The organism is Rathayibacter sp. AY1A2 (genome assembly GCF_002930935.1).
Taxonomy (GTDB): Bacteria; Actinomycetota; Actinomycetes; order Actinomycetales; family Microbacteriaceae; genus Rathayibacter.
Window position 1 is genome coordinate 112,890 of the sequence record NZ_PSTP01000006.1, and the last position, 40,908, is coordinate 153,797.

Here is a 40,908-nt window from a genome sequence, read left to right on the forward strand (position 1 = left end):
CCTCGCCCCGGGCCGCGATCGCGTACTGGCGCTCTCGCAGGGCGAAGGCGTCCTCGAGGCGCTCGAGCGCCGCATCGACGTGGGGCGCGGAGTAGCCGCCCTTGCGCAGGGTGAACGCGGTGTGGCGCAGGTCGGCGGCGCGGAGGTCCGCCGGTCCCCCGGAGAGCTGCGAGTAGGCCTCGCGCGCCGACGCGAGGAAGGAGTCGACCTCGGCCGTGTCGTAGCCGGGACGGGACTCGCGGGCTCGGGGGAAGGGAGCGGTCATCCCGACATCATGCCAAGCCGCGCGCCGGGAGCGGAATCGGCACGCCCCGGTGAGGCGTGCGCTCAGTGGGCGAAGAGGAAGTACAGCACGTAGGCAGCTGCGGCCGACGGCAGGATCGAGTCCAGCCGGTCGAGGACTCCCCCGTGGCCGGGCAGCCAGGAGCTCATGTCCTTGATGCCGATGTCGCGCTTGATCAGCGACTCGGCGAGGTCGCCGAGCGTCGCGGTGAGGAGCACCACGGCCCCGAACACCGCGCCGACCCACCAGGGCTGGCCGAGCATCAGCAGGGCGAGCAGGACGCCGACGACGATCCCCGCGACGGCCGCACCGGCGAACCCCTCCCAGGTCTTCTTCGGGCTGATCCGCGGTGCCATCGGGTGCTTGCCCCAGGTGAGTCCGCTCACGTAGGCGCCGGTGTCGACGACGATCACGAGCACCAGGAACGCGAACGCCCAGAGCTGGCCGCCGGGCTCGGCGACGAGACGGATCGCGAAGGCACCGAGGAAGGTCGTGTAGCCCTGGACGAACGCGCCGAGGCCGATGTCGAGGGCGAGGTCCCTCCGGCTGGAGGCGGTGCGCCGGAAGAGCTGCTCCCCCAGCCGCCAGAGGCCGACGAGGACGGATCCGCCGAGGACCGTGGCCCACGCGGCGCCGAGGCCGCCGTAGTAGGCGGCCGGCACGGCGACGACCGCCACGATCCCGGTCGGGATGCGCGGGATGTCGCGTCCGGCGTGGCGCAGGGCGTTCGAGAGCTCCAGCGCCGCGAGCAGCACCACCACCCCCGCGAGCACCATGAAGAGCTCCTTGACCAGGAGGAGGCTGACGACCATCGCACCGCCGCCGAGGAGTCCGATCGCGGTCGCCGACACGAGGTTCCGGCCCGAGCGCGCGGTCAGGCGGTCGTTCGTCGCCTCGAGCTGGGCGCGGGTCGCCTCGAGCTGGCGCTCGACGTCGGCCCGGCCCTGCTGGGCGCGCGCACGCAGCGCGTCGCGGGTGACCATCCGGGATCCCCGGGCACCCGGGACGTGCGGAGACGGTCTCTTCTCGCCGCCCTCGGGTCCTTCGGGGATCTCGGGCACCGCTACACCTCGAGCAGTTCGGATTCCTTGCGCTTGAGCGCCTCGTCGATCGCGTCGACGTGCTGCTTCGTGAGCGCCTCGAGCTCCTTCTCGCCGCGGGCGAGCTCGTCGTCGCCGATGTCGCCCTTCAGCGCGTCGAGGTCGTCCTTGCCCTTGCGGCGGATGTTGCGCACCGCGATCTTTGCGTCCTCGGCCTTGGTGCGGACGATCTTGACGAACTCCTTGCGGCGCTCGGCGGTGAGCTCCGGCAGGGTCACGCGGATGATCGTGCCGTCGTTGGTCGGGTTCGCGCCGAGGTTCGGCATGTCCCGGATGGCCTGCTCGATGTCGCGCAGCGAGCCCTTGTCGTAGGGCGTCAGGACGAGCGTGCGGGCCTCCTGGTTCTGCATCGAGGCGAGCTGCGACAGCGGCGTCGGGGTGCCGTAGTAGCTCACCAGCACCTTCTGGAACATGCCGGGGTTCGCGCGTCCGGTGCGGACCGTGGAGAAGTCCTCCTTGGCGACCTCGACGGCCTTGCCCATCTTGGTCTTCGCGTCGGCCAGTACATCCGAGATCACAGGGAGCTCCTTAAGAGAGGGAAGTGGTCAGTCTAGTTCGAGACGAGCGTGCCGAGCTCGGCGCCGCGGATGGCCTTCGCGACGTTGCCCGAGGGCTCCATGCCGAAGACCTGCATCGGCATGCCGTTGTCCATGCAGAGGCTGAACGCGGTGGAGTCGACCACCTTGAGGCCCCGCTGGAGCGCCTCCTGGTAGGTCAGCGCGTCGAGCTTCTTCGCGTCGGGGTTCGTCCGCGGGTCGGCGTCGTACACGCCGTCCACGCCGTTCTTGGCGACGAGGACCACGTCGGCGTGCGTCTCGAGCGCGCGCTGCGCGGCGACCGTGTCGGTCGAGAAGTACGGGAGTCCGGCGCCGGCGCCGAAGATGACGACGCGGCCCTTCTCCATGTGCCGGATCGCCCGGCGGGGGATGTAGGGCTCCGCGACCTGCGTCATCGCGATCGCGGACTGCACGCGCGTCTCGGCGCCCGCCTGCTCGAGGAAGTCCTGAAGGGCGAGGGCGTTCATCACCGTGCCCAGCATCCCCATGTAGTCGGCCCGGCCGCGGTCCATGCCGCGCTGCGAGAGCTCGGCTCCGCGGAAGAAGTTGCCGCCGCCGACGACCACCGAGATCTCCACCTCGGTCGCGGCATCGGCGATCTCGCGCGCCAGGGCGCTGATCACGTCCGGGTTCACGCCGAGCGTGCCGGCTCCGAACGCCTCCCCCGACAGCTTCAGAAGCACCCTGCGGCGCTTGCCCGTCGTCATCGCATCCGTCTCCGTCATGGACGTTTCCTCCCGTAGACCCGTACAAACCTATCCCGCGCGGAGCGGACCCCGCGACCACGCCCGGGGCCGCCCCGGGCAGAGCGAAGGGAGCCCGGGTCGACTGAACGACCCGGACTCCCTCCTGCAGTGCTGTTAGGCGCCGACCTTGAAACGGGCGAAGCCCGACACGGTCAGGCCCGCGTCGCTCAGGACCTTGCTGACGGACAGCTTGTTGTCCTTCGCGTAGTCCTGGTCGAGCAGCGCGACCTGCTTGAAGTACGCGTTCACGCGTCCCTCGATGATCTTCGGCAGGGCGGCCTCGGGCTTGCCCTCGCCGCGCGAGATCTCCTCGACGATGCGGCGCTCGTTGTCGACCTCGGACTGCGGCACGTCCTCGCGCGAGAGGTAGGACGGGTTCGCGAACGAGATGTGCTGGGCGACGGAGCGCGCGGTCTCGGCGTCCTCGCCCGCGTAGCCGACGACCACGCCGACCTGCGGGGGCAGGTCCTTGTTCGTCTTGTGGAGGTAGATCGCGAAGTGCTCGCCGGAGACGGAGGCCACGCGGCGCAGCTCCACCTTCTCGCCGAGGATCGCGGCCTCGTCGTTGATGAGGTCGGCGACGGTCTTGCCGTCGGCGGGGGCCGCGAGGGCCTCCTCGACCGTGGTGGAGCCGGCGGCGACGACCGCTGCGAGCACGGCGTCGGCGAGGGCGATGAACTTCGTGCCCTTGGCGACGAAGTCGGTCTCGCACGCGAGCTCGATCATCGTGGCGACGCCGTCCTTCTCGGCGGCGGCGACGAGGCCCTCGCTCGTGGAGCGGTCGGCGCGCTTCGCGTTGCCCTTGGCGCCCTTGAGGCGGAGGATCTCGACCGCCTTGTCCAGGTCGCCGTCGGCCTCGACGAGCGCGTTCTTCGTGTCGACCATGCCGGTACCGAGCTGCTCGCGCAGCGTCTTGACGTCAGCGAGGCTGAAATTTGCCATGTTCTCGGAACTCCTCTTGGTTCGGAAACCCTGTGGCGCCGTCACTCGCGGCGGCGGGCTCACGGAAGGAGCCCAGCACGCCGAGGTGACGGCGGTTCTTACTCGTGGTGAACGTGCACCGACCGAGCGGGGGCCGGACGACCGCGGGTGCGGCGTCCGACCCCCGTCACGGAACGGGGTGTCAGGCGGTGGCGGTCTCGTCGGTCGAGGTCTCGTCGGTCGAGGTCGCGGCGGCGTCGGCCTCGGGGGCCTCCTCCGCGGCGGGGGTCTCGGCCTCGACGACGGCCTCGTCGGCGGTCTCGGCCTCGGCGTCGGCGACCTTCTCGGTCTCCGCGCCGGCCTGCTCGTTCGGCTCCTGCACGTCGGCGGCGGGCGCACCGGTGGAGAGCAGCTCCTGCTCCCACTCGGCCAGCGGCTCGACGGCGGAGACGTTGCCCTCGGCCTCGGGCTTCTGGTGGCGCTGGATGAGGCCCTCGGCCGCGGCGTCGGCGACGATGCGGGTGAGCAGGCTCACCGAGCGGATCGCGTCGTCGTTGCCCGGGATCGGGTACTGGACCTCGTCCGGGTCGCAGTTCGTGTCGAGGATGCCGATGACCGGGATGCCCAGCTTCTTGGCCTCGTCGATCGCGAGGTGCTCCTTCTTGGTGTCGACGACCCAGAGGGCCGACGGCGTCTTCGAGAGGTTGCGGATGCCGCCGAGCGACTTGTGCAGCTTGTCGAGCTCGCGCTTCTTGATGAGGAGCTCCTTCTTGGTGAAGCCGCTCTTCGACGTGTCGTCGAAGTCGAGCTCCTCCAGCTCCTTCATGCGGGCGAGGCGCTTCGAGACCGTCTGGAAGTTGGTCAGGAGGCCGCCGAGCCAGCGCTGGTTCACGTAGGGCTGGCCGACGCGGGTCGCCTGCTCCGAGATCGCGTTCTGCGCCTGCTTCTTGGTGCCGACGAAGAGGATGGTGCCGCCGTGGGCGACCGTCTCCTTGACGAAGTCGTAGGTCTTGTCGATGTAGGCCAGCGACTGCTGGAGGTCGATGATGTAGCTGCCCGAGCGCTCGGTCAGGATGAAGCGCTTCATCTTCGGGTTCCAGCGACGGGTCTGGTGCCCGAAGTGGACGCCGCTGTCGAGCAGCTGGCGCATGGTGACGACTGCCATGAGTCGTTCTCCTTGTCTCGGGGCCCGGGCGCACGACGGCGCCGAACTCCCGTTCGGTTGTCTGCGACGGCCGGTCGGCACGTCGCCCTGGCGCCCGGCGCACTCCCGCCCCGGCCGCATGAGCGGAGAGGGACCGTGGGGAGCGGAGGCCGAATGGGCGCGCGTAGTCACCCCGACGAGCGAGGTGCTCCGTGGAGTCTAGCACCAGGACGGCCGCCTCCCCCGCTGCTGCGGGAGGGCGGCCGTCGGGGCGCGGGAGGCCGGTGCTACTTGCGCGCCGACTTCATCACGGTGCGGATGTGCAGGGTGTCCATCTCCTCCAGAGAGCGGCCCTTGGTCTCGGGCACGAACATGAAGACGAAGACGAACGAGATCGCCGCGAAGGCGGCGTAGAGGCCGTAGGCCAGGGTGAGCGACACGTCCTGCGAGAGGATCGGGAAGGTCACCGTGATGGCGAAGTTCGCGATCCACTGGGCCGAGGCCGCCAGGCCGAGCGCGGCCGCTCGGATCCGGTTCGGGAAGATCTCGCCGAGGAGGACCCATACCAGCGGGCCCCAGGTCGCACCGAAGAAGACGACGAACGCGTTCGCCGAGACGAGGGCGATCGGCCCCCAGGCGCCGGGCAGCGAGACGTCCTCTCCGCTGATCGTCGACTGGCTGAAGGCGATGGCCATCAGTGCGAGCGAGACGGCCATGCCGGCCGATCCGACCAGCAGCAGCGGCTTCCGGCCGACCTTGTCGACCAGGAAGATCGCCACGAAGGTGACGACGACGTTCACGACCGAGGTGAAGACCGAGATCGCGAAGGAGTTGGACTCGTCGAATCCGACCGCGCTCCAGAGCGAGGTGGAGTAGTAGAAGATCACGTTGATGCCCACGAACTGCTGGAACACCGACAGCAGGATGCCGACCCAGACCACCGGGAGCAGGCCGAGGGCGGGGCCACGGAGGCTGGAGCGCTTCGCGTTCTCGGAGTCCTCGTCGATCTTCTTCTGGATGTCCGCGAGCGCCTCGTCGACCTCGTCGCGCGGCGTGACCGTCGCGAGCACCGCGCGGGCGTCCTCGGAGCGGCCGCGGGTCGCGAGGTAGCGGGGCGACTCCGGCAGGGTCAGGGCCAGGAGGCCGTAGATCACGGCCGGCACGGCGCAGGCGATGAACATCCAGCGCCAGGCGGCGACGCCGAACCAGAAGGGCTCGGAGGCGCCGTCCGCGCCGTTCGCGATGAGGGTGTCCGAGAGCAGGGCGGCGAAGATGCCGAGCGTGATCGCCAGCTGCTGCAGCGACGCGAGAGCTCCGCGGATGGCCTTGGGCGCGATCTCCGAGATGTAGGTCGGAGCGATCACGGAGGCGATGCCGATGCCGAGGCCTCCGACCACGCGCCAGAGCACGAGGTCCCAGACCGCGAACGCCGCGCCGGCGCCGATCGAGGAGATGAAGAAGAGCCCGGCGCCGAGCAGCATGACCTTGATGCGGCCCCAGCGGTCGGCGAGGCGGCCCGCGAGGTACGCGCCGAGTGCGCAGCCGAGCAGCGCGGAGGCGACGGCGAAGCCGATCAGCGCGGCCGAGAGCTGGAACTCGCCCTGCACCGCCTCCACGGCACCGTTCACCACCGACGAGTCGAAGCCGAAGAGGAAGCCGCCGACCGCCGCCGCGATCGCGAGGCCGATCACCTTCCTCTTCAGCTTCGCCGCCGAGGGGTTCGGGATGTCCGCTCTCCCGCTGGTCGTGTCAGATCGTCCGCTGGTCATGGTCGTCTCCGATTCTCGCCGCCGGTGGGGGCGGGGTGCCGCTCCCGAGCCGGATCACCGGCACGTTACTCCTCGCCGCGGCACCACCGGGACGGGTTGCGCTCTCCCCCGGCCGATGTCCTCCCTCCACAGCCGGGCCCGTCGCGCTCTCCTCCCCTGATCCGCTCGGCCGACCACCGGTCCCGGACCGGCTCCAGGAGGGTGGCCGCATGCTCCGATCCCGACTCCTGCGCCCGGGCGTGTTCGCCCTCGCCGCTCTGCTCGTCGGGGCGCCTCTCGGCGCCTCGCCCTCCGGCACCTCGTCCCCCGGCCGGTCCGACCCGCGGTGGAATTCACCCGTCCCGGGGTTCTCCGTCGTGGAGCCGTGGGGCGCGCCGGCCCACCGCTACGCCCCCGGGCACCGCGGGATCGACCTCGCGGCAGCGGCCGGGCAGCCCGTGGTCGCCGTCGCGGCGGGCACCGTGTCGTTCTCGGGCAGGGTGGTCGACCGGTCCGTGGTGAGCATCGTGCACGCGGACGGTCTGGTCTCGACGGTCGAGCCGGTCGACGGATCGGTGACGGCGGGGCAGGTCCTCACCGCGGGCCAGCCCGTCGGAGCAGTGGGTGCGGGCGGCCACTGCGACGGGAGGTGCGTGCACCTCGGCGTCCGCGAGGGTGGCGACTACGTCTCGCCGATGCGGTTCTTCGGCGGGATCCCCCGGGCGGTGCTTCTGCCGATGGACGACGTGGCGCAGGGTGTTAAGCGAGTGGCGCGGAAGGGTGCGTCCGGTGACTCGCGCGTCCGGTCAGGCGCGGGGGTGGGCGAGGCGGTAGGCGTCGCGGATCCGCTCGGTCGAGACGTGGGTGTAGATCTGCGTGGTGCCCAGGCTCGCGTGGCCGAGCAGCTCCTGGACGGCGCGGAGGTCGGCTCCGCCGTCGAGCAGATGGGTCGCCGCGGTGTGGCGGAGGGTGTGCGGACCGGACGGTCTGGAGCCCTGCCCGCCGTCGAGGAGCCTCGCCACCACGCCGTAGACCGTGCGCGGGGTGAGGCGCGCGCCCCGCCGTCCCAGCAGCAGGGCCCCGCTCCCGTCGCCGGTGGCGAGAGAGGGTCGGGCGCGCTCCAGGTAGGCGACGAGCGCCTCCTTCGCGGGGACGCCGAACGGGACGACCCGCTGCTTGGCGCCCTTGCCGGTGACGAGCACGGTGAGCCGGCCGAGATCGACGTCGCCCAGGTCGACGGCGACCAGCTCGGAGACGCGGATGCCGGAGGCGTAGAGCAGCTCGACGATCGCGAGGTCCCGCAGCGCCACCGCGTCCTCGGTCGCTCCTCGCGCCGCGACCGTGTCGAGCACCTGTTCCGCCTGCGGGAGCGTGAGGACCCGCGGCAGTGTCCGTCCCGACTTGGGCGTCTTGAGGCGTGCGGCGACGTCGACGGGGAGCCGCTCGGTCCGCTGCGCCCAGGAGGAGAAGGAGCGGACGGCCGCGGTGCGCCGGGCGAGGGTCGCGCGGGCGATCCCCGACTCCGACTCTCGCCAGAGCCAGTCGCGCAGCAGCTCGAGGTCGAGCTCGGCGGTGAGGAGCCGCCCCTTCTCCTCCATGTGGGCGATCAGGCGCGCCAGGTCGGAGCGGTAGCCCTTCGCGGTGGCGGGCGAGAGGGACCGCTCGTCGAGGACGTACCGGAGGAAGTGCTCGACCGAGTCGGCGAGCGTCTCGCCGGTCATGATCCGTCCGGCATCCGCGACCAGAGGTCGATGCGCCCCTGCTCGTCGAGCCCCTCGAGCCGCTCGATCAGGTCGGTGCCGAACCGCGTCGCGATCGGGGCCGGTGCCGTCGGCACGAACGAGGCGGCCACCGTCTCCGGGTGGACGTGGACGAGCGAGAGGCTCTGCGCTCCGTCGACGCCGGCGAGCTCCCGCTCGGGCGCTCCGAGGTCCATCGTGTAGCTGGTGGCGCCGGCGACGAGCACGGGCACGCCCGCGAAGGTCGCAGCCGTGGGGTAGTGCAGGTGGCCGCCGAGGATCGCGCGGACGTCGGTTCCGCGCACCACCTCCTCGAGGCGGTCGATCCCCCGCAGCTCGAGCACGGTCATCGCGCCGAGCGGCGTGGGCAGCGGAGGGTGGTGCAGGGCGAGGATCGTCCCCAGCGGGGCCGGTGCGGCGAGCTCGTCCTTCAGCCAGGCCAGCTGGGCGTCGGTGAGGTCGCCGTGGTGGAAGCCGGGCACCGCGCTGTCGAGCGCGATGAGCCGGAGCCCGCCGAGGTCGACGACCTGGTCCACGGGTCCCGCGCCCGCCGGGTCCTGCTCGAGGAGCACCCGCCGGAAGGCACCGCGCTCGTCGTGGTTGCCCATCACCCAGACGATCGGGCAGCCGAACCGCTCGCCCACGGGGTCGAGCTGCTCGCGCACGCGCCGGTAGGCGTCCTCCTCGCCGCGGTCCGCGACGTCCCCGGTCACCACGATCGCGTCCAGGCGTCCGCCGCGCTCGGCCAGCCGGCCGACCGCCTGCGCGAGGCGGGCGACCGTGTCGACCTTCCCGTAGAGCGGAGCGCCGTCGGCCAGCAGGTGCGTGTCGCTCAGATGCGCGATGACCCTGTCGGCGGCGCGGAAGTGCCCGAGCTGCGGGCGCTCTCCGCCGTGTCCTGCTGCCGTGGCGTCCATGCCGCTCCCCTCGCCGATGCCCCTTCAGCGTAGGGCGGACCGCCGACAGCGCCGCGGCGGCGGGGCCGCTCACCCGGGTGCCCGCTCCCAGTCCCCGTCCTCGGAACGGTCGACGCGTCCGTCTGCGAGGAGCGCACCCAGCGCCGACAGTGCCGAATCGAGCGAATCCCCGGAGAGCCGGGCGACGGTTGCGGCGTCACAGCCTCCTTCGGATTCGACGACGGCCAGGACTCGCGCCTCAGCCGCGGTCAGCGCTCGGCACGATCCGTCGGCGTCGCCGACGGCGAGCAGTTCGAGCACATCCGCCGGCGAGGTGACGCAGGTCGCCGCGTACTCGCGGAGGAGCCGGTGGCAGCCGGCGGAGGAGGCACTGGTGACCGGGCCCGGGACCGCACCGAGGGGGCGGCCCAGGGCAGCCGCGTGGCCGGCGGTGTTGAGGGATCCGGAGCGGGCGCCGGCCTCGACGACGACGGTGCCCACGGTGGAGGCGGCGATGAGGCGGTTGCGCTGCAGGAATCGCCAGCGGGTGGGCGTGGTGCCCGGCGGGACCTCCGTCGCGACGGCGCAGCCGGGGGTGGCGATGATGCGGTGGAGGAGGTCGGCGTGAGCCGTCGGGTAGAGGCGGTCCGCTCCCCCGGCGAGGAAGGCGACCGTCCGGCCTCCGGAGCCGAGGGCGGCGCGGTGGGCGACCGCGTCGATCCCGAAGGCACCGCCCGAGACGACGGAGACGCCTCGCGCCGCGACGCCCGCGGCGAGCTCGGCGGCCACGTGCTCGCCGTAACCGGTCGCAGCGCGGGCGCCGACGAGGGCGAGGCGGTGCGGCGGATCGAAGGCGGCGGGATCACCGCGCAGCCAGAGCAGGAGTGGCGCGTGCGGCCCGAGGTCGTCGAGCGACTCGGGCCACACGGGAGCCCCGGGCAGGAGCAGTCGGGCGCCGAGTCGCTCGGCGATCTCGAGACGTCGGAACAGGAGCCTGCGGTCCAGGCGCGGTCGCCAGCGCGCCAGCCCCGACTGGAGCGCGGCGACCTCGGAGTCGAGGGGCGCGAGCGCCCCGCCTCCTTCGTCGGAGGGAGCGCGATGCGGGGGCGCGAGGATCTCCTCCGCGGACGACGAGGACACGACGTGGGCGAAGGCCTCGGCCGCGCCGACCCTCTCGATGAGGAGGGCGGCGACGGAGTCGCCGGGCTCGGTCAGAGAGTTCCAGCCGCACCGGGCAGCAGCGTCGACGAGTGCGCTCCGAGCGCAGCCGGACTCACCCGAAGGCTCGCCGTCGGCCGCCGAGTCCGGATCGGCTGCGCCGCTCGGCAGCAGTCGGCGAACAGCGTCGAGCTCCGCTCCGTCGAAGAGCGCGTCGGGCCGGATCACGCGGCACCCCCGCGGAGGACGAGCGCGCGCGCGAGGTGGGCTGCTGACGGCCGGTCGGCTGCGTCGAGGTCCGCGAGCGTCCAGGCCAGGCGCAGGACCCGGTCGTAGCCGCGCATGGTCACCAGACCTCGCTCCAGAGCCCGGTCGAGCGTGCGGGACTCGGCACTGGTCGGGCGCACCGCGTCCGAGCGCAGCCAGGCGCCGGAGACCTCCGAGTTGAGCGTCCACGGAGTGGAGGCGAGGCGAGCCGCTGCCAGGGACCGCGCCGCAACGACACGGGCGCGGGCCTGCGCCGTCGACATGCCGGACGTGTCTCGACGTGCGGCCAGCTGAGCCGCGCTGATGCGGCGGACCGTCAGGCGGATGTCGACGCGGTCGAGCAGCGGTCCGCTGAGCCGCGCGAGGTAGCGGCGGCGGACCGAGGGAGCACAGGTGCAGGTCTCTCCGGGGATGCCGAAGCGGCCGCACGGGCACGGGTTCGCCGCGAGGACGAGCTGCACCCGCGCGGGGAACTCGGCGACGGCGTTCGCGCGGTGGATGCGGATCACGCCGGATTCGAGCGGCTGGCGCAACGCATCGAGGGCGACGGACGAGAACTCGGGGGCCTCGTCGAGGAACAGCACTCCCCGGGTGGCGCGGGCGACCGCGCCGGGCCGGATGCGGCCGCTGCCCCCGCCGACGATCGCTGCGGACGAGGCGGAGTGGTGCGGACTCTCGAACGGCGGTCTGCGCACCAGCGCGCCACCGGTCGGCGCTCCGACCAGCGAGCGCATGCAGGTGGCCTCCAGCGCTGCGTCGTCATCGAGGTCGGGGAGGATGCCTGGAAGGCGCGAGGCGAGCATCGTCTTCCCGGCGCCGGGAGGCCCGAGCAGGAACACGTGGTGCCCGCCCGCCGCCGCGACGACCATCGCCTCGGCCGCCTCCTCGTTCCCCACCACGTCGGAGAGGTCGAGGCGGGCCTCCGGCTCGGACACCGTCGCAGACGGCGGCGCGGCCTCGGGGAGCACCGGCACTTCCCACTCGGCTCCGTGCCAGACGGCGGCCGCCGCCAGCGAGGAGACCGCGATCACCTCGACGCCGTCGACCAGCTCCGCCTCGAGGCGGTCCTCGACGGGGACCATCACGCGGCGCCTGCCCTCGCGGGCGGCCGCGAGCACCGCGGGCAGCACGCCTGGGACGGAGCGCAGTCGGCCGTCCAGCCCGAGCTCCCCGATGTGGACGACCGCGGCGACCGACTCCGCATCGACCTCACGGAGCGACGCGAGCGCGGCCAGCCCGATGGCGAGATCGAAGGCGGAGCCGTGCTTGGGCATCGCGGCCGGCGAGAGGTTCACGGTGATCTTGTATTCGGCGATGGTGCTGCCGGAGTTGATCGCCGCCGAGCGCACCCGCTCCTTCGCCTGGGCGAGCGCGGCGTCGGGCAGGCCGATGATCACCATGCCCGGGGTGCCGTCGGCCGAGTGGGCCTCCACCCCGACCACGGCTCCCGCGAAGCCGACGAGACCGACCGCGGAGGTCCTCCCCAGGCCCATCAGGCCACCGCCCGCAGGTGCCGGATCTGCGACGGGACTCCCCCGGGAGCGACGATGCCGACCGCGTCGATCCGCAGATGTCGGGAGCGCTCGTGGTGCTCGTCGGCCCAGGCGTAGGCGAGTCGGCGCAGGCGCTGCGCCTTGGCCCGCGTGATGGCCTCGACCGGCAGTCCGAAGCGCGTCGACGAGCGCGTCTTCACCTCCACCACGACCAGTGCCGACCCGTCGCGGGCCACGATGTCGAGCTCGCCCTCGCGGACCCGCCAGTTGCGGTCGAGGATCTCGAATCCGTTGTCTCTCAGGTGCGCCGCCGCGATCTCCTCGCCGCGCCGCCCCAGTTCGTCCTTGTCCATGCGTCCTCCTGCCGGAAGCGTGCAGGAGTAGAGAGGAGCGTCGGGCGGCCGGGAGGGGATCCGGGGAGAAGAGGGCCGAGGAGGCGGGTGGGGAGGGACGTCGGGCCGGGGTCTTCGGACGCCGCCGGGGGCGGCCATGCGACCAGCAGGAGAAATCCGCGTTGCCTGAAGACGAGACCCGCGGAGCCGCGCATCCGAGAGAGCTCCGGAGCGGGGTGGGGCTGCGGGCACCGGGTCTCGATGCGCCGACGGAGGCGGCTACGCGACCAGCAGGGGGTCCGGAGCCTGCCGCGACAGCGCCCTACTCGTCGAGCGCGAGCTCCTTGGGGAGCTCGAACTCCTTGCGGGAGAGCTCCTCGACGTTGACGTCCTTGAAGGTCAGCACGCGCACCGACTTCACGAAGCGGTCGGAGCGGTAGACGTCCCAGACCCACACGTCGCGCATGGTGAGCTCGAAGTAGAAGTCGTGCTCGGTGTCGCGGCGAACCAGGTCGACCTCGTTCGCCAGGTAGAACCGGCGCTCGGTCTCGACGACGTACGAGAACTGCGAGACGACGTCGCGGTACTCCCGGTACAGTGCCAGCTCGACCTCGCGGTCGTAGTCCTCGAATTCGTCCTCATCCATCGTTGGACAATCCTACGCCGAGCCGACGGGCACGAACGCCGGGAGCGGCTCCTCGACGCTCTCCCGCGACTTCGACAGCCAGGTCACCCGGTGCAGCGGGGACGGGCCGACCCGCTCGATCCCCGCCCAGTGCGCGGCGCTGCCGTAGCCCTTGTTGCTGTCCCAGGCGTAGTCGGCGAAGTCGTCGTGGTGGCGCACCATCTGACCGTCCCGGCCCACCTTCGCGAGCACGGAGGCGGCGGAGACGGCGGCGCAGTCGCGGTCGGCCTTCACGCGGGTGACGATCGTCAACTCGGCCGCCCACTCGCCCAGCGCGGGCGTCAGCCAGTCGTGAGCGCCGTCGAGGAGGACGACGGCGGTGGCGAGGTCGACGCCCTGGTCGGCGAGGCGCTCGATGCCCCTCGACGCGGCGCGGCCGAGGCCGGCGATGATCCCGGTCTCGTCGATCTCGTCCGCCGAGGACTCGCCGATCGCCCAGGCGGAGACCCACTTCGCCACCCCCGGCAGGAGCGCCTCGCGGCGGGCGGGAGCGAGCATCTTGGAGTCGCGGAGCCCCTCGGGGAAGCGCCCGCAGCGGCTGCCGATCGACACGACGCCGACCGACACCGGGCCGGCGATCGCGCCGCGGCCGACCTCGTCGCAGCCGATGACCGTCTCGTAGCCCTGCCGGAAGAAGCGCCGCTCCTGCGTCAGCGTCGGCTCGGCGACGACCACCTAGCCCTGCCCGCTCTGCGCGTCGTCCGAGCCCTCCTCGGAGGCCTCGGTGTCGACTCCGCGGAACACCGACGGGTAGTCGTCGAGCCACGCCCACTGCTGCACGGGCCAGGTGACGAGGATCGCGCGGCCCACGACGTTGTCGATCGGCACGAAGCCGCCGCCCGGCTTGTCGGTGTTGTAGCGGGAGTCGGCGGAGTTGTAGCGGTTGTCGCCCATCACCCAGAGCGAGCCCTCGGGCACGACGACGTCGAAGGGGGTGGCCGAGACGGCCTGCACCCCGTCCGGCAGCTTCACGTAGGGCTCGTCGATCGGGTTGCCGTTGATCTCGACCTGGCCGAGCGGTGTGCAGCAGGTCACGTGATCGCCGGGCAGGCCGATGACGCGCTTGATGAGGTGGTCGTTGCTGTCGGGAGCGGTGAGGCCGACGAGCGCGAGGGCGGAGTCGACCGCAGCCTGGAACGGCGGCACGTTGGGCTCGGAGCTCGGCGAGAGCCATCCGCCGGGATCGCGGAAGACGACGACGTCGCCGCGCGAGATCTTCACCACTCCGGGTACGAGCTCGTTCACGAGGATGCGATCGTTCTCGACGAGCGTCTGCTCCATGGAGGAGGAGGGGATGTAGAACGAGCGGATCAGGAAGGTCTTCACGAGGAAGGAGACGAGCACCGCGACCACGAAGATGATCAGCACGTCGCGGAGGAAGAGCAGGACACCCCGGCGCTTGCGCGGGCGCTTCTCGGACGGATCCGCCGAGTGGCGGGCGTGGTCCTCGCCTCCGGGGAGGCGGACCGGGGCCGTGCTGTCTGTCATCGCTCGCCGTCGCCCCTACTGTGCATCACCGGGTGGACTCCCCGGACGGATCGCCCCCGAGAAAGGGAGGAACCCCGGTCCATCATAGGTGGACCGGGGTTCCCGAGAAGTCGTGCGGAAGCCGCTCAGGCGTCGCGCTTCTCCTTGATCTTGGCCTTCTTGCCGCGCAGGTTGCGCAGGTAGTAGAGCTTCGCGCGACGGACGTCACCGCGGGTGACGACCTCGATGTGGTCGATGACCGGCGAGTGCACGGGGAACGTGCGCTCGACGCCGACCTGGAAGCTCACCTTGCGGACGGTGAAGGTCTCGCGGACGCCCTCGTTGGAGCGGCCGATGACGACGCCCTGGAAGACCTGGATGCGCGAGCGGGAGCCCTCGACGATGTTGACGTGGACCTTGACGGTGTCGCCGGCGCGGAAGTCCGGGACATCGCTGCGGAGGGACGCCGCATCGACGGAATCGAGGATGTGCATGCTGTATCGCTCTCCGTGCCCGCCACAGGTCGAACACCGTTTCGTTGATGGAAGTCGGTCGTGCCCACGTCGTCGCGGCTCCCCTGTGGCAGAGCCTGCGCGAGGCACAAGCGCTCATTCTGCCATGCCGCGTCGATACGAGTCAAAGCAGGGTCGTCGGGAGGGCAGAGTCACCTGGAGGACAGGGACGCCCTGAGGCCAGAGCCGCGCAGAGGGCGGATCCGTCGAGAGGGCCGAGCCGTGGAGCAGGGCGGGGCCTCGCAGTGGGACAGCGTCTCGCAGGAGGCCCGAGCCCTCAGAGGACGATGGTCTGCCCGTCCTGCGGGCGCTCCGGGTCGAAGCCCTCGCCGGCGACGGGGCGGTGAGCGCCCTCGGCCTGCACGGACGCCGCCTCCGAGAAGGCGAGGAGAGTGGCCCTCGCGTCGGCGAGGAACCGCCACCCCGAGTGCCAGAAGGCCGCCACTCCGAGGACCACCGAGAGCAGGCCCAGCGCCCAGGCGCCGGGCGGGAAGAAGCCGAAGGCGATCAGGGAGAGGTGCCAGGCGCCGACCACGGCCACGTCGCCCCACGCGGGAGTGCGCGTGGGCCGAACGGTCACCCGGAATGCGACGATCGCGGCCACAGCCGCCAGCGCGACCGCCAGAATGGGGAGGGCGATCACCAGGCCGAGCACGGTCCAGCCGCTCGATTCTCCGAAGACCCCGTAGCCGAGGAGGATCCACAAGGGCAGCACGATCGCCGCCGGGAACTGCCAGGAACCGAATGCCCGTCGCGTGCGCATGCACCGACCGTACCCACCACCGCTGAGCGACGGCTCAGCGGACCCCGAGAGGATCAGGATGATCGAGCTACGCACCCCCGCCGAGATCGAGGAGATGCGTCCCGCCGGCCGCTTCGTCGGCGAAGTACTGAAGGCCACCTCCGCCGCCGCCGCGGTCGGCGTGAACCTGCTGGAGCTCGACCGGCTCGCCCACGACATGATCCGCACGGCCGGCGCCGAGTCCTGCTACATCGACTACCACCCCTCCTTCGGCGCGAGCCCCTTCGGCAAGGTCATCTGCACCTCCGTCAACGACGCGGTGCTGCACGGCCTGCCCTTCGACTACCGGCTGAAGGACGGCGACCTGCTCACCCTCGACTTCGCCGCCTCCGTGAACGGCTGGGTCGCCGACTCGGCCATCAGCGTCGTGGTCGGGACGCCGCGCGAGGAGGACCTCGCCCTCATCGACACCACCACACGCGCGCTCGAGGCCGGCATCGCCGCCGCGCAGCCCGGGAAGAAGATCGGCGACATCTCCGCGGCCATCGCGGCCGTCGCACACGCCGAGGGCCTGTCCATCAACACCGACTTCGGCGGCCACGGCGTCGGCCGCACGATGCACGGCGATCCGCACATCCCCAACGACGGACGCGCCGGCCGCGGCTACCCGCTCCGCCCGGGCCTCGTCGTCGCGATCGAGCCGTGGTTCCTGCAGACGACCGACGAGATCTACACGGACAAGGACGGCTGGACCCTCCGCAGCCGCGACGGCTCGCGCGGCGCCCACATGGAGCACACGATCGCCATCACCGAGACGGGGAACATCGTCCTCTCCGCGCGGGACTGACTAAAGATGGACAGTACCGCTATCGGATAGCGATACTGTCCACGTGCGAATCTCGGAGCTCAGCCGCAGCAGCGGCGTCAGCCTGCCCACGATCAAGTACTACATCCGGGAGGGGCTGCTGCCGCCGGGCGACGCCGCCGGCCCCCAGCGGGCGGAGTACGGGGACGCCCATGTCGCCCGCCTGACGCTGCTCCGGGCGCTCATCGAGAGCGGCGGCGTCGGCATCGCCGGCGCGAAGCGGATCACGGCCGCGCTCGACGCGAGCGTCGGTCCGACGGCGGCCTTCGAGGTGGCGCAGGACGTGGTCTCCGTGAGCGCCGACTCGACCGCGTCCGCCACCGAGGCGTCGACGCGGCGGATCGCCGAGGCCGCGGGCTCCGACCACTGCGGCCACCCTGCCGTCGCGACGGCGGCACGGGCGCTCGACGCGCTCGAGCTCTCCACCGGACCGATGAGCGCCGGCTGGCTCGAGACCTACGCCCGCGCCGCCGCCCTCGTCGCCTCCGCCGACCTCGACGAACTGCAGGCCCGCGAGAGCGTGAGCGAGCAGGCTGCCGTCGCCGCCGTCGGCACCGCGCTCGGAGACGTGGTGCTGCAGTCGCTCCGGCGCGTCGCCCAGGCGCGCGAGACGCAGAGCCGCTTCGGCTCGACGGAGGTGCCCCGATGAGCGCCGCGACCGAGACGCCCGCGCCCACAGCCTCCGCTGCTCCGCACCAGCCGCTCCTGGTGCTCGCTGCCGCGATGGCGGTCGGCGCCCTCCTCTGCGCGATCGCGCTGGTCGTCGATCCCCGCGAGCTCGGCGGGCAGCCGCTCTGGGGCAAGCCGCTGAAGTTCTGCCTCTCGATCGCGCTGTACGCCGTGACGCTCGCCTGGCTGATCGGGCTCGTGCCCCGCCGGCGCCGCCTCGCCCGAGCGCTGGGCACGGTCGCGGCGGTCGGTCTGGCGGTCGAGATGGTCGTGATCGGAGGCGCCGCCCTGGTCGGCGAGCGCAGCCACTTCGACGTCTCCACTCCCCTGCACGCCGCGCTCTGGGCCTCGATGGCCGTCTCGATCGTGGTGGTCTGGCTGGCGACGCTGGTCCTCGCCGCCCTCCTGGCGCGGGTGCCGCTCGGCGACCCTGCGCTGACGCTCGCCGTCCGCGCCGGACTCGTGATCGGGCTCGTCGGGATGGCCCTCGCGTTCCTGATGACGGGGCCCGCGCCCGGCCAGATCAGCGACTACCAGGGCGTCGTCGGTGCGCACGCCGTCGGAGTCGCGGACGGCGGACCCGGCCTCCCCCTCCTGGGCTGGAGCACCACGGGGGGCGATCTGCGCATCCCGCACTTCGTCGGGATGCACGCTCTGCAGGGGCTCCCGCTGCTCGCGCTGCTGCTCGGACGGCTGGCAGCCCGGATCCCCGTCCTGCGCCCCGGATCCACCCGGCTGCGGCTCGTCGCACTGGCCTCGGCGGGCTGGGCGGCCGCGGTCGCCCTCACCTGCTGGCAGGCGCTGCGCGGTCAGGCGCTGACCGCACCGGACGCGCTGACCCTCGCCGTCGCTACTGTGGCCGTGGTTGCCCTCGCCGGAGGGACGATCCTCACCCTCGCACGAACGGAGGCCCGCGCATGAGCCGGCTGCACCGCGGCTGGACGCCGCTCGGGATCGTCTACCTCGTCCTCGCCCTCGCCGGGCTGATCGCGACCTGGACCTGGAACGTGAGGGCTATGCAGGAGGGCGCGGACCTGCTCGCCGGCCTCGCCGCAGGCGGGCCGTGGGTGTCGTCGTTCTCGACCGACCTGCTGGTCGTCGCGATCGCGGCCGTCGCCTTCATGGTGGTGGAGGGCCGCCGGATCGGGATGCGCCGCGTGTGGATCCTGGTGCTGCTCGCGCCGCTGGTCGCCCTCGCGTTCGCGTTCCCCCTCTTCCTCGCCCTCCGCGACCGGCACCTGGCCCTCGCGGCCCGGTGACCGTGCGGCTCGGGGCTAGGGGAGCAGTTCGGGGCGGACGCGGCGCGTGCGCTCGACGCTCTGCTCGTGGCGCCAGGCGGCGATCGCCCCGTGGTTGCCGCTGAGGAGCACCGGAGGGACGTCGAGGCCGCGCCAGGAGGCCGGCTTGGTGTAGCTCGGGTACTCGAGCAGCCCGTCGGAGTGGCTCTCCTCGACCAGGCTCGCCGGATTGCCGACCACGCCCGGGACCAGGCGTCCGACGGCCTCGATCATCGCCATCACGGCGACCTCTCCTCCGTTGAGGACGTAGTCGCCGAGGCTGATCAGCCGGACCCGCGCGCGCTCGGCGGTGTGGTCCACGACGCGCTGGTCGATGCCCTCGTAGCGGCCGCAGCCGAAGACGAGGGTGGACTCCTCCGCGAGCTCGCGGGCGGTCCCCTGGGTGAACAGCTCGCCCGCGGGCGACGGGAAGATCACGACGGGGTCGTCCGCGCCGTCGAGGATCGTGTCGAGCGCCTCGCCCCACGGCTCCGGCCGCATCACCATGCCGGCGCCGCCGCCGTAGGGCGTGTCGTCGACGGTGCGGTGGCGGTCGTGGGTGAAGTCGCGCAGGTCGTGCACGCCGAGCTCGATCAGCCCGCTCTGCCGAGCACGGCCGAGCAGGCTGATGTCGAGCACGCCGAAGAACTCCGGGAAGATCGTGACGATGTCGATCCTCACGACCGGGGCTCCTCCTCGGAGGCGGCGTCGGAGGCGGCCGAGGGCTCGTCGTCGGCGGGCTCCTCGAGAGCGGCGTCCGCGTCAGCGGACGCGTCCGGCTCGTCGGCGTCCGCAGGCGCGCTCAGCGCCGGGTCCGCCAGGTCGACACCGCTGAGGTCGACCGCGGCGGGCTCCTCCTCGGGAGCCTCCTCGAACAGGCCGATCGGAGGCGTGACCGTGACGATCCCGGCCGCGGCGTCGACGGAGGGGACGATCGCGTTCACGAACGGCACCATCACCTCGCCGGAGGGGGTGCCGACGATGAGCAGGTCCTGCGCGGGGAAGTGGTCGACGCGGCGGACGGTGCCGACCTCGACGCCGTCGCGGACGACCTTCATGCCGACCAGCTGGTAGTCGTACCAGGAGTCGTCCTCGCCCGGCTGGGTCTGCACCTCCTCATCGATCCAGAGGATCGCCTTCAGGAGGGTCTCAGCGGCGTTGCGGTCGTCGACGCCTCGGAAGAACGCGACGGGGTGGCTGTTGTACCAGCGCAGCTCGACGAGCTCGAGCTTCTTGCCGTGCCACTCGGAGGTGCGCGGGACCTGCAGCGTGAACGCGGATCCGGGGGTGAAGCGCTTGTCGGGCTCGTCCGTGTAGAGCTCGAGCTTGATGGCGCCCTTGAGCCCGTGGGCCTTGGTGAGTCGGGCGACGCGGAGCTGCGTCGTGCCCGGTCCGGTGACCGACACCTCTACTTGTCGGTGTCGACGACGTCGACGCGCACGCGGCGCCCGTCGGCGAGCGCGGCGACGAGAGTGCGGACGGCCTTGGCTGTGCGACCGGAGCGTCCGATCACGCGGCCGAGGTCCTCGGGGTGCACGCGCACCTCGAGGACCTCTCCGCGCGGGGAGCTCGTGGCCACGACACTGACCTCATCGGGGTTCTCGACGATCCCCTTGACGAGGTGTTCGACGGCGGGAGCGAGCACTGACTACGCCTCGGTGGAGGTCTCGTCGGCGGTGTCCTCGACCGGGGCGGCCTTGGCCGGAGCCTCGGACTTCGGCTTGAGGACGGGCTTCTTCTTCGCGTCGACGACGAACGGAGCCTTGGGCTCCTTCACCTGGACGGTGCTGACGGCGTCGGCGTCGCCCTTGAAGCGACCCCAGTCGCCGGTCAGCTTGAGGATCGCGGCGACCTGCTCGGTCGGCTGCGCGCCGACTCCGAGCCAGTACTGCGCGCGCTCCGAGTCGACCTGGATGAACGAGGGCTGCTCGGTCGGGTGGTACTTGCCGATCTCCTCGATCACGCGGCCGTCGCGCTTGGTGCGCGAGTCGGCGACGACGATGCGGTAGTAGGGCGCCCGGATCTTGCCGAGGCGCTTCAGACGAATCTTGACAGCCACAATTCTCCTGTGTGGTCGTTGACCGGTGTCCGGTCGATGATGGATGAACTGAGCCGTGAGCGTGGGGGCACACCCGGCGGAAGCTCGAGGGGGTTTCGTCGGCGGTGAGTAGAGGGTCGACCGCCTCGGACCCGACGGATCATTCTGCCAGAAAAACCGCCCCGGTGCGGGCCCGGCACGCCGCCGCCCAGCGGCACCCTCGCGGGAGCGGGCCTCGCGGGACCGGGAAGGCCTCCGCCGGGGCTCGGCGTCCGCCCCGGCCGCAGGTGGCAGGATGGCGAGGCGCGTCCCGATCGGCGGACGCCCGGATCCGATGAGGACCACGCCATGGAGATCAGCTTCGCCGCATCAGACCGCTCCACGCTCGGGATCGAGTGGGAGGTCGCGATCGTCGACCGGCAGACGGGCGATCTCGCCAACGTCGCCGATGTGGTGCTGGAGGCGCTCCGCAGCGACGACGGCGCCCCGCACCCGCACATCACCGGCGAGCTCCTGCGCAACACGGTCGAGCTGGTCTCCGGCGTGCACACCTCCGTCCGCGACGCGGTCGCCGACCTGCAGGATCAGCTGCGGCAGGTGCGCGAGATCACCGACCCCATGGGACTCGACCTCGTGTGCTCGGGCACGCACCCGTTCGCGCAGTGGTTCGACCAGGCCATCACGGACAAGGAGCGGTACCACCGCCTCATCGACCGGACCCAGTGGTGGGGCCGGAACATGATGATCTGGGGCATCCACGTGCACGTCGGCATCGAGCACCGCGACAAGGTGCTGCCGATCCTCAACTCCCTGCTCGACTACTACCCGCACCTGCAGGCGCTCTCGGCGTCGAGCCCGTTCTGGGGCGGAGTCGACACGGGCTACGCCTCGAACCGCGCGCTGATGTTCCAGCAGCTGCCGACGGCGGGCCTGCCTCCGCAGTTCGGTGCCTGGGCGAACTACGAGGAGTACGTCGACGACATGATGCGCACCGGCGTCATCGACGACCACACGGAGGTCCGCTGGGACATCCGCCCCTCGCCGCAGTGGGGCACGCTCGAGATGCGCGCGTGCGACGGCCTCTCCTCCGCGGAGGAGATCGGAGCGGTCGCCGCGCTGATCCAGTGCCTCGTCGAGCACCTCTCGTCGCGGCTGGACGCGGGCGAGGACCTGCCGACGATGCAGCCCTGGTACGTGCGCGAGAACAAGTGGCGCGCGGCGCGCTACGGACTCGACGCCGAGATCATCCTCGACGCCGCTGGAGCGGAGCGGCTGGTCACCGACGACATCCGCGACCTGCTCGTCACCCTCGCACCGGTCGCCGAGCGTCTCGACTGCGTGAAGGAGCTCGGCGACGTCGAGCTGATCCTGGTCGCGGGAGCGAGCTACCAGCGCCAGCTGCGGACGGCGGCGGCGAACGACGGCGACCTGAAGGCGGTGGTCCGGGCGCTCGCGGGCGAGCTGCGCGACGGGCTCCGGGATCCCCGCTCATGACGCGTCCCGTCCTCCTCGCCGCAGCCGCGATCGGCGCGCTGGCCCTCGGCCTCGCCGGCTGCTCGTCCTCGACGACGACCGGCCCGGCGACCGCGTCCCCCGCCGGCACCGCCACTCCCCTCCCGACCGTCACCGCCGATCCGCTGCCGCTCTCGATCGGCGGCTCTCTCCCCGCCGGCTCCCGGGTGACGATCGTCGGCGACAGCATCGTGCGCGGTCTGACGGTCGACCCGGAGCAGGCCTGGCCCGCACTCGTCGGCGACGACCTCGGCTGGGAGGTCACGAACCTGGGCTGCGACGGCGGCGGCTTCATCGAGCCGGGTGACTGCGGCGTCGCGATCGGCGACCGCGCGGAGGAGATCGCCGACACCCGGCCCGACGCGATCGTGCTGATCGCCAGCAGCAACGACCTGGGCTGGGATCCGGAGGACGTGGACGCCGCGATCGGGCCGGCGGTGGACGCGATCGTGTCCGCCTCGCCCTCGGCCCGGCTCATCGCGCTCGACTCGGTCTGGGGCCCCGACCCGCGCCCCTCCGATCTCGACGAGTACGACGCGGCGCTGGTCGAGGCCGTGACTGCCGCCGGCGGCGGTGCGCTCGAGTACCCGGACCCCCTCCGCGAGGACGGGCTGCTCGGCGAGGACGGCGTGCATCCCACCGTCGAGGGCCAGCGCGCCCTGGCCGACGCGTTCGAGGTAGCGGCCGAGAAGTCCGGCCTCGCCCGGGCGGTGCCGACGGGACAGAAGGCGACGGACGCGCCGGCGGCCTGACTCCGACGCGGGGCGCCGTCGTGACGGCGCCCCGACGAGTCAGCGCGCGGTGCTGTTCCGGCCGTCGCGCCAGCCGAGCAGGTCGCGCACGGGCGCGAGGTCGATGTCCGGACCGGTGATGCCGAGCGTGAACAGGCGGGCGCCCAGGTCGTACTGCTGGTCGAGCACGTCGAAGGAGGCGTCGCCGACACCGCCGCGCACGCTCGCGCCGGTCGAGATCTCGATCGCGGCCGGGTCGCGGTCGACGCGGCCGCACCACTCCGAGAGCACGCCGAGCTTGCGCTCGAGCGTCGGGACGTCCGAGAAGCTGTGCCAGATGTCGGCGTGCTCGGCGACGATCCGCAGCGTCTTCTTCTCGCCGCCGCCGCCGATCATCACCGGGATGTCGCGGGTGGGCGCCGGGTTGAGCATCGACCACCGGCTGCGGATGCGCGGCATCGCCTCGGAGAGCTCGTCGAGGCGGGAGCCGGGAGTGCCGAACTCGTAGCCGTACTCCTCGTAGTCGCGCTCGAACCAGCCCGAGCCGATGCCGAAGATCAGACGGCCCTCGGCGCCCTTGGCGCTGATGTGGTCGACCGTGCGCGCCATGTCGGCGAGGAGGTCGGGGTTCCGGTAGCTGTTGCAGGTGACCAGCGGGCCGAACTCGATGCGGCTGGTCTGCTCGGCCCAGGCCGCGAGCATGCTCCAGCCCTCGAAGTGCAGGCCGTTCGGCTCTCCCGAGAGCGGGAAGAAGTGGTCCCAGTTGAAGGCGATGTCGACGCCGAGGTCCTCGAGCTCGGCGAGCGTGTCGCGGATGACCTCGTAGGGGACGTGCTGCGGTGCGATCTGGACGCCGATGCGGACGGGGCGCGCGTGTGCGGTTGTCATGCCCTCACGCTAGCGAGCGGTGCGCCTCACGGGGATCCCCGCTGCGGCCCCCGGAGGGACGGCGCGCTACTCCCTCGCCGGGCCCGGCGACGCCGAGGGCGCCTCGTCGCTCGTGGAGCGGGCGAGCTTGACGACGGTGGCCCCCTCGTCGTCGAACAGGCGGAGCCGTCCGCCGTCGATCGAGGCCATCACCGCCTCCGAGAAGATCATCGGCAGTGCGACGCCGTCGCAGGCGATCAGCGTGCTCGGCCCGGCCGACACGGTGAGGGCGCCCTCCTGGTCGATCGACCACTCGCCCTGCGCGCCGTTGCAGCCGTCGGAGCCCGTCCAGGTCCCGTCCTCCGCGATCAGGAGGAACGGCACGTCGGGCGCGTCGTAGGAGACGCCCGTCACCCAGCGGCCGACCAGGTCCTCCGGGGAGGGCGCCGTCATCGCGTCGACCCCGGAGCCCTCGGCGCAGCCGGTGAGCCCGAGCACGGCCGCGAGGACGACGACCCCGCCCGCGCGTCCGGCCGCGACCCGCCTCATCGCCCGAGGAGCTTCTGCAGCTGCTCGAGCTCCTCCGGCGTGGGCTGGGCGCGCTTGCCGGCGCCGCCGCCCAGGCCGAAGCCGGAGCCGCCCGCATCGCCCGGGCGGGGCCCGGAGGTGATCGCCGCGTTCTCGGCCGCGCGCTTCGCGGGGTTGCCGGACTTGCTGCTCTTCTTCTTCTGCGGCTTCGGGCGGCCCTGGTAGCCGGCGCCGGGCACCGGGCCCATCCCGGGGACCGAGGGCATGCCGCCCTTGGCGACCGTCTTCATCATCTTGGCGGCCTGCTCGAAGCGCTGGACGAGCTGGTTGACGTCCGTGACCGTCATGCCGGAGCCGCGGGCGATGCGCAGGCGACGCGAGCCGTTGAGCAGCTTCGGGTTGACCCGCTCCGCCTTCGTCATCGACTGGATGATCGCCTCGGTGCGCACGATCTCGCGCTCGTCGAACTGGTCGAGCTGCTCTCGCATGCCCTTCGCGCCGGGCAGCATGCCGATCATCTTCTTGATCGAGCCCATGTTGCGCAGCTGCTGCATCTGGCCGAGGAAGTCGTCGAGGGTGAACGTGTCCCCCATGATCTTCTCGGCGATCTTGCGCGCCTCGTCCTCGTCGAACGCGGACTGGGCCTGCTCGATGAGGGTCAGCACGTCGCCGAGGTCGAGGATGCGGCTCGCCATGCGGTCGGGGTGGAACTGCTCGAAGTCGTCGAGCGACTCGCCCGTGGAGGCGAAGAGGATCGGGCGGCCGGTGAGCGAGGCGACCGAGAGCGCCGCGCCTCCGCGGGCGTCGCCGTCGAGCTTGGAGAGGACGACGCCGGTGAAGTCGACTCCCTCCTGGAAGGCCTTGGCGGTCGCGACCGCGTCCTGGCCGATCATCGCGTCGATGACGAACAGGACCTCGTCGGGGTTCGTGACGCGGCGGATGTCGGCGGCCTGCTTCATCATGTCGGCGTCGACGCCGAGGCGTCCGGCCGTGTCGATGATGACCGTGTCGTACTGCTTGTCGGTCGCGAAGCGGATCGCGTTCTGAGCGACCTTGACCGGGTTGCCGACGCCGTTGCCCGGCTCCGGCGCGTAGACCGCGACTCCGGCCTGCTCGCCGACGACCTGCAGCTGCTGCACGGCGTTGGGGCGCTGGAGGTCGGCCGCGACGAGCAGCGGGGTGTGGCCGTCCTTGCCGAGGTACTTGCCGAGCTTGCCCGCGAGGGTCGTCTTGCCCGCGCCCTGGAGGCCGGCGAGCATGATGACGGTCGGCGGGCGCTTGGCGAACTCGAGCCGGCGCGACTGCCCGCCGAGGATCGCGACGAGCTCCTCGTTGACGATCTGGACGACCTGCTGGGCCGGGTTGAGCGCCTTGTTGACCTCGTCGCCGAGGGCGCGCTCGCGCACCTTGCCGGTGAACTCCTTCACGACCTCCAGCGCGACGTCGGCGTCGAGGAGGGCCCGCCGGATCTCGCGGACGGTGCCGTCGACGTCCGACGCGGAGAGCTTGCCCTTCGTGCGGAGGTTCTTGAAGGTCTCGACGAGTCGATCGGAGAGGGTGCCGAAAGTAGCCATGATGCCCGGAATTCTACCGGAGGCCCGGAGGGTCGGCGGGCGGGGCCGCCGATCGGCTCGCGATCGGCGCGATCACCGCGGAGCGGATTAACTGGTCCGGGTCCAAGAACAGGGTTAGGGTGGCCCGGTGATCGAGACACTGGTGGCGGGCGACTCCGCGGATCCCCTGGACTACGCCGACGGCTGGGAGCTGCAGCGCCGCCTGCACGCCGAGGTGGTGGCGGGCTCGAGGCCGGACACCCTCGTGCTCTGCGAGCACTCCTCCGTCTACACCGCAGGCAAGCGCACCGAGGCGCACGAGCGCCCGGTCGACGGCTCGCCCGTGGTCGACGTCGACCGCGGAGGGCGGATCACCTGGCACGGCCCGGGGCAGCTCGTCGGCTACCCGATCGTGCGGCTCGGCGAGCCCGTCGACGTGGTCGCCTACGTCCGCTCGCTGGAGGGCGTGCTGATCGCCGCTCTCGACGACCTGGGCGTGCAGGGGCGGCGCGTCGACGGGCGCTCGGGAGTGTGGATCCCGAGGGACGGCGGCGCCGACAAGATCGCCGCGATCGGCATCCGCGTCGCCTCGGGCGTGACGATGCACGGATTCGCCCTCAACGTCTCGAACAGCCTCGAGCCCTACGCCCGCATCGTCGCCTGCGGCATCGCCGACGCCGGAGTGACCACGCTCGAGCGCGAGCGCGGCGAGGCTCCGCCCATGGAGGCGGTGCGGGCGCGGGTGGCGGCGCGCTTCTCGGAGGCGGCCCCCGCCTTCTCCGCCCGCATCGAGGAGGTCGCCGCGTGAGCGCCGAGGCCGGCGGCCGCAAGCTCCTGCGGCTGGAGATCCGCAACGCCGAGACGCCGATCGAGCGCAAGCCCGAGTGGATCCGAACGAAGGCCTCGATGGGCCCGGAGTACCGGCAGCTGCAGTCGCTGGTGAAGAGCGAGGAGCTGCACACCGTCTGCCAGGAGGCGGGCTGCCCCAACATCTTCGAGTGCTGGGAGGACCGAGAGGCGACCTTCCTCATCGGGGGCGCCCAGTGCACCCGCCGCTGCGACTTCTGCCAGATCGACACCGGGAAGCCCGCGGACTACGACGCGGACGAGCCCCGGCGCGTCGGCGAGTCCGTGGCGCGGATGAACCTCCGCTACGCGACCGTCACCGGAGTCGCCCGCGACGACCTGCCCGACGAGGGCTCCTGGCTCTACGCCGAGACCATCCGCCAGATCCACGCCCAGGCTCCGGGCACGGGGGTCGAGATCCTGGTCCCGGACTTCACCGGCCGCGCCGAGCACCTGCAGCGGGTGTTCGACGCGGAGCCGGAGGTGTTCGCCCACAACGTCGAGACGGTGCCGCGGATCTTCAAGCGCATCCGGCCGGCCTTCCGCTACGAGCGCTCGCTCGACGTGCTCACCCAGGGCCGGGAGGCGGGGCTGATCACGAAGTCGAACCTCATCCTCGGCATGGGCGAGGAGCGGGAGGAGATCTCGCAGGCGCTGCAGGACCTCCACGACGCAGGCACCGACATCGTGACCATCACGCAGTACCTCCGCCCGACGCCGCGGCATCTGCCGGTGGACCGCTGGGTGCACCCGGAGGAGTTCGTGGCGATCAAGGAGGAGGCCGAGGACATCGGCTTCCTCGGCGTCCTCGCCGGGCCCCTGGTCCGCTCCTCCTACCGGGCCGGCCGGCTCTGGGCGCGCTCGATGGAGTCGAAGGGGCTGCCGGTCCCGGAGCACCTGCGCCACCTCGCCGACGCGGCACTGGGCTTCTCGCAGGCCGTGTAGCCCGCCACCGGGACGGCGCCGGCGCGTCGTTCCGGGCGGGGCCGCTCAGCTGACGAGCTGCTGGGCGAAGACGTGGGGGGTGAAGCCGGTGAGGTCGCCGATGCCCTCGCCCTGGCCGACGAGCTTGATCGGGATGCCGGTGCGCTCCTGGACCGCGAGGACGAAGCCGCCCTTCGCGGAGCCGTCGAGCTTGGTGATGACCAGGCCGGTGACGCCTGCGTGCTCGATGAACGCCTCGGCCTGGCTCAGCCCGTTCTGACCGGTCGTCGCGTCGAGCACGAGCAGGATCTCGGAGATCGGGGCCTGCTTCTCGATGACGCGCTTGATCTTCGTGAGCTCGTCCATCAGCCCGCCCTTGGTGTGCAGGCGGCCGGCCGTGTCGATGATGACCATCTCGACGCCGGTGTCCTTCGCGAACTGCACGGTCTGGAAGGCGACGGACGCCGGATCCTGGCGCTCCTGCTGAGGGCGGACGATCTGGGCGTCGGCGCGCTGCGCCCAGGTGGCGAGCTGGTCGACCGCCGCCGCGCGGAAGGTGTCGGCCGCGCCGACCACGACGCTCCGGCCGTAGTTGCGGAGGAACTTGGCGAACTTGCCGATGGTCGTGGTCTTGCCGACGCCGTTCACGCCGACCACGAGGATCACGGCGGGGCGCTCGCTGAGCTTGAGGGTCGTGTCGTACTTCGACAGACGCTCCTCGAGGGACTCGCGGAGCATCCGCTGCAGGTCGCGCGGGTCGGTGGTGGAGTAGCGGGCGACCTTGGCGCGGAGGTCGTCGACGATCTCCTCGGTGATGTCGGGGCCGAAGTCGGCGGTGATCAGCGCCGTCTCGAGGTCGTCCCAGGTCTGGTCGTCGATCGTGCGCTTCTCGAACAGTCCGCGCAGTGCGCGGCCGAGCGACCAGGAGGTGCGTTCTGCCATGGGTCCAGGCTACCGGCGGGCGCGCCTCCGAGCGGTCGGGGAGGCGGGTTCAGGCCGGGGGCGCGGCGACGCGCTGGCCGACGACGGCCGAGACGCCGTCCTGCCGCATCGAGACGCCGTAGAGGGCGTCCGCGATCTCCATGGTCCGCTTCTGGTGGGTGATGACGATCAGCTGGCTCGAGGTGCGCAGGTCCTCGAAGATGCTGAGCAGTCGGCCGAGATTCGCGTCGTCGAGGGCGGCCTCCACCTCGTCCATGATGTAGAAGGGGCTCGGCCGCGACTTGAAGATGGCGACCATGAACGCCACGGCCGCGAGCGAGCGCTCCCCTCCGGAGAGGAGCGACAGCCGCTCGATCTTCTTGCCGGCCGGCCGCACCGCGACCTCGATGCCGGTGGTGAGCAGGTTCTCCGGGTCGGTCAGGCGGATGCTGCCGGTGCCGCCGGGGAAGAGGACGGGGAACACGTCCGCGAACGCCGCCTGCGTGTCGTCGAACGCGGAGGCGAACACGGTCTGCATCGTCTCGTCGAGCTCCTCGATGATGGTGAGCAGGTCCCGCCGGGTCCCGGTGAGGTCGGCCAGCTGCTCGGTCAGGAACGCGTGCCGCTGCTCCAGCGCGGCGAACTCCTCCAGCGCGAGCGGATTGACGCGGCCCAGCTGCCCCAGCTGCTTCTCGGCCTTCTCGAGGCGGCGGCGCTGCTCCTCGCGGACGTAGGGCCGCGGCTCCTGCTCCTCGTCCGTCTCGTCGGGGACGCCGACTCCGGGACCGTACTCCTCCACCAGCACGTCCTCGGTGAGCCCGAGCTCGGACGCGGCGCGCTCGAGCAGACCGGTGAGCTGCAGCCTCTTCTCGTAGATCTGCAGCTCGAGGCCGTGGACGCTCTCGGTGACGGACTGGAGCCGGTCGCGCACGCTCCCCTCCTCGCGGCGGAGCCCCTGCAGCTCGGCGTTCTGCTGCGAGCGCGCCGCCTCGGCCGCGACGAGCTCGGCCCGGGCCTGCTGGACGGAGCGGTCGACGGAGGCGAGGACGGCGGGGAGCGCGGCGGTCACCTCGGCCGCCGCGTCGCGCTGGCGACGGCGGATCACGGCGCGGCGCGCGGCCTCGTCGGCGGCGGCGCGGTCGGCGGCCAGCTGGCGGGCCAGCGCCTCCCCGCGGGACTGCTCCGCCCGCACCCGCTCCTTGGCGGTCTCGACGCCGAGCCGCGCCTCGATCTCGCGCTCGCGTGCGGTGTCGACGTCGCGCTGCAGACCGTCGCGGGCGCTCGCGTCGAGCACCGGCCGGGGCCTGGCGCGCGCGGCGTCGAGCGCCGACCTCGCCTCCTGGGCCGCGCGCTCGGCGTCGCCGACCCGGTCCGAGGCGACAGCCAGCGCCCTCGAGCCCCGGCCGTGCTCGGCGGTGGCCGCCTCGAGCTGGGCGCGCACGCCGCCGAGCCGCTCGGTGTGGGCGGCACGGGCGGCGTCGTGCTCGCGGAGGGCCGAGAGCGCGCTCGCGGCCTGCTCCTTCGCGCCGCGGAGCGCTCCGGTCTGCTCGGCGAGTTCGAAGCGGAGCCGGTCGATCCCGCCCTCGACCTCCTCCAGCCGGGCGGCGGCGGAGTCGCGCTCGGAGACGAGCTCGATCCGGCTGCGCTGCCCGCCGGAGCCGGCGCTCTGCACGGCGTCGGAGACGGTCGCGCCGTCGCGGGTGACCAGGACGGTGCCCGGATCGATGCGCTCCCTCAGGCGCCGCGCCGCGGCGAGGTCCTCGACCACGAGGAAACGCTCGAGGAGCGAGAGGACCCCGGCCGGCGCCGTGACGAGGTCGCCCGCGCGTTCCGCCCCCTCGGGAACGGTGAGAGCGACGTGCGGCCGGGCGGCGTCGGCGACCAGCAGCTCGACGCGTCCGAGATCGCGCTCCAGCGCGGCGTCCAGAGCCGCGTCGGCTCGGGCTGTCGACTCGACCAGCACGGCGTCGGCGACCGCGCCGAGGGCGGCGGCGATCGCGGCCTCGGAGCCCGGCCGCACCTGGATCCGCTCGGCGACCCGGCCGCGCACCCCCTCGATCCGGGCGGCGATCAGCTCGGCCGAGCCGTCCGAGACGTCGAGGGCCAGCGACAGGGCACCCGTGCGGGCGGCCAGCGCCTCGCGCTCGCGCTCCAGGGCGTGCAGCTCCTCGCGCAGCCGCTCGATTCCGGCCTCGGCGGCCGAGACCGCGGACTGGGCGAGCTCGTAGCCCTCGTCGAGGCCGCCGTCGGGGCCGCGGCCCGCGTCGTCCAGCTCGGCCTCCAGAGCGTCGAGCGCCCGCCGCGCCGCCTCCTTCCGCCGGTCGGCCGCGTCGAGGGTGTTCTGCGCGCGCAGGACCTCGCCCCGGACGGACGCGAGACGGGAGGCGGCGGTGTCGGCCTGCCCCGAGAGGGTGGAGAGCTCGAGGTCGTAGCGCGAGACGAGGGCCGCCTGCGCGGCGATCTCCTCGTCGACCGCGTCGAGGGCGGAGCGGGCGGCGACGGTCGTGCGCTGCGCCTGGACCCACGCCGTCTCCGCGTCGAGGACGGCCTGCCGCAGGCGCTCCAACTCGACCCGCGCCTCCTCCACCTGCGCCGGCGTCACGCGCGGCTGGATCTGCGGCTGCTCGGACTCGAGCTCGAGCATCGCGAGCCGCTGCCCGGCGAGGGCCGAGAGGTTGCGCAGCCGCTCCTGCACCGACTCCAGCTCGAACGAGGTGCGCCGGGCGTCGTCGACCGCGTCGCCGACCGCCTCCGCCTCGATCCGCGCTCGCCGGAGCGTCGCCTGCTCGAGCCGCTGCTGCAGGACCACCCGCTCGCTGTGCCGCTCGCTCTCGGTGCGGGCGAAGCCGTCCAGAGCGGTCCGGAGCGCGACCACGTCGTCGGCGAGCAGGCGCGCCCGGGCGTCGCGCACCACGGCGGCGATCGTCTGCGCCTGCCGTGCGACCTCGGCCTGGCGCCCGAGGGGCTTGAGCTGGCGCCGGATCTCGCCCGCGAGGTCGGAGAGGCGGGTCAGGTTGGCCTGCATCGCCTCGAGCTTGCGGAGCGTCTTCTCCTTGCGGCGTCGGTGCTTGAGGATCCCGGCGGCCTCCTCGATGAACCCGCGCCGCTCCTCGGGGGTCGCGTGCAGCACGGCGTCGAGCTGTCCCTGCCCCACGATGACGTGCATCTCGCGCCCGAGACCGGAGTCGCTCAGAAGCTCCTGCACGTCGAGCAGCCGGCAGCCGCGTCCGTTGATCGCGTACTCGCTGCCGCCGTTGCGGAAGAGGGTCCGGGTGATCGTCACCTCGGTGTACTCGATCGGCAGGGCGCCGTCCGAGTTGTCGATGGTGAGCGCGACCTCGGCGCGGCCGAGGGGTCCGCGGGTGGAGGTGCCCGCGAAGATGACGTCCTCCATCTTGCCGCCGCGGAGCGTCTTCGCCCCCTGCTCCCCCATCACCCAGGCGAGCGCGTCGACGACGTTGCTCTTGCCCGAGCCGTTGGGGCCGACGACGCAGGTGACCCCCGGCTCGAAGGCGAACGTGGTCGGCTGAGCGAAGGACTTGAACCCCTTGAGGGTCAGGCTCTTCAGGTACACCCGGCCGCCTCGCTCCCGTCCACAACGCCTCCACGGTAGCCGACGGCCGCGGCCGGGCCGGGAGGCGGAGCCCCGACCGGCCGACGGACCGCCGCGATCCCGCACCGGAACAGGCGCAGGAGGCCGCCGCGGGCGCCGGGACGTGCACACTGGGGTGGTGAACCGCACCTCCGACCCGGCGCTCCGGATCCGCGAGCTCGCGATCCCCGAGGCCGTGGGCGCCGACGGCTGGAGCGACTTCCTCGCCCTGACCGCGATCGGCGATGCGGTGGGGACCGCCCCGGACTGCCGGGCCGTCTACATCTGGAACGCCGAGGAGAACCGACCGATGCTCGCCGTGAACGAGGCCGTCGGCTTCACCCCCGTCGCCCACGAGGGCCAGTGGAGGAAGGAGCTCTCATGACCCCGCTCGTCGAGCCCGGACCGCCGCTGACCGCCGCCGAGCGCGAGCGGTTCGCCCGGCAGATCCGCCTGGCGCCCCTCGGGGAGCTCGGACAGCGGCGCCTCCGGAACGCGCGCGTGCTGATCCTCGGCGCGGGCGGCATCGGCTCGCCGGTGATCACGGCGCTCGCCGCGGCCGGGATCGGGCGGCTCGGCATCGTGGACGGCGACGTCGTCGAGCTCTCGAACCTGGCGCGGCAGACGGCGCACGACGACTCCTCGGTGGGCCGGTCGAAGGCGGAGTCGGCGGCGGCGACCGCGCGGCGGCTCTCCCCCGGCATCGACGCCCGGGCCTTCCCGGTGTCGCTGATCTCGGCCAACGTCGACGCCCTGGTGGCGGGCTGGGACGTCGTGGTCGACGGCTTCGACACCTTCGGCGCGCGCTACCTCGCCTCGGACGCGACGACGCGCGCCGGGATCCCGCACGTGTGGGGGTCGGCGCTCGGCTTCGACGGGCAGCTCTCGACCTTCTGGGCCGGCGCTCCGGGCGGAGGGGTGACCCTGCGCGCGCTGCACCCCGAGGCCGAGGACGCGGGCGACAGCTGCTCGACGGTGGGCGTGCTGGGCGCGCTCTGCGCGCTGATCGGCTCGGCCATGGCGGCCGAGGTCGTGAAGCTCGTGACCGGGGCGGGCGAGCCGCTGTTCGGTCGCGTCCTCGTGCACGACGCTCTCGACTCCTCCTGGGCCGAGCTCCCTCTCGAGCGGCGGGTGCCGCCGGTCCCGGAGCGGCGGGCCGCGGCGGGATCGATCACGGCGGCCGAGCTGCGGGAGCGGCTGGCCGGGCCGACGCCCCCGACCGTCGTCGACCTCCGCGAGGACGACGAGGACCGGACCGTCGCGGTGCCCGGTGCCGTGCGGATGCCGATGTCGCGCTTCGACCCCGTCGCTCTGCCGGCCGGTCCGCTCGTGCTGCACTGCGCCTCCGGGGTCCGATCGCGTCTCGCGGCGGAGCGCGCGGCGGCGGCGGGCGTGGCGTCCGACTCGCTCGACGGCGGGATGGCGTCGTGGCGGGAGCGGTGACCCGTGCCGCGGCCGCGTGCGCCGCGGTACGGGTGGGGTGAGGCGCACCCAGCGCCCTGCCGATCGGCGACCCGGGATGTTCGGTGCTCGCAGCGGAGAGGATCCGTCCTTCTCCGCGGATCAGGGCGGAGCAGTGTCCGAAGCTGATCGGCGGTGGCGTGCTCGCGGCCACCGTTCCGAGGAGAGCACCCATGCCGACGCCTTCACCGCACTCCGCGCGGCAGGCGGCGCTGCTCGATCCTCCCGACCCGCTCGACCCCGGCGCGGAGGCGTGATGCCCGAGGTCTGGAGTCCCGCCGAGAGGCGGCTGCGTCGGCTCGGCTGGATTCCGCGGCGCCCCCTGCCGCGAGGTGCCGTCTGCGACGCGATCGTCTCGCCGCGCCTCAGCCTCAGCCGCGCCTGGCTGCAGACCGGGGAGTTCGAGGTCCTCCCCCATCCCGGAAGGCTCCGCGTGCTCTTCAGCCTCGACGGGACCGGCCGCCTCTCCGCCCGGGGCCGCGACCACCGGCTCCCGGCCGGCAGCGCTCTCGTGACCCGCGCCTCGACGGTGCAGTACGCGGCGGCGCTCAGTCCGTGGGCGCGCTTCGAGTGGCAGCTGCGCCCCTCGGTGCTCCGCGCGAGCGAGTTCGCCTCGCTCACGGACCGGGTCCTCGCCCTCCCCGAGGCCTACTGGCGCGCACTCACCGGTGCGGCGAACACCGTCCTCACTTTCGGCGTCGAGCCCTCGGACGCGGCCTTCGAGCACTTCGAGATCGCGAGCGAGCACCTCCTGGCCTCGGCCTTCTCGGCGCTGCTGCCCTCCTCTGACCGGGAGGACCGGTCCCCCGCCGCCGTGTACGCGAACGGCACGCGCCTGATCGAGCGGCACTACCGCGACCGCTCCTTCACGGTGGAGACGCTCGCGGAGAGTCTCGGCGTGTCGGTCAGCCACCTGCACCGGGCGTTCTCGGCCGCCGGCACCACCCCTCGTCAGCGGATCGAGCGCGCGCGGGCCTTCGAGGCGCAGCGCCTCCTCGACGAGCTCGGCCCGCGGGCGGCGACGGACCTGGACCGCGTGGCGCGGTCGGCCGGCTTCAGCTCGCGGATCCACATGCAGCGGACCCTCCGCCGGATCGACGACGCGGGCTGACGTGCGCCGCCGCGTCCCCCGCGCCGGACGGGCTCCCGGCGAGGAGGCGCCCTGAGCGGCTCCCCCGGCCCGGCGGCGCGACGGAACGTCCACGGTCGGGCATGGAATCTCGTCGCGGCCCGTTCCGCGTCGACCGGAGGCCGGACGTTCGGCAGGATCGGCGCGTCCACCACCCCTCGCAGGAAAGAAAGAAAAGGAACACCATGACGGACACCAACTCCCTGGACCCGACGGCAGCGCACTCGCGCTCCCTCCCCCCGCGGATCGACTCGACCCGCGGGGGGCCCGCCCGGCGGACGATCATGTCGGGTGCGGCCTGGTCCGTCCCCGTCGTCGCCGCGGCGGTCGCGACCCCCGCGGCCGCCGCGTCCACCGGCCTCACCCTCGCCTTCGACGCCCCGGCGTACTCCTTCCCCGCCTGCACCACGAGAACGGTCTCCGTCCTCGCCACGACCAACGGCGCTCCCGCTGCCGGCGACACGGTCACCATCACTCTCCCCGCCGGCCTGACCAGCGGCGGCGCGCAGACCGTCAGGGCGACGACCGGCGCGGACGGACGCGTGAGCATCCCGGTCACGGCCGGGAACGTGGCGCAGAACGGCATCACCCTCTCCGCCGTCTCCGGCGCCGCGGGCGCGACGGCGACCGCGAGCACCACCGCGACCACGGGGACCGCCGTCCGGTACGTCACCGACGGCGGACGGACGACGACGGAGTCGAACGGCAACGTGCCCTCGGGAGCCAAGACCGTCGGACCCCGGTACTACCTGACGGAGTCGGGCGAGCTCTATCACGGCGGGGGGCGGATCGCGCGCGGCGTCACGAGCGTCCAGGGCTTCCGCGACGAGCAGAACCGCGACGTCGCCGACTTCGTCGTCGACGGCGTCTTCTACCGCTTCGTCACCGGAGACGCCGCGCCGAAGGCCATCGGGAGCGGCGTGCCGGCCGGATCGACGGTCCATGCGCCCGCCTTCTACGTCACACCGAACGGCGAGCTGCGGCGCGCCGGCGGAGCCCTCGTGACCACCGGAGTGACGAGCGCGGACTCCTTCCGCGACCAGAGCAACAACGACGTCATCGACGTGATCGTCGGCTCGGAGCTAGTCCGCTACATCTCCTCCACGAAGAACCAGGTCTACGCCAGGAACGTTCCGGCAGGATCGACCGCCTTGGCGCCCTCGTACCACCTGACGCCGGACGGGCGCCTCTTCAACAGCAGCATCCTGGTCGCTACCGGGGTGACCAGTGCCGACGCCTACCGCGATCGACAGAACCGTGACGTCGTGGACGTGATCCAGAACGGCGCTCTCGTCCGGTACGGCGCGTTCGCGGACAGGACGCAGCCGCAGATCCGCGTCGCCTCCGGTGTGCCCTCCGACGCCACCATCTTCGCGCCGGACGCCTACGTGACCCGGGACGGCCGGGCCTTCGTCAGCGGCGTGCTGGTCGCCACCGGAGTCTCCTCGGCGTTCGGATTCCTCGACGTGCAGAACCGCAACGTGCTCGACACGATGACCAACGTCCTGTGCCCGTGACGCACGGGATCGGCCGCTGATCCGGTCCTGCCCCGCCGCACGCGGGTCCGAGGGAGGCGTCCCGCGGGTCCCTGTGCGGCGGGACAGGACCAGTCCGTCCTCGGGATGCAGCGTCCTCCAGAAGCGCGGACGCACCTGCTGCGGACCGCGCGGAGCGGACGCACGGGTCCGGTCGAGGACGGCTCGTCACGGAGGGCTCTTCGGGGTCAGCCGCCGGCGAACGGCGGCAGGACGTCGACCGCGGCATCGGGACGCAGCGGCGTGGCCCTGTTCGCGGTCGACACGCCGTCGACCAGGTAGGTGCACCGTGCGAGCACGTCGGCGGCCGAGGGCGCGGAGGCGACGAGTCTCTCCTCGAGAGCGCCCAGGTCGGGCACCTCGTCGAGCTCGTCGGAACCACGGCCGAGGGCGGCCTTGGCCGCCGCGAAGTAGCGGACCCGCATGCTCATCCGCCGATCGCGCTCATCGTGCGCTCGGGCTGCACGAAGCCCGCCCGGTTCATCTCGTGTCCCGCGGGCTTGGCCCACATCGCCCCGCGCCAGAGCTGGGCGACCTCGTGGTCGTCCGCGCCCGCGCGCATCGGGCCGAGCAGGTCCGTCTCCTCGTTCGAGAAGAGGCAGCTGCGGACACCTCCCTCGGCGGTAAGCCGGGTGCGGCGGCAGTCGTCGCAGAAGTTCTCGGTGACGGACGCGATGATCCCCACCTGGCCGAGCACCTCGGACCCCCCGGCCTCGCGGACGTCGAAGAGCTCGGCGGGGGCGCCGTCGCGGGGGGCCGCGTGCGGGCTGAGCGAGAAGCGCTCCGAGAGCAGCGCCCGGATGTCCGCGGCGGTGATCATGGTCGCGCGGTCCCAGCCGTGGTCGGCGTCGAGCGCCATCTGCTCGATGAAGCGGAGCTGGTGGCCTCCCGCGAGGGCCCAGGCGAGCAGCTCCGGGGCCTCGTGGTCGTTGATCCCGGGCAGGAGCACTGCGTTGATCTTGGTCTGGTCCAGGCCGGCGGGACCGAGCGCGTCGATGCCCGCGAGCACGCGGTCGAGGAACGGGCGACGGGTGACCTTCGCGAAGGTCTCGGCGCAGATCGAGTCGAGCGAGACGTTGACGCGGTTCAGGCCGGCGTCGGCGAGCGCCGCCGCCCGACCCGACAGGCCGATCGCGTTCGTGGTGAGCGAGATCTCGGGGCGCGGGTCGAGGGAGGCGACGTCGCGGATGATGTCGACGAGGTCCTTGCGCAGGAGCGGCTCGCCGCCGGTGAAGCGGATCTGGCGGACGCCGAACTGCTCCACGGCGATGCGCGCGAGGCGGAGGATCTCCTCGCGGCTGAGCAGGGACGCGGGCGGCTGGAACGGCAGGCCCTCCGCCGGCATGCAATAGGTGCAGCGCAGATTGCACTTGTCCGTCAGCGAGATCCGCAGATCGTCCGCGACGCGCCCGTAGGTGTCCAGGAGGAGCGGGGTGGCGGGGCGGTCGGCCGGGAGGACCGCGCTGCGCTGTCGGGGCCGGAAGCCCGGGATCCCCAGTGCTGTGCTCATCCGCTCACACTACGCCGCGGAACCGGGCGCGACCCGGCAAGATGGACTCGGTCCCGCCGCCGGTCGGGCTCCGCCGCTCGCGAGAGGACACGATGACCTCGATCGACCTGCACGCCGCCCGGGTGCGGGCGCTGCTCGCGCCGCTGGCCACGCGGGGTGCCCGCGAGACCCTGAGCCTGGAGCCGGCCGCCGTCGCCGCCGATCCGGGCGCGTACGACCGGCGGGTCCTCGCCCGCTCCGTCGACTCCCCGCTCGACCTGCCGCGCTTCGACAACTCGCAGATGGACGGCTTCGCGGTGCGGGCGGCCGACCTCGACGCGGCGGCGCCGGAGCATCCCGTCGCCCTGCCCGTCTCGGCGCCGATCCCCGCGGGCGACCGGGCGCCGCGGCACGAGCCCGGCACGGCGACACCGATCATGACCGGCTCGCCGCTGCCGGAGGGGGCCGACGCCGTCGTCCCGGTCGAGCGCGTCGATCCTCCGCGCTTCCCCGCGGCGGGCAGCGTCGCCTTCGCGCACCCGGTGGTGCCGGCGACCTTCGTCCGAGCCCGGGGCAGCGACGCCCGCCGCGGCGAGCTCGCCCTCCCGGCCGGCACGGTCCTCCGCGCGGCCCACTACGGACTCCTCGCCTCCCTCGGGCTGACCGAGGCGGAGGTGCTGCCGCGACTCCGGGTGCTCGTCGTCCCCACCGGCAACGAGATCCGTCCCGCAGGCGCCGTCCTCGAGGAGGCGCAGATCCACGACGCGAACGGCGCCCTGCTGGCCGAGGCCGTCCGCGAGGCGGGCGCGCTGCCCGTCGTCGCCGCCTGCACGAGCGACCGGGCCGAGGACCTCCTGGCGCTGCTCGAGGAGCACGCGGGCGCGGCCGACCTGGTGATCACGGTCGGCGGCGTCAGCGCGGGCGCCTACGAGGTCGTCCGCGACGCGCTCGGCCCGGCGGGCTCGGAGTTCGGCCACGTCGAGATGCAGCCGGGCGGCCCGCAGGGCCTCGGTCTCGTGCGCGTGGCCGAGGGGCTGCACCTGCCGGTGGTCTCGCTTCCCGGGAACCCGGTGAGCGCCCTGGTCTCGTTCGAGGTGTTCCTCCGGCCTGTGCTGCGCTCGCTCGCGGGACGGACGCCCGCCGAGCGGCCGCGGCTCCGTGCGCGCCTCGGCACGGCGCTCGACTCGCCCGCGCACCTGCACCAGATCCGCCGCGGAGTCCTCGACGACGAGGGCCTCGTGCACCCGGTGGGCGGGCCCGGCTCGCACCTGCTGGCGTCCTACGCCCGCTCCACCGTGCTCATCCACGTCCCCGTCGGGACGGACCACGCAGCGACCGGCGACACGGTCGAGATCTGGAGGATCGATGACTGAGAGCGATCGTCTCACCCATGTGCGCGGCGACGGAGCCGTGCACATGGTCGATGTGAGCGCGAAGGAGGTCACGGCGCGCACCGCCGTCGCCGAGGGCTACGTCGAGACCTCGCCCGAGGTGGTGCGGCTCCTCGAGCAGGGCGAGCTGCCCAAGGGCGAAGCGCTCGGCGTGGCGCGGATCGCCGGGATCCTCGGCGCGAAGGCGACCTCGACCCTCATCCCGCTCTGCCACCCGCTGGCGCTGGACGGCGTCGACGTGGACCTCGAGCCGCAGGACGGCCGCGTCCGGATCGAGGCGCGCGTGCGCACGACCGGGCGCACCGGCGTCGAGATGGAGGCGCTGACCGCGGTCAGCGTGGCCGCTCTCACGGTCTACGACATGATCAAGGCGGTCGATCGCGGTGCCGCGATCACCGGTATCCGTGTGCTCGCGAAGGCGGGCGGGAGGAGCGGCTCGTGGACGAGCGGAGGAACCCCGTGACGCGGCGGGCGGTGGCGGTCGTCGCCTCCACCCGTGCCGCCTCCGGCGTGTACGAGGACCGGACGGGACCGGCGCTGGAGGCCTGGTTCACCACCCGCGGCTGGGAGTCGCGGGTGGTCGTCGTGGCCGACGGCGACGCGGTGGGCGAGGCGATCGCCGACGCGATCGGCAGCGGAGTCGACGTGGTCGTGACCACCGGCGGGACGGGCGTCGCCCCGAGCGACGTCACCCCGGAGCAGACCGCCCCCCTCCTGGAGCGGCCCCTGCCCGGCCTCGCCGAGGCGGTGCGCGCCAAGGGCGCCGCCCACGTCCCGACCGCCGTGCTCAGCCGCGGGCTCGCCGGCGTCAGCGGCCGCACCGTCGTGGTGAACCTCCCCGGTTCCCCCGGCGGCGTCCGCGACGGGATCGACGTGCTCGACCCGGTGATCGGGCACCTGCTCGACCAGCTCGGAGGCGGCGACCATGCCCGCTGAGCCGGTCGCCCTCGCCCGGCTCGCGGCCGAGGCCATCACCGTCGACGAGTGTGAGCAGGCGGTCGACTCCCCGACGCACGGCGCCGTCGTGACCTTCGCGGGCGTCGTCCGCGACCACGACGAGGGCCGCGGCGTGCTCCGGCTGTCCTACGAGGCGCACCCGGACGCCCCCGCCGCACTCCTCGCCTCCGCCCGCCGCATCGCCGAGCGCTGGCCCGACGTCCGGATCGCCGCCGTGCACCGGGTCGGCGACCTCGTGGTCGGCGACCTCGCCCTCGCCTGCGCCGTGGCCTCGGCCCACCGCGCGGCGGCCTTCGAAGCCTGCGCGGCACTGGTCGACGACATCAAGGCGTCGGTGCCGATCTGGAAGGAGCAGTCCTTCGTCGACGGCAGCTCGGAGTGGGTCGCGAGCCTCGGCTGATCTTCCTTCGAGCCCGTCCCCGCCGGGCTCGGCGCGGTCGGCCGGAGAGGGTGGTCACGTTTCGCAGAGCGGGGAGCGATCGCCTAGATCGATCCGCTGGCACGCGGATCGATCGTTCGGCTCGGGGGTGTTTCACACCGAGCCCGTCCCCGCCGGGCTCGGCGCGGTCGCGGTGCTCGTCCCCGAGCCCGTCCCCGCCGGGCTCGGCGCAGTCGGCTTTCCGGCGTGGATGCGATTCGCAGAGCGGGGAGCGAGCGCCTAGACCGATCCGCTGGCACGCGGATCGATCGTTCGGCTCGTGGGGAGAGCGAGGGGGTGGCGGGTCGACATCGGGAGGTCGCCCACTGATCCGCAAGGTCGGGGCCCGGGGTGTGGCGCAGCGGATGGCGGATCCGCCGGGGGGACGGGGAGCGGAGCCGCGGCAGGACGGGGT

44 protein-coding genes and 1 pseudogene (1 of these 45 cut by a window edge) are annotated in these 40,908 nt (G+C 72.8%); 17 read left to right on the top strand and 28 right to left on the bottom strand.

All coding sequences use genetic code 11. From position 1 onward, the window contains the following. From C5B93_RS07930 to C5B93_RS07960, 7 genes are all read right to left on the bottom strand, one after another. Window positions 1–265 carry the 5' portion of a DivIVA domain-containing protein gene (locus tag C5B93_RS07930; protein WP_104226865.1) on the bottom strand. 287 nt of this gene lie to the left of the window's left edge, so 265 of the gene's 552 nt are visible here — the first part of the coding sequence; its start codon is at window positions 263–265; its stop codon lies off the left edge, out of view. A gap of 62 nt (window positions 266–327) precedes the next feature. Continuing rightward, the gene (locus tag C5B93_RS07935; protein ID WP_104232500.1) at window positions 328–1,266 is read right to left on the bottom strand and encodes a phosphatidate cytidylyltransferase; all 939 of its coding nucleotides are present in this window, start codon (window positions 1,264–1,266) and stop codon (window positions 328–330) included. Between the two features lie 80 nt (window positions 1,267–1,346). Continuing rightward, window positions 1,347–1,901, bottom strand: a complete 555-nt coding sequence (gene frr / locus C5B93_RS07940) for a ribosome recycling factor (RefSeq protein WP_104232499.1) — start codon at window positions 1,899–1,901, stop codon at window positions 1,347–1,349. 32 nt (window positions 1,902–1,933) lie between these two features. After that, a complete protein-coding gene (gene pyrH, locus C5B93_RS07945) occupies window positions 1,934–2,647 on the bottom strand; it encodes a UMP kinase (RefSeq protein ID WP_374952923.1) in 714 nt (237 codons plus the stop codon). Window positions 2,648–2,800: 153 nt separating this feature from the next. After that, window positions 2,801–3,628, bottom strand: coding sequence for a translation elongation factor Ts (tsf, locus tag C5B93_RS07950; protein ID WP_104223895.1), 828 nt, complete (start codon window positions 3,626–3,628; stop codon window positions 2,801–2,803). Between the two features lie 181 nt (window positions 3,629–3,809). Then, window positions 3,810–4,772, bottom strand: coding sequence for a 30S ribosomal protein S2 (rpsB, locus tag C5B93_RS07955; protein ID WP_104232498.1), 963 nt, complete (start codon window positions 4,770–4,772; stop codon window positions 3,810–3,812). 266 nt (window positions 4,773–5,038) lie between these two features. Continuing rightward, a complete protein-coding gene (locus C5B93_RS07960; protein WP_104223897.1) occupies window positions 5,039–6,520 on the bottom strand; it encodes a sugar porter family MFS transporter in 1,482 nt (493 codons plus the stop codon). Window positions 6,521–6,729: 209 nt separating this feature from the next. Between C5B93_RS07960 and C5B93_RS17870 the strand changes: the two are divergent. Then, window positions 6,730–7,182: pseudogene (locus tag C5B93_RS17870) on the top strand (murein hydrolase activator EnvC family protein); the annotation flags it as partial. A 123-nt stretch (window positions 7,183–7,305) separates the two neighbouring features. Here C5B93_RS17870 and C5B93_RS07970 read toward each other — a convergent pair. The 10 genes from C5B93_RS07970 to C5B93_RS08015 all read right to left on the bottom strand — a co-directional run bounded on the left by C5B93_RS07970 (window position 7,306) and on the right by C5B93_RS08015 (window position 15,811). Next, window positions 7,306–8,220 (bottom strand): tyrosine recombinase XerC, encoded by a 915-nt coding sequence (locus C5B93_RS07970; RefSeq protein WP_104292187.1) that lies wholly within the window; start codon window positions 8,218–8,220, stop codon window positions 7,306–7,308. Continuing rightward, complete coding sequence (locus tag C5B93_RS07975) at window positions 8,217–9,155, bottom strand: phosphodiesterase (RefSeq protein WP_104223899.1); 939 nt, start codon at window positions 9,153–9,155, stop codon at window positions 8,217–8,219. Before C5B93_RS07975 ends, C5B93_RS07970 begins: the two co-directional genes overlap by 4 nt. A gap of 69 nt (window positions 9,156–9,224) precedes the next feature. Next, complete coding sequence (gene dprA, locus C5B93_RS07980) at window positions 9,225–10,520, bottom strand: DNA-processing protein DprA (RefSeq protein WP_258068171.1); 1,296 nt, start codon at window positions 10,518–10,520, stop codon at window positions 9,225–9,227. After that, window positions 10,517–12,052, bottom strand: a complete 1,536-nt coding sequence (locus C5B93_RS07985) for a YifB family Mg chelatase-like AAA ATPase (protein WP_104292188.1) — start codon at window positions 12,050–12,052, stop codon at window positions 10,517–10,519. The genes dprA and C5B93_RS07985 overlap by 4 nt, the downstream gene beginning before the upstream one ends. Then, window positions 12,052–12,405 carry a YraN family protein gene (locus C5B93_RS07990; protein WP_104223901.1) on the bottom strand — a complete coding sequence of 118 codons (354 nt, stop codon included), beginning with the start codon at window positions 12,403–12,405 and terminating at the stop codon, window positions 12,052–12,054. Before C5B93_RS07990 ends, C5B93_RS07985 begins: the two co-directional genes overlap by 1 nt. Window positions 12,406–12,706: 301 nt before the next feature. Further along, on the bottom strand, window positions 12,707–13,030 hold the full coding sequence (locus C5B93_RS07995) for a DUF2469 domain-containing protein (protein ID WP_055792576.1): 324 nt from the start codon (window positions 13,028–13,030) through the stop codon (window positions 12,707–12,709). Between the two features lie 12 nt (window positions 13,031–13,042). Next, window positions 13,043–13,744 (bottom strand): ribonuclease HII, encoded by a 702-nt coding sequence (locus C5B93_RS08000; RefSeq protein WP_104292189.1) that lies wholly within the window; start codon window positions 13,742–13,744, stop codon window positions 13,043–13,045. After that, window positions 13,745–14,557, bottom strand: a complete 813-nt coding sequence (lepB, locus tag C5B93_RS08005; RefSeq protein ID WP_104223903.1) for a signal peptidase I — start codon at window positions 14,555–14,557, stop codon at window positions 13,745–13,747. It lies immediately after the preceding gene. A 125-nt stretch (window positions 14,558–14,682) separates the two neighbouring features. Next, window positions 14,683–15,030: a 50S ribosomal protein L19 gene (gene rplS, locus C5B93_RS08010; RefSeq protein ID WP_104223904.1), complete on the bottom strand. Its 348-nt coding sequence runs from the start codon at window positions 15,028–15,030 to the stop codon at window positions 14,683–14,685. A 295-nt stretch (window positions 15,031–15,325) separates the two neighbouring features. After that, window positions 15,326–15,811: a hypothetical protein gene (locus C5B93_RS08015; RefSeq protein ID WP_104292190.1), complete on the bottom strand. Its 486-nt coding sequence runs from the start codon at window positions 15,809–15,811 to the stop codon at window positions 15,326–15,328. Window positions 15,812–15,869: 58 nt separating this feature from the next. Here C5B93_RS08015 and map point away from each other — a divergent pair, with 58 nt between their 5' ends. Genes map through C5B93_RS08035 form a run of 4 tightly spaced genes read left to right on the top strand, consistent with a single transcriptional unit; the run spans window position 15,870 to window position 18,583 of the window. Beyond that, window positions 15,870–16,637, top strand: a complete 768-nt coding sequence (gene map / locus C5B93_RS08020) for a type I methionyl aminopeptidase (protein ID WP_104223906.1) — start codon at window positions 15,870–15,872, stop codon at window positions 16,635–16,637. Window positions 16,638–16,680: 43 nt separating this feature from the next. Continuing rightward, complete coding sequence (locus C5B93_RS08025) at window positions 16,681–17,304, top strand: MerR family transcriptional regulator (protein WP_104292191.1); 624 nt, start codon at window positions 16,681–16,683, stop codon at window positions 17,302–17,304. Next, window positions 17,301–18,245, top strand: a complete 945-nt coding sequence (locus tag C5B93_RS08030) for a hypothetical protein (protein ID WP_104292192.1) — start codon at window positions 17,301–17,303, stop codon at window positions 18,243–18,245. The genes C5B93_RS08025 and C5B93_RS08030 overlap by 4 nt, the downstream gene beginning before the upstream one ends. Further along, the gene (locus C5B93_RS08035; RefSeq protein ID WP_104292193.1) at window positions 18,242–18,583 is read left to right on the top strand and encodes a DUF2834 domain-containing protein; all 342 of its coding nucleotides are present in this window, start codon (window positions 18,242–18,244) and stop codon (window positions 18,581–18,583) included. The genes C5B93_RS08030 and C5B93_RS08035 overlap by 4 nt, the downstream gene beginning before the upstream one ends. Before the next feature lie 15 nt (window positions 18,584–18,598). Here the strand turns inward: C5B93_RS08035 and trmD are convergent, their stop codons facing one another. From trmD to rpsP, 4 genes are read right to left on the bottom strand one after another with little or no spacing between them, the layout of a single operon-like run. Continuing rightward, complete coding sequence (gene trmD / locus C5B93_RS08040) at window positions 18,599–19,282, bottom strand: tRNA (guanosine(37)-N1)-methyltransferase TrmD (protein ID WP_104292194.1); 684 nt, start codon at window positions 19,280–19,282, stop codon at window positions 18,599–18,601. Then, window positions 19,279–20,007: a ribosome maturation factor RimM gene (rimM, locus tag C5B93_RS08045; protein WP_104292195.1), complete on the bottom strand. Its 729-nt coding sequence runs from the start codon at window positions 20,005–20,007 to the stop codon at window positions 19,279–19,281. The genes trmD and rimM overlap by 4 nt, the downstream gene beginning before the upstream one ends. A gap of 2 nt (window positions 20,008–20,009) precedes the next feature. Further along, complete coding sequence (locus C5B93_RS08050) at window positions 20,010–20,246, bottom strand: RNA-binding protein (protein ID WP_068210678.1); 237 nt, start codon at window positions 20,244–20,246, stop codon at window positions 20,010–20,012. Between the two features lie 3 nt (window positions 20,247–20,249). Further along, window positions 20,250–20,660, bottom strand: coding sequence for a 30S ribosomal protein S16 (gene rpsP / locus C5B93_RS08055; protein WP_104223912.1), 411 nt, complete (start codon window positions 20,658–20,660; stop codon window positions 20,250–20,252). Between the two features lie 327 nt (window positions 20,661–20,987). Here rpsP and C5B93_RS08060 point away from each other — a divergent pair, with 327 nt between their 5' ends. Together C5B93_RS08060 and C5B93_RS08065 are read left to right on the top strand one after the other, a co-directional pair. After that, window positions 20,988–22,133, top strand: a complete 1,146-nt coding sequence (locus C5B93_RS08060) for a glutamate--cysteine ligase (RefSeq protein ID WP_104267278.1) — start codon at window positions 20,988–20,990, stop codon at window positions 22,131–22,133. Beyond that, complete coding sequence (locus C5B93_RS08065; protein ID WP_104250521.1) at window positions 22,130–22,903, top strand: SGNH/GDSL hydrolase family protein; 774 nt, start codon at window positions 22,130–22,132, stop codon at window positions 22,901–22,903. Before C5B93_RS08060 ends, C5B93_RS08065 begins: the two co-directional genes overlap by 4 nt. Before the next feature lie 39 nt (window positions 22,904–22,942). Here C5B93_RS08065 and C5B93_RS08070 read toward each other — a convergent pair whose 3' ends face one another. The 3 genes from C5B93_RS08070 to ffh form a co-directional block, all read right to left on the bottom strand. Beyond that, window positions 22,943–23,770 (bottom strand): LLM class F420-dependent oxidoreductase, encoded by an 828-nt coding sequence (locus C5B93_RS08070; protein WP_104223915.1) that lies wholly within the window; start codon window positions 23,768–23,770, stop codon window positions 22,943–22,945. Between the two features lie 66 nt (window positions 23,771–23,836). After that, window positions 23,837–24,298, bottom strand: a complete 462-nt coding sequence (locus C5B93_RS08075; protein WP_104292196.1) for an META domain-containing protein — start codon at window positions 24,296–24,298, stop codon at window positions 23,837–23,839. Further along, entirely contained in the window at window positions 24,295–25,851 is a 1,557-nt protein-coding gene (ffh, locus tag C5B93_RS08080) for a signal recognition particle protein (RefSeq protein ID WP_104292197.1), read from the bottom strand. Before ffh ends, C5B93_RS08075 begins: the two co-directional genes overlap by 4 nt. A 127-nt stretch (window positions 25,852–25,978) precedes the next feature. On the opposite strand from ffh, the gene lipB reads away from it, so the two are divergent. Next, entirely contained in the window at window positions 25,979–26,638 is a 660-nt protein-coding gene (lipB, locus tag C5B93_RS08085; RefSeq protein WP_104292198.1) for a lipoyl(octanoyl) transferase LipB, read from the top strand. Continuing rightward, window positions 26,635–27,621, top strand: coding sequence for a lipoyl synthase (gene lipA / locus C5B93_RS08090; RefSeq protein WP_104292199.1), 987 nt, complete (start codon window positions 26,635–26,637; stop codon window positions 27,619–27,621). Before lipB ends, lipA begins: the two co-directional genes overlap by 4 nt. A gap of 45 nt (window positions 27,622–27,666) precedes the next feature. Here lipA and ftsY read toward each other — a convergent pair whose 3' ends face one another. Continuing rightward, entirely contained in the window at window positions 27,667–28,542 is an 876-nt protein-coding gene (ftsY, locus tag C5B93_RS08095; protein WP_104223920.1) for a signal recognition particle-docking protein FtsY, read from the bottom strand. Between the two features lie 49 nt (window positions 28,543–28,591). Then, window positions 28,592–32,095 (bottom strand): chromosome segregation protein SMC, encoded by a 3,504-nt coding sequence (gene smc, locus C5B93_RS08100; RefSeq protein ID WP_104292200.1) that lies wholly within the window; start codon window positions 32,093–32,095, stop codon window positions 28,592–28,594. 157 nt (window positions 32,096–32,252) lie between these two features. Here smc and C5B93_RS17790 point away from each other — a divergent pair, with 157 nt between their 5' ends. The 4 genes from C5B93_RS17790 (at window position 32,253) to C5B93_RS08120 (ending at window position 36,220) form a co-directional block, all read left to right on the top strand. After that, complete coding sequence (locus C5B93_RS17790) at window positions 32,253–32,498, top strand: hypothetical protein (protein WP_181068360.1); 246 nt, start codon at window positions 32,253–32,255, stop codon at window positions 32,496–32,498. Continuing rightward, entirely contained in the window at window positions 32,495–33,556 is a 1,062-nt protein-coding gene (locus C5B93_RS08110; protein ID WP_104292201.1) for a ThiF family adenylyltransferase, read from the top strand. Before C5B93_RS17790 ends, C5B93_RS08110 begins: the two co-directional genes overlap by 4 nt. A 274-nt stretch (window positions 33,557–33,830) precedes the next feature. Further along, a complete protein-coding gene (locus tag C5B93_RS08115) occupies window positions 33,831–34,685 on the top strand; it encodes an AraC family transcriptional regulator (protein ID WP_104226887.1) in 855 nt (284 codons plus the stop codon). A 203-nt stretch (window positions 34,686–34,888) separates the two neighbouring features. After that, a complete protein-coding gene (locus C5B93_RS08120) occupies window positions 34,889–36,220 on the top strand; it encodes a hypothetical protein (protein WP_104257350.1) in 1,332 nt (443 codons plus the stop codon). Window positions 36,221–36,426: 206 nt separating this feature from the next. On the opposite strand, the gene C5B93_RS08125 is transcribed toward C5B93_RS08120, so the two are convergent. After that, complete coding sequence (locus C5B93_RS08125) at window positions 36,427–36,669, bottom strand: MoaD/ThiS family protein (protein WP_104247637.1); 243 nt, start codon at window positions 36,667–36,669, stop codon at window positions 36,427–36,429. Beyond that, window positions 36,666–37,748, bottom strand: a complete 1,083-nt coding sequence (moaA, locus tag C5B93_RS08130; RefSeq protein WP_104226889.1) for a GTP 3',8-cyclase MoaA — start codon at window positions 37,746–37,748, stop codon at window positions 36,666–36,668. The genes C5B93_RS08125 and moaA overlap by 4 nt, the downstream gene beginning before the upstream one ends. Window positions 37,749–37,840: 92 nt before the next feature. On the opposite strand from moaA, the gene glp reads away from it, so the two are divergent. From glp to C5B93_RS08150, 4 genes are read left to right on the top strand one after another with little or no spacing between them, the layout of a single operon-like run. Continuing rightward, the gene (glp, locus tag C5B93_RS08135) at window positions 37,841–39,100 is read left to right on the top strand and encodes a gephyrin-like molybdotransferase Glp (RefSeq protein ID WP_104272942.1); all 1,260 of its coding nucleotides are present in this window, start codon (window positions 37,841–37,843) and stop codon (window positions 39,098–39,100) included. Further along, complete coding sequence (moaC, locus tag C5B93_RS08140; RefSeq protein WP_104232482.1) at window positions 39,093–39,581, top strand: cyclic pyranopterin monophosphate synthase MoaC; 489 nt, start codon at window positions 39,093–39,095, stop codon at window positions 39,579–39,581. The genes glp and moaC overlap by 8 nt, the downstream gene beginning before the upstream one ends. Next, complete coding sequence (locus C5B93_RS08145; protein ID WP_244229433.1) at window positions 39,557–40,054, top strand: molybdenum cofactor biosynthesis protein B; 498 nt, start codon at window positions 39,557–39,559, stop codon at window positions 40,052–40,054. Before moaC ends, C5B93_RS08145 begins: the two co-directional genes overlap by 25 nt. Next, entirely contained in the window at window positions 40,044–40,475 is a 432-nt protein-coding gene (locus C5B93_RS08150) for a molybdenum cofactor biosynthesis protein MoaE (protein WP_104226891.1), read from the top strand. The genes C5B93_RS08145 and C5B93_RS08150 overlap by 11 nt, the downstream gene beginning before the upstream one ends. Window positions 40,476–40,908 lie beyond the last annotated feature (433 nt).

What these genes read in the sequence shown, in the direction of transcription:
- C5B93_RS08065 (WP_104250521.1), top strand. Translation starts at nt 22,130, where the DNA reads ATGACGCGTCCCGTCCTCCTCGCCGCAGCCGCGATCGGCGCGCTGGCC.
- C5B93_RS07960 (WP_104223897.1), bottom strand. Translation starts at nt 6,520, where the DNA reads ATGACCAGCGGACGATCTGACACGACCAGCGGGAGAGCGGACATCCCG.
- pyrH (WP_374952923.1), bottom strand. Translation starts at nt 2,647, where the DNA reads ATGACGACGGGCAAGCGCCGCAGGGTGCTTCTGAAGCTGTCGGGGGAG.
- C5B93_RS08070 (WP_104223915.1), bottom strand. Translation starts at nt 23,770, where the DNA reads ATGACAACCGCACACGCGCGCCCCGTCCGCATCGGCGTCCAGATCGCA.
- glp (WP_104272942.1), top strand. Translation starts at nt 37,841, where the DNA reads ATGACCTCGATCGACCTGCACGCCGCCCGGGTGCGGGCGCTGCTCGCG.
- lepB (WP_104223903.1), bottom strand. Translation starts at nt 14,557, where the DNA reads ATGACAGACAGCACGGCCCCGGTCCGCCTCCCCGGAGGCGAGGACCAC.
- map (WP_104223906.1), top strand. Translation starts at nt 15,870, where the DNA reads ATGATCGAGCTACGCACCCCCGCCGAGATCGAGGAGATGCGTCCCGCC.
- C5B93_RS08110 (WP_104292201.1), top strand. Translation starts at nt 32,495, where the DNA reads ATGACCCCGCTCGTCGAGCCCGGACCGCCGCTGACCGCCGCCGAGCGC.
- C5B93_RS08120 (WP_104257350.1), top strand. Translation starts at nt 34,889, where the DNA reads ATGACGGACACCAACTCCCTGGACCCGACGGCAGCGCACTCGCGCTCC.
- moaA (WP_104226889.1), bottom strand. Translation starts at nt 37,748, where the DNA reads ATGAGCACAGCACTGGGGATCCCGGGCTTCCGGCCCCGACAGCGCAGC.
- C5B93_RS08075 (WP_104292196.1), bottom strand. Translation starts at nt 24,298, where the DNA reads ATGAGGCGGGTCGCGGCCGGACGCGCGGGCGGGGTCGTCGTCCTCGCG.
- C5B93_RS08115 (WP_104226887.1), top strand. Translation starts at nt 33,831, where the DNA reads ATGCCCGAGGTCTGGAGTCCCGCCGAGAGGCGGCTGCGTCGGCTCGGC.
- ffh (WP_104292197.1), bottom strand. Translation starts at nt 25,851, where the DNA reads ATGGCTACTTTCGGCACCCTCTCCGATCGACTCGTCGAGACCTTCAAG.
- C5B93_RS08060 (WP_104267278.1), top strand. Translation starts at nt 20,988, where the DNA reads ATGGAGATCAGCTTCGCCGCATCAGACCGCTCCACGCTCGGGATCGAG.
- C5B93_RS08015 (WP_104292190.1), bottom strand. Translation starts at nt 15,811, where the DNA reads ATGCGCACGCGACGGGCATTCGGTTCCTGGCAGTTCCCGGCGGCGATC.
- C5B93_RS07995 (WP_055792576.1), bottom strand. Translation starts at nt 13,030, where the DNA reads ATGGATGAGGACGAATTCGAGGACTACGACCGCGAGGTCGAGCTGGCA.
- C5B93_RS07990 (WP_104223901.1), bottom strand. Translation starts at nt 12,405, where the DNA reads ATGGACAAGGACGAACTGGGGCGGCGCGGCGAGGAGATCGCGGCGGCG.
- C5B93_RS08035 (WP_104292193.1), top strand. Translation starts at nt 18,242, where the DNA reads ATGAGCCGGCTGCACCGCGGCTGGACGCCGCTCGGGATCGTCTACCTC.
- moaC (WP_104232482.1), top strand. Translation starts at nt 39,093, where the DNA reads ATGACTGAGAGCGATCGTCTCACCCATGTGCGCGGCGACGGAGCCGTG.
- C5B93_RS07970 (WP_104292187.1), bottom strand. Translation starts at nt 8,220, where the DNA reads ATGACCGGCGAGACGCTCGCCGACTCGGTCGAGCACTTCCTCCGGTAC.
- tsf (WP_104223895.1), bottom strand. Translation starts at nt 3,628, where the DNA reads ATGGCAAATTTCAGCCTCGCTGACGTCAAGACGCTGCGCGAGCAGCTC.
- ftsY (WP_104223920.1), bottom strand. Translation starts at nt 28,542, where the DNA reads ATGGCAGAACGCACCTCCTGGTCGCTCGGCCGCGCACTGCGCGGACTG.
- C5B93_RS08125 (WP_104247637.1), bottom strand. Translation starts at nt 36,669, where the DNA reads ATGAGCATGCGGGTCCGCTACTTCGCGGCGGCCAAGGCCGCCCTCGGC.
- C5B93_RS07975 (WP_104223899.1), bottom strand. Translation starts at nt 9,155, where the DNA reads ATGGACGCCACGGCAGCAGGACACGGCGGAGAGCGCCCGCAGCTCGGG.
- C5B93_RS07985 (WP_104292188.1), bottom strand. Translation starts at nt 12,052, where the DNA reads ATGGGCCTGGGGAGGACCTCCGCGGTCGGTCTCGTCGGCTTCGCGGGA.
- C5B93_RS08150 (WP_104226891.1), top strand. Translation starts at nt 40,044, where the DNA reads ATGCCCGCTGAGCCGGTCGCCCTCGCCCGGCTCGCGGCCGAGGCCATC.
- C5B93_RS08030 (WP_104292192.1), top strand. Translation starts at nt 17,301, where the DNA reads ATGAGCGCCGCGACCGAGACGCCCGCGCCCACAGCCTCCGCTGCTCCG.
- rpsB (WP_104232498.1), bottom strand. Translation starts at nt 4,772, where the DNA reads ATGGCAGTCGTCACCATGCGCCAGCTGCTCGACAGCGGCGTCCACTTC.
- rplS (WP_104223904.1), bottom strand. Translation starts at nt 15,030, where the DNA reads ATGCACATCCTCGATTCCGTCGATGCGGCGTCCCTCCGCAGCGATGTC.
- C5B93_RS07935 (WP_104232500.1), bottom strand. Translation starts at nt 1,266, where the DNA reads ATGGTCACCCGCGACGCGCTGCGTGCGCGCGCCCAGCAGGGCCGGGCC.